The sequence below is a fragment of the Pseudomonas sp. FW305-3-2-15-C-LB1 genome (assembly GCF_058787615.1).
The window spans coordinates 518,491-576,161 of sequence record NZ_JBYSZX010000003.1 but is presented as its reverse complement, the minus strand read 5'-3'; the positions used below and the strand labels follow the sequence as shown (position 1 = coordinate 576,161).

47 protein-coding genes and 2 tRNA genes (1 of these 49 running past the window's edge) are annotated in these 57,671 nt (G+C 61.0%); 18 read left to right on the top strand and 31 right to left on the bottom strand.

What is annotated here, in order from left to right; all coding sequences use genetic code 11:
* Positions 1-143 precede the first annotated feature (143 nt).
* Together AC3WP7_RS09345 and AC3WP7_RS09340 are read right to left on the bottom strand one after the other, a co-directional pair.
* Complete coding sequence (locus tag AC3WP7_RS09345) at positions 144-443, bottom strand: PsiF family protein (RefSeq protein ID WP_017849707.1); 300 nt, start codon at positions 441-443, stop codon at positions 144-146.
* 71 nt (positions 444-514) lie between these two features.
* Complete coding sequence (locus AC3WP7_RS09340; protein WP_092246685.1) at positions 515-1,303, bottom strand: AraC family transcriptional regulator; 789 nt, start codon at positions 1,301-1,303, stop codon at positions 515-517.
* 97 nt (positions 1,304-1,400) lie between these two features.
* Between AC3WP7_RS09340 and AC3WP7_RS09335 the strand changes: the two genes are divergently transcribed.
* Positions 1,401-2,270 carry a DMT family transporter gene (locus AC3WP7_RS09335; protein WP_071491640.1) on the top strand — a complete coding sequence of 290 codons (870 nt, stop codon included), beginning with the start codon at positions 1,401-1,403 and terminating at the stop codon, positions 2,268-2,270.
* Here AC3WP7_RS09335 and AC3WP7_RS09330 read toward each other — a convergent pair.
* Positions 2,267-3,157 carry an esterase/lipase family protein gene (locus AC3WP7_RS09330; RefSeq protein WP_071491641.1) on the bottom strand — a complete coding sequence of 297 codons (891 nt, stop codon included), beginning with the start codon at positions 3,155-3,157 and terminating at the stop codon, positions 2,267-2,269. The genes AC3WP7_RS09335 and AC3WP7_RS09330 overlap by 4 nt on opposite strands.
* Before the next feature lie 171 nt (positions 3,158-3,328).
* Here AC3WP7_RS09330 and AC3WP7_RS09325 point away from each other — a divergent pair, with 171 nt between their 5' ends.
* Positions 3,329-3,859: a ferritin-like domain-containing protein gene (locus tag AC3WP7_RS09325; protein ID WP_028615542.1), complete on the top strand. Its 531-nt coding sequence runs from the start codon at positions 3,329-3,331 to the stop codon at positions 3,857-3,859.
* Positions 3,860-3,977: 118 nt separating this feature from the next.
* Here AC3WP7_RS09325 and AC3WP7_RS09320 read toward each other — a convergent pair whose 3' ends face one another.
* Entirely contained in the window at positions 3,978-6,047 is a 2,070-nt protein-coding gene (locus tag AC3WP7_RS09320) for an AsmA family protein (RefSeq protein ID WP_092246649.1), read from the bottom strand.
* A 359-nt stretch (positions 6,048-6,406) separates the two neighbouring features.
* On the opposite strand from AC3WP7_RS09320, the gene AC3WP7_RS09315 reads away from it, so the two are divergent.
* Both AC3WP7_RS09315 and AC3WP7_RS09310 read left to right on the top strand, forming a co-directional pair.
* Positions 6,407-6,859: a hypothetical protein gene (locus AC3WP7_RS09315; RefSeq protein WP_071491643.1), complete on the top strand. Its 453-nt coding sequence runs from the start codon at positions 6,407-6,409 to the stop codon at positions 6,857-6,859.
* A 151-nt stretch (positions 6,860-7,010) separates the two neighbouring features.
* Entirely contained in the window at positions 7,011-7,643 is a 633-nt protein-coding gene (locus AC3WP7_RS09310) for a TetR family transcriptional regulator (protein WP_058423535.1), read from the top strand.
* 5 nt (positions 7,644-7,648) lie between these two features.
* Here AC3WP7_RS09310 and AC3WP7_RS09305 read toward each other — a convergent pair whose 3' ends face one another.
* A complete protein-coding gene (locus AC3WP7_RS09305) occupies positions 7,649-8,146 on the bottom strand; it encodes a C40 family peptidase (protein ID WP_093513430.1) in 498 nt (165 codons plus the stop codon).
* Positions 8,147-8,421: 275 nt separating this feature from the next.
* Here AC3WP7_RS09305 and ureE point away from each other — a divergent pair, with 275 nt between their 5' ends.
* The 5 genes from ureE to AC3WP7_RS09280 all read left to right on the top strand — a co-directional run bounded on the left by ureE (position 8,422) and on the right by AC3WP7_RS09280 (position 12,081).
* A complete protein-coding gene (gene ureE, locus AC3WP7_RS09300) occupies positions 8,422-8,922 on the top strand; it encodes an urease accessory protein UreE (protein WP_016976942.1) in 501 nt (166 codons plus the stop codon).
* Entirely contained in the window at positions 8,919-9,593 is a 675-nt protein-coding gene (locus AC3WP7_RS09295) for an urease accessory protein UreF (RefSeq protein WP_102591546.1), read from the top strand. Before ureE ends, AC3WP7_RS09295 begins: the two co-directional genes overlap by 4 nt.
* Before the next feature lie 12 nt (positions 9,594-9,605).
* Entirely contained in the window at positions 9,606-10,220 is a 615-nt protein-coding gene (ureG, locus tag AC3WP7_RS09290; RefSeq protein ID WP_071491647.1) for an urease accessory protein UreG, read from the top strand.
* Positions 10,221-10,242: 22 nt separating this feature from the next.
* Positions 10,243-10,815, top strand: coding sequence for a HupE/UreJ family protein (locus AC3WP7_RS09285; RefSeq protein ID WP_071491648.1), 573 nt, complete (start codon positions 10,243-10,245; stop codon positions 10,813-10,815).
* A 147-nt stretch (positions 10,816-10,962) separates the two neighbouring features.
* The gene (locus AC3WP7_RS09280; protein WP_093121270.1) at positions 10,963-12,081 is read left to right on the top strand and encodes an AGE family epimerase/isomerase; all 1,119 of its coding nucleotides are present in this window, start codon (positions 10,963-10,965) and stop codon (positions 12,079-12,081) included.
* Here the strand turns inward: AC3WP7_RS09280 and AC3WP7_RS09275 are convergent.
* The 9 genes from AC3WP7_RS09275 to amaB form a co-directional block, all read right to left on the bottom strand.
* The gene (locus AC3WP7_RS09275) at positions 12,053-12,958 is read right to left on the bottom strand and encodes a cation diffusion facilitator family transporter (protein ID WP_071491650.1); all 906 of its coding nucleotides are present in this window, start codon (positions 12,956-12,958) and stop codon (positions 12,053-12,055) included. The genes AC3WP7_RS09280 and AC3WP7_RS09275 overlap by 29 nt on opposite strands.
* A gap of 212 nt (positions 12,959-13,170) precedes the next feature.
* Entirely contained in the window at positions 13,171-13,935 is a 765-nt protein-coding gene (locus AC3WP7_RS09270; RefSeq protein ID WP_058423435.1) for an SDR family oxidoreductase, read from the bottom strand.
* Between the two features lie 802 nt (positions 13,936-14,737).
* A complete protein-coding gene (locus AC3WP7_RS09265; protein WP_071491651.1) occupies positions 14,738-15,454 on the bottom strand; it encodes an ABC transporter ATP-binding protein in 717 nt (238 codons plus the stop codon).
* Positions 15,451-16,326, bottom strand: a complete 876-nt coding sequence (locus AC3WP7_RS09260; RefSeq protein ID WP_071491652.1) for an ABC transporter ATP-binding protein — start codon at positions 16,324-16,326, stop codon at positions 15,451-15,453. The genes AC3WP7_RS09265 and AC3WP7_RS09260 overlap by 4 nt, the downstream gene beginning before the upstream one ends.
* Complete coding sequence (gene livM / locus AC3WP7_RS09255) at positions 16,323-17,600, bottom strand: high-affinity branched-chain amino acid ABC transporter permease LivM (RefSeq protein ID WP_093121271.1); 1,278 nt, start codon at positions 17,598-17,600, stop codon at positions 16,323-16,325. The genes AC3WP7_RS09260 and livM overlap by 4 nt, the downstream gene beginning before the upstream one ends.
* Positions 17,601-17,602: 2 nt before the next feature.
* Positions 17,603-18,517 carry an ABC transporter permease subunit gene (locus tag AC3WP7_RS09250; protein WP_058423439.1) on the bottom strand — a complete coding sequence of 305 codons (915 nt, stop codon included), beginning with the start codon at positions 18,515-18,517 and terminating at the stop codon, positions 17,603-17,605.
* Positions 18,518-18,656: 139 nt separating this feature from the next.
* Positions 18,657-19,793, bottom strand: coding sequence for a branched-chain amino acid ABC transporter substrate-binding protein (locus AC3WP7_RS09245; protein WP_102591545.1), 1,137 nt, complete (start codon positions 19,791-19,793; stop codon positions 18,657-18,659).
* A 374-nt stretch (positions 19,794-20,167) separates the two neighbouring features.
* Positions 20,168-21,451 (bottom strand): L-pipecolate oxidase, encoded by a 1,284-nt coding sequence (gene amaA, locus AC3WP7_RS09240; protein WP_092246640.1) that lies wholly within the window; start codon positions 21,449-21,451, stop codon positions 20,168-20,170.
* 95 nt (positions 21,452-21,546) lie between these two features.
* On the bottom strand, positions 21,547-23,037 hold the full coding sequence (amaB, locus tag AC3WP7_RS09235; protein ID WP_058423442.1) for an L-piperidine-6-carboxylate dehydrogenase: 1,491 nt from the start codon (positions 23,035-23,037) through the stop codon (positions 21,547-21,549).
* Between the two features lie 153 nt (positions 23,038-23,190).
* Between amaB and AC3WP7_RS09230 the strand changes: the two genes are divergently transcribed.
* The 3 genes from AC3WP7_RS09230 to nadE all read left to right on the top strand — a co-directional run bounded on the left by AC3WP7_RS09230 (position 23,191) and on the right by nadE (position 26,348).
* Entirely contained in the window at positions 23,191-24,081 is an 891-nt protein-coding gene (locus tag AC3WP7_RS09230; RefSeq protein ID WP_071491656.1) for a LysR family transcriptional regulator, read from the top strand.
* A gap of 221 nt (positions 24,082-24,302) precedes the next feature.
* Positions 24,303-25,517 (top strand): nicotinate phosphoribosyltransferase, encoded by a 1,215-nt coding sequence (pncB, locus tag AC3WP7_RS09225; RefSeq protein ID WP_065900159.1) that lies wholly within the window; start codon positions 24,303-24,305, stop codon positions 25,515-25,517.
* A gap of 3 nt (positions 25,518-25,520) precedes the next feature.
* Positions 25,521-26,348, top strand: a complete 828-nt coding sequence (nadE, locus tag AC3WP7_RS09220; RefSeq protein ID WP_071491657.1) for an NAD(+) synthase — start codon at positions 25,521-25,523, stop codon at positions 26,346-26,348.
* A gap of 99 nt (positions 26,349-26,447) precedes the next feature.
* On the opposite strand, the gene azu is transcribed toward nadE, so the two are convergent.
* Positions 26,448-26,894, bottom strand: a complete 447-nt coding sequence (azu, locus tag AC3WP7_RS09215) for an azurin (RefSeq protein WP_010213586.1) — start codon at positions 26,892-26,894, stop codon at positions 26,448-26,450.
* Between the two features lie 332 nt (positions 26,895-27,226).
* Between azu and AC3WP7_RS09210 the strand changes: the two genes are divergently transcribed.
* Positions 27,227-27,409, top strand: a complete 183-nt coding sequence (locus AC3WP7_RS09210; RefSeq protein WP_034105670.1) for a hypothetical protein — start codon at positions 27,227-27,229, stop codon at positions 27,407-27,409.
* A gap of 46 nt (positions 27,410-27,455) precedes the next feature.
* Here the strand turns inward: AC3WP7_RS09210 and AC3WP7_RS09205 are convergent, their stop codons facing one another.
* From AC3WP7_RS09205 to AC3WP7_RS09180, 6 genes are all read right to left on the bottom strand, one after another.
* Entirely contained in the window at positions 27,456-28,346 is an 891-nt protein-coding gene (locus tag AC3WP7_RS09205; RefSeq protein ID WP_092246636.1) for a transglutaminase family protein, read from the bottom strand.
* On the bottom strand, positions 28,346-30,832 hold the full coding sequence (locus tag AC3WP7_RS09200; protein WP_093513435.1) for a circularly permuted type 2 ATP-grasp protein: 2,487 nt from the start codon (positions 30,830-30,832) through the stop codon (positions 28,346-28,348). Before AC3WP7_RS09200 ends, AC3WP7_RS09205 begins: the two co-directional genes overlap by 1 nt.
* A gap of 96 nt (positions 30,833-30,928) precedes the next feature.
* A complete protein-coding gene (locus tag AC3WP7_RS09195) occupies positions 30,929-34,219 on the bottom strand; it encodes a transglutaminase family protein (protein WP_102591544.1) in 3,291 nt (1,096 codons plus the stop codon).
* Between the two features lie 187 nt (positions 34,220-34,406).
* Positions 34,407-34,856 carry a hypothetical protein gene (locus tag AC3WP7_RS09190; RefSeq protein ID WP_071491663.1) on the bottom strand — a complete coding sequence of 150 codons (450 nt, stop codon included), beginning with the start codon at positions 34,854-34,856 and terminating at the stop codon, positions 34,407-34,409.
* The gene (gene ssp4, locus AC3WP7_RS09185) at positions 34,853-35,773 is read right to left on the bottom strand and encodes an Ssp4 family T6SS effector (RefSeq protein ID WP_071491664.1); all 921 of its coding nucleotides are present in this window, start codon (positions 35,771-35,773) and stop codon (positions 34,853-34,855) included. Before ssp4 ends, AC3WP7_RS09190 begins: the two co-directional genes overlap by 4 nt.
* A 204-nt stretch (positions 35,774-35,977) precedes the next feature.
* Positions 35,978-38,281 carry a YgiQ family radical SAM protein gene (locus AC3WP7_RS09180; protein ID WP_071491665.1) on the bottom strand — a complete coding sequence of 768 codons (2,304 nt, stop codon included), beginning with the start codon at positions 38,279-38,281 and terminating at the stop codon, positions 35,978-35,980.
* Positions 38,282-38,499: 218 nt separating this feature from the next.
* Here AC3WP7_RS09180 and AC3WP7_RS09175 point away from each other — a divergent pair, with 218 nt between their 5' ends.
* Positions 38,500-42,456 carry a dermonecrotic toxin domain-containing protein gene (locus tag AC3WP7_RS09175; protein WP_102591572.1) on the top strand — a complete coding sequence of 1,319 codons (3,957 nt, stop codon included), beginning with the start codon at positions 38,500-38,502 and terminating at the stop codon, positions 42,454-42,456.
* 6 nt (positions 42,457-42,462) lie between these two features.
* Here AC3WP7_RS09175 and dnaB read toward each other — a convergent pair whose 3' ends face one another.
* From dnaB to rnr, 7 genes are all read right to left on the bottom strand, one after another.
* On the bottom strand, positions 42,463-43,860 hold the full coding sequence (gene dnaB / locus AC3WP7_RS09170) for a replicative DNA helicase (protein WP_071491667.1): 1,398 nt from the start codon (positions 43,858-43,860) through the stop codon (positions 42,463-42,465).
* A gap of 110 nt (positions 43,861-43,970) precedes the next feature.
* The gene (rplI, locus tag AC3WP7_RS09165) at positions 43,971-44,417 is read right to left on the bottom strand and encodes a 50S ribosomal protein L9 (protein ID WP_003171376.1); all 447 of its coding nucleotides are present in this window, start codon (positions 44,415-44,417) and stop codon (positions 43,971-43,973) included.
* Between the two features lie 18 nt (positions 44,418-44,435).
* The gene (locus AC3WP7_RS09160; RefSeq protein ID WP_102591543.1) at positions 44,436-45,329 is read right to left on the bottom strand and encodes a YybS family protein; all 894 of its coding nucleotides are present in this window, start codon (positions 45,327-45,329) and stop codon (positions 44,436-44,438) included.
* 36 nt (positions 45,330-45,365) lie between these two features.
* Positions 45,366-45,596, bottom strand: coding sequence for a 30S ribosomal protein S18 (gene rpsR, locus AC3WP7_RS09155; RefSeq protein WP_002551829.1), 231 nt, complete (start codon positions 45,594-45,596; stop codon positions 45,366-45,368).
* Between the two features lie 28 nt (positions 45,597-45,624).
* Positions 45,625-46,047, bottom strand: coding sequence for a 30S ribosomal protein S6 (gene rpsF, locus AC3WP7_RS09150; RefSeq protein WP_003236224.1), 423 nt, complete (start codon positions 46,045-46,047; stop codon positions 45,625-45,627).
* A 290-nt stretch (positions 46,048-46,337) separates the two neighbouring features.
* The gene (gene rlmB, locus AC3WP7_RS09145) at positions 46,338-47,099 is read right to left on the bottom strand and encodes a 23S rRNA (guanosine(2251)-2'-O)-methyltransferase RlmB (protein ID WP_102591542.1); all 762 of its coding nucleotides are present in this window, start codon (positions 47,097-47,099) and stop codon (positions 46,338-46,340) included.
* Positions 47,096-49,723 (bottom strand): ribonuclease R, encoded by a 2,628-nt coding sequence (gene rnr / locus AC3WP7_RS09140; RefSeq protein ID WP_071491670.1) that lies wholly within the window; start codon positions 49,721-49,723, stop codon positions 47,096-47,098. Before rnr ends, rlmB begins: the two co-directional genes overlap by 4 nt.
* A 225-nt stretch (positions 49,724-49,948) precedes the next feature.
* Between rnr and AC3WP7_RS09135 the strand changes: the two genes are divergently transcribed.
* The 4 genes from AC3WP7_RS09135 (at position 49,949) to AC3WP7_RS09120 (ending at position 53,004) form a co-directional block, all read left to right on the top strand.
* Positions 49,949-50,035: transfer RNA gene (locus AC3WP7_RS09135), tRNA-Leu, on the top strand.
* Positions 50,036-50,187: 152 nt separating this feature from the next.
* Positions 50,188-50,274, top strand: a tRNA-Leu gene (locus AC3WP7_RS09130).
* 145 nt (positions 50,275-50,419) lie between these two features.
* A complete protein-coding gene (locus tag AC3WP7_RS09125; RefSeq protein WP_071491673.1) occupies positions 50,420-51,445 on the top strand; it encodes an extracellular solute-binding protein in 1,026 nt (341 codons plus the stop codon).
* On the top strand, positions 51,445-53,004 hold the full coding sequence (locus AC3WP7_RS09120; RefSeq protein WP_102591541.1) for an ABC transporter permease: 1,560 nt from the start codon (positions 51,445-51,447) through the stop codon (positions 53,002-53,004). The genes AC3WP7_RS09125 and AC3WP7_RS09120 overlap by 1 nt, the downstream gene beginning before the upstream one ends.
* Before the next feature lie 108 nt (positions 53,005-53,112).
* Here AC3WP7_RS09120 and AC3WP7_RS09115 read toward each other — a convergent pair whose 3' ends face one another.
* From AC3WP7_RS09115 to AC3WP7_RS09105, 3 genes are all read right to left on the bottom strand, one after another.
* Positions 53,113-55,047, bottom strand: a complete 1,935-nt coding sequence (locus tag AC3WP7_RS09115; protein ID WP_071491675.1) for a methyl-accepting chemotaxis protein — start codon at positions 55,045-55,047, stop codon at positions 53,113-53,115.
* A 139-nt stretch (positions 55,048-55,186) separates the two neighbouring features.
* Positions 55,187-56,476, bottom strand: coding sequence for an adenylosuccinate synthase (locus AC3WP7_RS09110; protein WP_071491676.1), 1,290 nt, complete (start codon positions 56,474-56,476; stop codon positions 55,187-55,189).
* 54 nt (positions 56,477-56,530) lie between these two features.
* Positions 56,531-57,671 carry the 3' portion of an ATP phosphoribosyltransferase regulatory subunit gene (locus AC3WP7_RS09105; protein ID WP_016972601.1) on the bottom strand. 47 nt of this gene lie beyond the right edge of the window, so only the last 1,141 of its 1,188 coding nucleotides appear in the window; its start codon lies beyond the right edge, outside the window; its stop codon occupies positions 56,531-56,533.

The following is a 57,671-nucleotide window of genomic DNA, read 5'->3' as shown; positions in this document are numbered from 1 at the left end:
TGGGTCGGTTGTGAATGCGATCAAGTGTGGGAGCCGGGCTTGCCCGCGATGGCCTCGCCGCGGTGTAGCAGACAGAGCAAGGCGCCTGTATCGCGGGCAAGCCCGGCTCCCACCGTTGATCTGCGGCGTTCGCGAAAGAGCGATCAGCCTTTGAGACAGGTGCTCATAAAGGTTTTACGCGCATCGCCGGTCAGCGCCTTGGTTTTCGCCGACGCATTGCAATCCTTCATCTTCTGCTGCTGCGGTGTCAGGGTCTTGGCATCATTGGCCGCCGGAGCGGACAGGCAGGTCTTCATGAACGCCTTGCGCTCGTCGCCCTTGAGCGTCTTGGTGGTGGCTTCGGCGTTGCAGGTGGTCATTTTGTTTTGCTGGGCGGTGGCGGCAAAGCCTTGGGAACACAACAGCAAGCCCATCATCAACAGCGGAATACGCAGCATCTTCATGGAGTTTTCTCCCTGTTACCGCGCCGACGGGCACGGCCTACCGAGCAGTGTAGTCAAAGCCTGTTACATCTTCACCGACTACGAATATGGGCACGCCGGTACTGCTCGGGGGTACATCCCGCCTGGCGCTGGAACATGGCGATAAACGCCGAGGCGGTGCTGTAGCCCAGGTCAAACGCCACATGTTGCACGCTGCGCTCGCTGTCGAGGGCCTCGATGGCGGCCAGGTAACGCAGGCGCTGGCGCCATTCGCCGAAGCTCATGCCCAGCTCCCGTATGAACTGACGTGCCAGGGTGCGCTCGCTCACGTGCACCTGTTCGGCCCAGTGCGCCAGCGGCCGGTTGTCGCCGGGATCGGCCTGCATGCCTTCCAGTACGCCGAGCAGCCCTGGGTGACGGGCGTAGGGCAGGAAGCACTCGTGGATCGGCGCCTGCTTGAGTTGGTCCACCAGCACCTGGGCCAGGCGGACGTCGGACTCGGTCTGCGGCATGTTCACATCGCGCTGGGCGAAGTCACTGAGAATGGCCTTGAGGATATCGCTGATGGCCAGGGTGCACGGCTGCCGGGGCAATTGCTCGCAGAGTTCCGGGGCCAGCCCCACCGAGTGGTAGACGATTGCCTCGGCGTTATAGGAACTGTGCTCGGTATGCGGCGGCACCCACACGGCGTACTGCGGCGGTGACATGAAGCGGCTGCCGGCCACTTCCATGCGCATCACGCCACTGGCGGAGTAATCCAGCGAACCCCAGAAATGCTGGTGCGGCGTGCACTCGGTGTCGGGGGCGAAATCCGAGTAGCGGAAATACACCGGGCTCGGCAGTTGTGGGAAATCCTGGAGGCGTACGTTGTGCTTGGCCATGTTGTCTGGATACAACGGTGGGTTGTCTGGATCGCAGTATAGGCTTCGATCCAGACAATGGATAATCCTGCCTCATCTATACACCGGGCTCCTTTCGATGCAATACGCTTATCCCTTGCTGGCCATTTTTATCTGGGCCGGCAACACCGTCGTCAACAAACTGGCCGTGGGTTCGATCTTCCCGGCGGAGATTGGCTTCTATCGCTGGCTGCTGGCGGCACTGCTGTTTACGCCATTCATGCTCAAGCCGGTGATTGCCCACTGGGCGCAGATCCGCCCGAACCTGGGCAAAGTGTTCATCCTTGGTGTGCTGGGCATGGCGGTGTACCAGAGCCTGGCCTACTACGCCGCGTCGCTCACCACGGCGACCAACATGGGCATCATCCTCTCCCTGATGCCGTTGATGGCGCTGGCGGCGGCGATCATCAGCCTCGGCCAACGCCTGACCTACGGTGCGCTGACCGGTGCGGTGCTGTCATTCGCCGGCGTGGTCGTGGTGGTGTCCGCCGGCAGCCTCGGCGCACTGCTGCAACATGGGGTCAACCTGGGTGACGGCATGATGCTGGTCGCCACCCTGGCCTATGCGGTCTACAGCACCCTGCTGAAAAAATGGCAACTGCGCCTGCCCCCGCTGGTGCTGCTGTATCTGCAGGTGCTGGTGGCGGTGGTGGTGCTGTTTCCGCTGTTCCTGTTCTCGGCCAAGGCCGGCCTGGGCTGGGCCAACATTCCGCTGGTGTTGTATGCATGCCTGTTGGCTTCGATGCTGGCACCGCTGGCGTGGATGCACTCGGTGAAGACCCTGGGCCCGAGCCGCACCACGTTGTTTTTCAACCTGCTGCCGTTGATCACCGCGCTGATCGCCGCCGTGGTGTTGAAAGAAGAACTGGCGCCGTACCACCTGGTGGGCGGCCTGCTGACCTTGGGCGGGGTGATCTTGTCGGAGCGCTGGACCACGCCGGTGCGCTAGACACCGGCCGCCTTCAAGCGCCGTGCATGCTCGACAAACAGCCGGATCGGCTCGGCGCCCTTGCCCACCAGGCCCAGGGACTGGTTGACGATATCGAAGTGATCCAGTGCGTAGTCATCGCCGATCACCAACCCCAAGTGAGAGCTGTAGCGGCCGACCATGCCGTCGCACTGCCCCTTTTCCCGCACGAAGCTGCGGGCGAACAAACGGCAACTGCGGTTCGTGCCGTCGAACAGGTTGCGACCACGGTCGGTGATGCCCGGCTGCAAGGTGCCGGACCACGAGTAATAGCGCACGCCGTTGACCTCTTCAGCACCCTGCCCGCCCCAGGTCTGCGGCAACCCCTGCGGGTATTGCTGGTTGAACAACGCCACGCCGGCACTGGTCAGGGAGTGATGGGACGCCTGCAGGTCCGCTTTGAAGCGTGGCCCGCGATAGCCGGTTTCCAGCACGCCCATCACCCAGGCGGCCAGGTGAAACAACGCGCTCATGATTCGGCCCTTCACGCCGTCAGCGGGGTAATGCAGGTGGATATGGTCCGCCAGCTCCGAGCCATGATTGGGGCCTGCCACGGAGGTCACCGAGGCGACCCACTCAGGGCGCTTGGCCGCCGCATACCGCGCAGTGAGCGAGCCCTGGCTGTGGCCGATCAAGTTGACCTTGTCGGCACCGGTTTCACGGCGAATGCGTTCGATCTGCAGCAACAGTTGCTCGCCACGCACCTCGCTGGAATCCAGCGGCGCCACCTGCACGGGAAACACCTGCGCCCCGCCCGCCCGCAATGCCGGGACGATGCCGTACCAGTACGGGAACCAGCCCAGGCGCACGAAACCGAGCATGCCGGGTACCAACACCAGGGGGTAACGCGTGGCCAACGACTGCGGCATGAACCGGGCATCCTTTCAATCCTATCCATCCAGCCTAGCCCAACCTCAAGTCGGGCTTGTGACGTTGCCGGTAAATCCAATAAAACTTTTTGCTCCTCCCAGGACTCACAACTTGGAGCGATCACGCCGGCAGAGCGTGGCGCAAAACCGGATTAGCCCCAGGAGATAGAGATGACCGAAGCAAACTTGACTGACGTTGCGACCCTGCGCAGCCGCGCCCGCCAGAACGTCGAAAACGGTGCCGTGACCGAGGGCTATGACGCCGACCGCGAAGAAATCATCCGCCTGCTCAACGCGTCGCTGGCCACCGAGCTGGTCTGCGTGTTGCGCTACAAGCGTCATTACTTCATGGCCAGCGGCATCAAGGCCGCCGTCGCTGCACAAGAGTTCCTCGAACACGCCACCCAGGAAGCCGAACACGCCGACAAACTCGCCGAACGCATCGTGCAGTTGGGCGGCGAGCCGGAGTTCAACCCGGACCTGCTGTCGAAGAACTCCCATGCGCAATATGTAGCGGGCAATAACCTCAAGGAAATGGTCTACGAAGACCTGGTCGCCGAACGGATTGCCGTGGACAGCTACCGCGAAATCATCCAGTACATCGGTGATAAGGACCCAACCACCCGCCGCCTGTTCGAAGAGATCCTCGCGCAGGAAGAAGAGCATGCCGACGACATGGCGGATATTCTCGAAAGCCTGTAACCCAGCAGAACGCAATACCCATGTGGGAGGGGGCTTGCCCCCGATAGCGGTGGATCAGTCAATTGAGATATCGACTGATATGCCGCCATCGGGGGCAAGCCCCCTCCCACATTTGCAGTTAGCCTTTCACGGTTTTTGGCGCCTTGCCTTCTTTCATCTGTTGCAGCAGCGGCGCGCACTCGTTCGGTTCCCCGCCACTGGGGGCAACCAGCGCCAGCAACCCGGCAGCCGGTCCGGCGATGACCCCAAGCGCCACCATGCCTGCGCCACGCAGTGCCAACGGAATCGCCTTCACACCCGCATTCGGCTTGATGAACGGCCCGTTCACATACAGCGGTGAACGCAGGGAGAACAGGCGGAAGCCTTTCGATTCCGGCGTAATGGTGAGATCCAATTGCTCCGTGGCCATGTTCGCCGTGCCATCGATGTAGACGATAGCGTTCTCGGTATCGAACACGAACAGACGTGTAGTCGCCAGGCCGGTCTTGATGCCGAAGTCCGCCGCGGCGCAGTTGATCTTCACTTCTTTATCGCCGAACAGGCGGCCGACCACGTAGTTACCCACGTTGAGCCCGGCGATTTCCATCAGGCCACGGCTGATCGCGCCGTCGTTGATGAGCATCTTCAGGTCACCGTTGGAGGTGCCCAGCAGTGCCGCCACCGAGTTGCCGCGCCCGGAAATATCGGCATCGCCATTGAGTTCACCGAAGCTGGTCTTCATCGGTTCGAAGGTCGGGAACAGTTGTTTGAGCTTGAAGTTGCGCGCAGTGAGTTTGGCGCGACCCTCCATCGGCGTGGTGCGGCCATTCAGGCGAATCTGCGCATCCAGCTTGCCGCCGGCCACGCCAAAACGCAGGGGTTCCAGGCTCAGTTCGCCATCAGTGAGTACCAGGTGGGTATAGAGGTCGGTGAACGGCAGATCGGCACTGTGCACGATGCGTTTGCCGGTGAATTCCACATCGGCATCCATCACGCGCCAGCGCTCGGTGCGGAATTCTTCCACCGGCAACACTTTGGTCGCCGGTTGCTTGCTGTCGCCACCACGGGCTTTTTGCTTGGCGTTGGAGTCGGCGCCGATCAGGGGCGCAAGGTCGGTCATCAGCAGTTGGTTGGACACCAGCGTGCCACTGAGCTTGGGCCGTGGCTGGCTGGCGATGTAGGCGAGGCTGCCGTGGATGTCGCTGTTGCCAATCTTGCCGTTGAAGTTTTCATAGCTGAACGAGGCACCGGTGGGCTCGTGCAGCTTGGCGATCAGGTGGCCATCGGTGGAATAGGCCGGTGAATCCGGCAGGGTCACGCCGGTCAGCGGATACAGGTTGCCCAGGCTGGAACCGGCGAGTTTCAGGCGCAGGTCGAGGGCGCCCAGATTCAGTGGGTCGGTAAGGGTGCCGGCCAGGGCGATGCTGGTGTCGGCAATCTTGACCTGGGCTTGCAGAGGGAACGGCTTGGCCGCGTCCTGCAAGGCCAGCAGGCCGCCGATCTTGCCGCTGCCGTCGAGTTTCTGGCCGTGGTACTGGCCTTTGACCTTGAGGCCGAACGCGTAATCCTGTGGCGCGGAGCCTTTTTCCAGTGCCTTCCTGGCATCGGCGTCGCCGACGATTTCACCGAAGGGAATGGGCTTGCCCAACGGATCGATGATCACATCCAGTTGAGTCTTGAGGGTCTGGTCGTCAAGGGTCACGTGGCCTTTGTCGAAGCCGATGGCGCCGATATCCACCACCCAGTTGGAGGGCTCGGCGTTGGGGTCCTTGGGGTCGAACTTGAAGGTCCAGTTGGCGCGACCGTCGGCCAGGCGCTGCAATTGCGCGCTGGGCTCAGTGAGGTCGATGCGCGGGATCACTACACGCTGCACCAGCAACGCCAGGGGCGAAATGCGCAGTTCCACCTTCTTGAGGGTGACCATCTGCGGGTTTTTCGACCAGTCGGGGTTGCCCAGGGTCAGGTCTTCGGCAATCACATGGGGCCACGGCACCCAGGCGCGCCAGCCGCCTTCATCGGGTTCGCGCGCCCACACCACCGCCAGGTTGCCATTGATAGCAAACGGTCGATGCAATTCTTCGGAGACCTTGGCATTGAGGGGGGGCTTGATGCGGTTCCAATCAAAGAACACCAGGACCAATACCACTATGGCGATTAACAGAACGAAGCTGGCGCAGCTCCAAGCGGCGATTTTACGCGTGCGCGTCATTGCACAGGACTCCTGAATACGACTGGCCGGATGACAGCCTTTAAGGACAGCTTATAGGACTACGACTGGCAAACCGCAGCGGGGTTTAACCCAATCGCCGATTTGCCAGGAAAAAGCTCATTTCCTGACCGACTCGACAGATTCCACCTGCGCCACCGCACCATTGTTACCCATGCGCGTGTCGAAAATACCCACACCGGTGCAAAACCGCGTGCTTGAGAGGCCCGTCCTAGAGCCTCTGACCAGAACAATCAATTCTGTTGATTATTACCATTGTGTTTATGAACTTTTATATCGACTTATCGAGAGTAGCATTAGCCCTGTACCCACTTTATCGCCCTCCCAAGGAGCAACCCATCATGAAACGCCAAGTACTCGCTACCGTCCTGTTATCCATCCTGGCTTCCAGTGCCTTTGCCCTGCCAGCCGCCGAACAGGCCACCCCACAAGTCAAAGCCGACGCCGCTCATTTCAGCCAGACCGTCGCTCGCAGCGGTTCGCAAGAAGAAGAGAACCGTGACTACGCCAAAGGCGCCGTTGCTGAGAATGGCTCTGAACAAGCCAACAAACGCGCCTACACCGAAGGCCTGACCGAAAACGGTCGCAACCGCCTGGAACAGAAAGGTCTGGTTGAAGGTGGCGCCGATCGCCTGCTGGAACGCAATGCTGTTGCCGAAGGTGGCCGTGATCGCCTTGAACAGAAAGGCCTGGTTGAAGGTGGTGCTGAACAAGCCAATGAACGTGCCTACACCCAGGGTATTGCCGAAGGCGGTGCTGACCGTCTGCAAGAACTGCATCAAGCACAGAGCTAACCCCGTGGTGGCCGAAAAAAAAGCCCGATCTGTCGATCGGGCTTTTGCTTTCCTGTAGATCGCGTCACGCCCTTCCCCTGCCAAGTTCGACGCCAACAGAACTGTTTTGCTAGAGTGCGTCGCTGTACTTGCCGACAAAGCCCGCTCGCCAATGCTGCCCCGCGCCGAACAGAAGCAACAGACACGCCTCGCCCTGATGGACGCAGCCCGCCATCTGATGGAGTGTGGCCGTGGGTTTGGCAGCCTGAGCCTGCGCGAAGTGGCGAAGACGGCCGGCATCGTGCCCACCGGTTTCTACCGCCATTTTGCCGATATGGACCAGCTTGGGCTCGTCCTGGTCAGCGAAGTGGGCCAGACCTTCCGCGCCACGATCCGCCTGGTGCGCCACAACGAGTTCGTGATGGGCGGCATTATCGATGCCTCCGTGCGGATCTTTCTGGATGTGGTCTCGGCCAACCGTTCGCAATTCCTGTTCCTGGCCCGTGAACAATACGGTGGCTGCCTGGCGGTGCGTCAAGCGATCGGCGCCTTGCGCGAAGACATCACCCGCGACCTGGCAGCCGACCTGACGCTGATGCCCAAGCTGCAGCATCTGGATGCCGAAGGTTTGCACGTGATGGCCGACCTGATCGTTAAAAGTGTATTCGCTACCCTGCCCGATATCATCGACCCGCCGGCCCAGGCCCTGCCTGACCACCTCACGCCCCAGGCAAAAATCACCCAGCAATTGCGCTTTATCTTTATCGGTTTGAAACACTGGCAAGGCCTGGGCAGCACCGAGTAACGCCATCATCCCGCTGAGTGGAAGCGCTTGGCCGTGGTGTAGTTCCTGTTCCAGTAGTTGTTGCTCAACGAATCGATGCGGATGCTCTTGCCGGTACGCGGCGAATGAATAAATTTGCCCTCGCCGATATACAGGCCCACATGGCTGACCTGGCCGCGCCCGTTGCCCTTGAAAAACACCGCATCCCCGGGCTTGAGCGCATTGCGCTTGATGGTCGGGGCCGTGGAGCGGTGCATCGCGACCGTCGTACGGGGTAGCTGGATATTGGCTTGGGTCTTGAACAGATAGACCAGGAAACTGCTGCAATCGAAGCCCTGGTCCGCCGAGGTGCCGCCCCATTTGTACGGCGTGCCCAGCAGTTCGTGGGCGCGGTCGATCACGTCATCGATGGATGCTTCTTTCAGTGAAGTGGAGAAAGAGGCATGAGGCTGCAGATTGGCAGAGGCCGAAGACAGGATGAAAGTCAGGCTGACTATAAACAGGTAACAAAGTGATTTGAACATGATGAACGTCGCAGTGGATTAAACACGGCGCACAGACTAAAGATCTCGCAGGTAACCTGATGAACGCCAATTCCTTTGACCATGTAGGGAAAATCTGAAAACGCCCATCACAGTGCAACAGGCAACACTTCGCACCATTTTGGCGCAATCCAGCCGAGTCTTTTCGCCCTATTTAGTGGCGCCACCCACACACCTACAGGCATTTCCTACACCCCAGTGAGGTTGGCAAGCCCCTTGCTCTAGCTGTTGCATCGCTCATAGCTGGAAGCTTCCTGATGCTGGTGATCCACCGCCGAATCGCCCCCCAAGCCCTCTGGGCCGCCGAGTTGCTGCTGAACTTCGAAGCTCGCAGCAAAAGCCGCCTGCGCTGTTTCAGTGCCGACGGTGAAGACGTAGGCCTTTTTCTGGAGCGCGGCCAGCCTCCGTTGCACGATGGCGAATTCCTGCAGGCTGAAGACGGACGCGTCGTACGCGTGTGCGCGCGGCCTGAACAACTCTTACACGTGACCTGCAGCAGTGCATTCGAACTGACCCGTGCGGCCTATCACCTGGGCAATCGCCACGTCGCGTTACAAGTAGGTGACGGCTGGTTGCGCCTGCTCGACGACTACGTGCTCAAGGCCATGCTCGAACAGTTGGGTGCGCAAACGCAAACCATCGAAGCGCCGTTTCAACCGGAGCATGGTGCCTATGGCGGCGGCCATCATCATTCGCGCCATGGCGATGAAGACTTCAATTACCCGCCCAAGCTGCATCAGTTCGGCGTGCGTCTATGAACCCAGCCTGGGCGCTGCTGCGTCTGGCCAGTCCGCAATTGCCGATTGGCGGATACAGCTATTCACAAGGCCTGGAAATGGCCGTCGAGAACGGTCGCGTCAACGATGCGGCCAGTGCACGCCGCTGGATCAGCGACCAGTTGCTGCTCAACCTCGCGCGTTTCGAGGCGCCGTTGCTGCTCGCCCATTGCCAGGCCGCCCAGGCGGCGGATTGGTCGCGCCTGGCACAGTTGTGTGAGGAACACCGCGCCAGCCGTGAGACACGCGAGCTGTATCAGGAAAGCCGGCAGATGGGCTACTCCCTGCAACAACTGCTCAATGGCCTGCCCGAGTTGGACGACGCGGCCCGCACCTTTCTTCAACAGTGCACCGAACCTCACCTCGCCCTGGGCTGGGCCCTGGCCGCCCGCGCCTGGCACATCACCCCCGCCGATGCCCTCGCCGCATGGCTGTGGAGCTGGCTGGAAAACCAATTGGCGGTGCTGATGAAAACCCTGCCGCTGGGCCAGCAAGCCGCCCAACGCCTGACCAGCGAACTGCTGCCGCTGTTGCAACAAGCCCAGCAGGACGCCAGCCACATCGACCCTGATCATCTCGGCAGCGCCGCGTTTGGCCTGTCCCTGGCGTGCATGGCCCACGAGCGCCAATACAGCCGCCTGTTCCGTTCCTAGGAGACAACACACATGAACGCACAACCTCTACGCGTCGGCATCGGCGGCCCGGTGGGCTCCGGCAAGACCGCCCTGACCCTGGCCCTGTGCCTGGCGCTGCGCGATCGCTACAACCTGGCGGTGGTCACCAACGACATCTACACCCGCGAAGACGCCGACTTCCTGGTGCGCAACCAGGCCCTGGCGCCGGAACGCATCATCGGCGTGGAAACCGGCGGCTGCCCGCATACGGCGATCCGCGAAGACGCCTCGATCAACCTGGAGGCCGTGGACCAGCTCAATCGCCGCTTCCCCGGCCTGGACCTGATCCTGGTGGAATCCGGCGGCGACAACCTGTCGGCTACGTTCAGCCCGGAACTGTCGGACCTGACCATCTACGTGATCGACGTGTCCGCCGGCGACAAGCTGCCACGCAAGGGTGGGCCGGGCATCTGCAAGTCCGACCTGCTGGTGATCAACAAGATCGACCTGGCCCCGCTGGTCGGTGCCTCGCTGGAGCTGATGAACAGCGACACCACCCGCATGCGCAACGGTAAACCCTTTGTGTTCAGCAACCAGAAAACCGGCGTCGGCCTGGATGACATCGTCGCCTTCATCGAACGCCAAGGCCTGCTGACCGCCGCCTGATCAACCCATAAGGAACCTGTCCATGAACCTCAAGAAACTGCTGACCGCCGCCGCCCTGCTGCTGGCCCCTGCCCTGGCCTTCGCCCACCCGGGCCACGGCGACAACGGCCTGGTGGCCGGCATCAGCCATCCCCTGAGCGGAATCGATCACTTATTGGCCATGGTCGCCGTCGGCTTGTGGGCCGCCCAACAAAAAGGCGCCGCGCGCTGGGCACTGCCGTGCACTTTCGTGGGCACCATGCTGATTGGCGGCGTGCTGGGTTTTGAAGGCCTGGAGTTGCCGGCGCTGGAAAGCGGGATTGCCGCGTCGGTGCTGGCCCTGGGTCTGGCGGTCGCGCTGGCGGTGCGTCCGCCGCTGTTCGTGGCGGTCGGGGCGACAGCCTTGTTCGCGCTGTTCCATGGCGTGGCCCATGGCTTGGAGCTGCCGGACATGTCCAGCCCCTGGGCGTATGCGGCTGGTTTTGTCGGTGCAACGGCGGTGCTGCATGCTGCCGGTTACGCTGTGGTGCGCTTGCTGCCGGCTGCGGCGGCGCCGCTGGTACGGGTTGCCGGGGCGGCTTCGGCGGCGACCGGGGTCTGGTTGTTGGCAGGCTGATTTGCGGCGTATTTGACGGCCTCATCGGGGGCAAGCCCCCTCCCACCTTTGGGGAGGGGGCCTGCCCCGATAGCGCTAGACCAGACACCACGGAACCCAAGCCTGCTACCATGCGCGCCTACACCCCTGCCGTGACGACGCCAGCCAATGCCCAGCGCTTCCCAACCCTCCTTGAACACCGTGCTCACGCACTTCCACAGCCTGATCGTGCCGCTCTGGCAAGGCCCGGGCTGGAATGCCGAACTGGCATTGCCGTATGAGGCACTGGACGCCGACCACCGGCCATTACCCCCGCAACGCTACCGCGCCATGGCCTGCGCCCGGCAGTTGTACCTGTTCGCCAGCCTGATCGGCGAGCCCGGCGCGGCCTTTGCCGAAGAACGTGCGGCGGCGTTGTTCCGCTCGCTGCAACGGCACTTCCACGACGCCGAACACGGCGGCTGGTTCTACAGCATCGACCCCGCCGGCCGACCGCTGGACAAGCGCAAAGATCTGTACACCCACGCCTTCATCATCTTCGCCTGCGCCCATTACTGGGCCAAGGTGCGCGAGCCGCTGGTGGAATCGGTGCTCAATGCCGCCCTGGCCGTGGCCGCCGAACGGTTTTCCACAGGCGACGGCCTGTACGAAGCGGTGCTGGAGCGCAATTGGGCGTCCCTCAAGTCCGGCCCCCTGCAAAACCCGTTGATGCACCTCGCCGAAGGCTTCCTCGCCACGCTGGCCGTGCGCGAAGATGCCATCACCCAAGACGCGCTGCTGGACCTGGCCAACGCCCTGCAGCAACGCTTCATCGACCGCCACCACGGCGTGATGATGGAAAAACCGCTGGGTGCTGTGGATAACTGGTTTGAGCCGGGGCACCAGTTCGAATGGTTTTTCTTGCTGGAGTCGTCTGAGTTACTGCGCGGTACGCCGTTGCACGCCTCCCTGACACGGGCGTTTGCCTACGCCGAAGAAAAGGGTGTGGATAACGCGAGCGGCGCCGTCAGCGGCATGTTGGCGTTGGATGGCACGGTGCGCGACGGCACCCAACGCATCTGGGCCCAGGCCGAGTACCTGCGGGCACTGACCTTGCGACCGGACAGCGAAGCGCGGTTGCAGCGCCAGTTGCTGGCGCTGCAACAACACTTCCTGCATGCAAAAGGCTGGCATGAATGCCTGGATGCCCAGGGCGCGGTGAGCCGACGGGATATGCCGTCGACCACGCCGTACCACCTGGCGACCTGTTACCAGGGCCTTATGCAATCCACTTGCGATCTCCGGTAAAGCTGATCGTCAGCCAGCGCGCCGCATCCGGCGTGCCAAGCCCTGTGGATATCTCTTCGCGCAGCCCGTCCAGGGTCGCGACGTTATCCACCGGGTAATCCGCCGGCAACACCACATGAATCTCTATAAACCGTGCGCGCCCATGCTTTTGCACGTAGGACACGTAGTCATCGAAACCATGTTTGGCCCGGGCCGCGTCCATGACCTCGCGCACCTTGTCGTCCAGGTGGTCCGGCGCAATCCCCAGCACCTCGCGCAGAGCCGGGCGCAAAATCTTGAATGCCGGCGCCAGCATGCTCAGGGCCAGCAGGATCAGGATCAACGGGTCGACATACACCGCCCACTCGCCATAGCCCTGGGACTTGAGCAACAGGGCCGCCAGAAAGCTGATCAGCAGGCCCACCGAGAGCATCGCGTCCACCAGCCAACTGATGTTGTCGAACTGGATCAGCGATGATTTCAGCGTTCGATTGCGGTAGCGCACGTAGAAAAAATAGGCGAACTCGACGACGGTAAACACCGCCGCATAGATGATCACCAGCCCCAGCTCGATCTCACGCCCGCCATTGATAATGCCGAACACACCGTTGAGGAACGCGTAGATGGCGATCAGCAACAGGAAGCTGCCTTCGATCAGCAGCACCATGGGCTCCAGGTGCCAGTAGCCGAACTGGAAACGCTCGTTGCTTTTCTTGGCGATCAGCTTGGCCGTGATCAGCATCAACACCTTGATGGCGGTGGCGATCAGCGAGAAAAAGCCGTCGAACAGAATGGACTGGGCGCCGGATACCACACCCGTGACAATCCCGGCGATCGCTACGGCGAACATCAGGATGGTCGATTGTTTGAGCAGTGCCTGCTCACCTCGGTTACTCACATTTCCTCCCGTCAAAACCTTGAATCCGCAGAGTGCGGAGGGGTTTTCAGGAGGTGAGTGTACCTTATGGCCTGTTTTGGCCGATCTGACGCCATCGGGGGCAAGTCGAATCGTCGCACCGCCCCTCCCACACTTGACCGAGTTTCAGCATGTGAATGCGGTCGAAGGTGGGAGGGGGCTTGCCCCCGATGGCAGCGACTCGTTTTTAAGCCTTACTTGGCCCCACGCTCAATCGCAAACCCCGCCCAGGTCTGGCTCACCGGCATCAGCTCCAGGCGGTTGATGTTCACATGCGCCGGTGTGTTCATCACCCAGAAAATCGTGTCAGCAATGTCCTGCGGCTGGATCGGCTCGGCGCCCGCGTAGGTCGCGTCATACCGCGCCTGGTCGCCGCCAAAGCGCACCAGCGAGAACTCGCTCTCGCACAAGCCCGGCTCGATGTTGGTCACGCGCACGCCGGTACCTTGCAGGTCGCAACGCAGGTTCAGCGAGAACTGCTTCACGAACGCCTTGGAGCCGCCGTACACATGGCTGCCCGGGTACGGGTAGCTGCCGGCGATGGAGCCGAGGTTGATGATGCCCGCACCACGGCCATGGGCGATCAGGCGCGGCAGCAGCAGGCTGGTGGTGGTGAGCAGGCCCTTGATGTTGGTGTCGACCATGGTTTCCCAATCGTCGAGATTGCACTTGGGCGCTGGGTCGGTGCCCACGGCCAGGCCAGCGTTGTTGATCAGCCCGCGCAGCGTGGCAAACGACGGCGGCAGGTTGGCGATGGCGTCTTCCATGCCCTTGCGGTCACGCACGTCCACGACCAGGCCATGCACTTCGGTCTGCTTGGAAAGCTCTTCGACCAACGCATTCAGGCGGTCGGCGCGACGGCCGGTGAGCACCAGTTTCCAGCCGGCTTCGGCAAAACGACGAGCACAGGCTTCGCCGAAACCTGAGGTTGCGCCAGTAATAAACAGCGTGTCGGACATGGTGTTCTCCTTGCGGGCATCGGGAAAAAAACAGCCAGCAGAATGCCCGTACGCCGCGATGGCGGCAACTACTGGGCACACAAGTTGACACATGCCTGATCACTTTTTAACCACTGAACGCAAAGCCTTACAGGCCGTGGCTTACAGCCATATGCGCGCAGGTTATCCACAACTGCGCCCACAGTCTTTGGGGGCAAGTGCAAAATGCCTCAGGCCTCTATACACAAGGGTTCCAGGCGCTTTTAGAAAGTTTTTTGCTTGACCTTGGCCGGTGCGTATGTAGGCCCTTTCACGAACGGCAAACCAGAACGATGGCTCCAGGCCAGTCATTCCGGCCTCTGCGGCGGTCTTTCCAGAGTTTAGTCACAGACTTATCCACAGGCTGCCGGGACATATTCCAGTTATATACCTGTGTCTTTAAACAGGTTGACAACGGGCTCGGGCGGCCCTCAAAAACCCGCTGATCAAAAAACAATCACCGCGCTACAGGCCGCGTGTTTGTTGGCTTTCAGCCAGCTACTCCCACGTTACCCACAGCCGGTTCCACAGCGAATGGGGACAAGTCAAAACTGTGACAAAACAGGGATTTGCGGCGGCTATATGTCGCGCTTTGGAGGGGGGCTGGATTTGTTTTCCACAATTTGGTGGCAACCCTCTTCACACCACAAAAAAACATGTGGATCTGCTTAATGTGGGAGGGGGCTTGCCCCCGATGGCGGTATGTCAGTCGACAGATGTACTGCTGATCCACCGCTATCGGGGGCAAGCCCCCTCCCACAGGGGGACCGCGTCGTTATTTAGATCAGTGACCGCCGAGGTAGGCGTTGCGCACTTCCTCGTTCACCAGCAATTCCTTGCCAGTGCCGGTCAGGCGGATCTCGCCATTGACCATCACATACGCCCTGTCCGACAAGCGCAGTGCATGGTTGGCGTTCTGCTCCACCAGGAAGATGGTCATCCCGGTGGCCGCCAGCTCGCGCAGGGTCGAGAAGATCTGCTTCACCACGATCGGCGCCAGGCCCAGGCTCGGCTCGTCCAGCAGCAACAACTTCGGACGGCTCATCAGTGCCCGGGCAATGGCGAGCATCTGCTGCTCGCCACCGGACATGGTCATGGCACGCTGGGTACGCCGTTCCTTGAGCCGTGGGAACAGCTCGAACATGCGCTGCATGTCATCAAAGGCATACTTGTCGCCAATCGGGATGGTGCCCATCAGCAGGTTTTCCTCGACGGTCATGTCGGGGAACACCCGCCGCCCTTCCGGCGACTGCGCAATGCCGTTGGAGGCGATGTAGTGGGACGACTTGTGGGTAATGTCGACGCCGTTGTAGAGGATCTGTCCCGACTCGGCCCGTGGCTGGCCGAAGATCGACATCAGCAGCGTGGACTTGCCCGCGCCGTTGGAGCCGATCAGGCTGACGGTTTCGCCTTCGTTGATGTGCAGCGAGACTTTCTTCAGGGCCTGGATCGGGCCGTAATACACGTCCAGGTCCTTCATTTCGAGGATAGGTGCACTCATACCAGCTCCTCTTCGTCAGCGCCCAGGTAGGCGGCAATCACTTTCGGGTCGTTGCGGATCGCGTCCGGCCCGCCCTCGGCGATCACGTTGCCGTGGTCCAGCACCACGATGTGGTCGGAAATACTCATCACCATGCCCATGTCGTGTTCGATCAGCACCACCGTGAGGTCGTGTTCGTCGCGCAACAGGCGAATCATCGCGCTGAGGGCTTCGGTTTCCTGGGGGTTGAGGCCCGCAGCGGGTTCGTCCAGGCAGATGATCTGCGGCCGGGTGCACATGGCGCGGGCGATTTCCAGGCGGCGCTGCTGGCCGTAGGAGAGTTCACCGGCCAGGCGGTTGGCGCAGTCCACCAGGTCCACCACTTCCAGCCAGTAGAAGGCGTGGTCGAGGGCGTCGCTTTCAGCCTTGCGGTAGCCCTTGGTGTTGAGGATACCTGCCAGCATATTGCGGTTGACCCACATGTGCTGGGCCACCAGCAGGTTTTCCAGTACCGACATTTCCTTGAACAGGCGGATGTTCTGGAACGTCCGCGCCAGACCCGCACGGTTCACCAGATGCGTTCCGCCGAACATCTTGTAGTACAGGCGACTGAGGAAGCTTTTCGGTGACACGAAGTCGGTCGGCTGGAACCGTTCGCCGAGCAACTGGATCACATTGGTCTGCTTGCCACGTATGTTCAGTTCGATCTTGCCGCCGCTGGCCTTGTAGAAACCGGTGAGGCAGTTGAACACCGTGGTCTTGCCTGCGCCGTTGGGCCCGATCAGGGCGAAGATCGAATTGCGTTCGACCTTGAGGCTCACATCGCTCAAGGCCTTGATGCCACCGAAGTGCATCATCAAATGCTCCACGCAGAGCACGACTTCCTTGCTCATGGCGCTACCCCCTTGCGTGGTGTCACACCGGTACGGCTGATGCGGATCAGGCCTCGCGGTCGCCAGATCATCATCACCACCATCAACACGCCAAACAGCAGCACGCGGTATTCGGAGAAGCTGCGCAGCAACTCAGGTGCAACGGTCAATACAAAGGCCGCGATCACCACGCCCACCGTCGACCCCATGCCTCCCAACACCACGATGGCCAGGATCAGCGCCGACTCGAAGAAGGTGAACGACGACGGGTTGACGAAGCCTTGGTAGCTGGCAAAGAACACCCCGGCCAAACCGGCCGTCGATGCACCGATAGTGAACGCCGAGAGCTTGACCAGCACATGGTTCAGGCCCATGGAACGGCAGGCGATTTCATCTTCGCGCAGGGCTTCCCAGGCGCGGCCGACCGGCATGCGGGTCAGGCGGTGCTTGATGTACAGCACGGCCAGCACCACCAGGAACAGCACGATGTAGATGAACAGGAATTTGATGTTGGGGTTGTAGTCGATGCCGAAGAACTCATGGAAGGGAACCCCGCCATCCTTCGCGCGCTTGCCGAACTCGAGGCCGAGGAAGGTCGGCGAAGGCACCGGCATGCCATTCGGGCCGCCGGTAAACGACAGCCAGTTATTGAGCACCAACCGGATGATTTCACCGAAGCCCAGGGTCACGATGGCCAAATAGTCACCGTGCATTCGCAACACCGGGAACCCGAGTATGCACCCCGCCAGCGCCGCGGCGATGGCCGCCAGTGGCAGCACGGTCCAGAAGCCCAGGCCGAGGTATTGATAACCCAATGCCAGGCCATAGGCGCCGATGGCGTAGAACGCCACGTAACCCAGGTCGAGCAGGCCGGCCAGGCCCACCACGATATTGAGGCCGAGGCCCAGCAACACGTAGATCAGCCCGAGGATCACCACGGTCAACAGGTACTTGTTGGCGAAGATCGGGAACACGATGGCGATCACGATCAGCGCCGGGATGATCCAGCGCAGCCGCGATTTGTAGTCCGGTGGCAGCACGTGCACCCCGGAACCACTGCTCTCGAAGCCCTGCAGGATCTTCAGGCCCTTGGGGGTTTGCAGGAACAGGCTCATGGCAAAGCGGCCGACCATCACGATGGCCACCAGCAGGCCCACGCGGGCCGGTTCCAGGTTGAAGCTGTAGCCGTCGAGTACCACGCCGACGATCGGACCGAACACGATCAGCGAAATCAGCCCGGCAAGGATCGTATCGACCACACTTTTCTTGATATCGATTGATTTGGCAGCAGACATGTTTACACCTTCGCCACGAGTGGGCGACCAAGCAGGCCCTGGGGACGGAAAATCAGAATCACCACCAGCAGGGAGAAACTGAACACGTCTTTGTAGTCAGAGTTGATCAACCCCGAGAACAGCGACTCGGAGATACCGAGGATGATCCCGCCCAGCATCGCCCCAGGCAGGGAGCCGATGCCGCCGAGTACCGCCGCGGTGAACGCCTTGATGCCGATGATGAAGCCGGCATAGAAGTCGAAGGTGCCGTAGTTGAGGGTGATGAGCACGCCGGCCAATGCCGCCATGGCGGCGCCGATGACGAACACGTAGGAGATCACCCGGTCGGTGTTGATGCCGAGGATCGACGCCATCTTGCGGTCTTGCTGGGTGGCGCGGCACATGCGGCCGAGCTTGGTGTACTTGATCACGTAGGTGAGCAACGCCATGCCGGCGAACGCCGCCACGAGGATGAAGACCTTGGTGTAGGTGAGCTGGACGAACCCTGTGCCGAAATCGACGCGCCAGGCGCCTGCCAGCAGGGTGGGAATGCCTTGTTGCTTGGCGCCCTGAGCGATCTGCGCATAGTTCTGCAGGATCAGGGAGATGCCGATGGCGCTGATCAGCGGTGCCAGTCGGGTGGAGTTGCGCAGCGGTTTGTAGGCGACACGCTCGATGACCCAACCGTACACGCCAGTGACGACCACGGTGAAGATCAAGGTGCCGAGAATGAGCAGCGGGAAGGATTCGATGCCGAAGTAAGCCAGCAGTGCCAGACTGATCGCCGCGAGGTAAGCGGAAATCATATAAACCTCGCCGTGGGCGAAGTTGATCATGCCAATGATGCCATAGACCATTGTGTAGCCGATGGCGATCAGGCCATAGACCGACCCGAGGGTCAGGCCGTTGACCAGTTGCTGCAGGAAAATACCATCCATAACGCAATCTCACGCGGTGAGCACCTGCACACCGGGAGGTGCGCGGCGCTTCTGGAGGAAAAGACAGATATTGATAACAACACGATCTCCTGTGGGAGGGGGCAAGCCCCCTCCCACATTGGAGCTGTGGTGTTCTGGATTACTTCTGTTTTTCCAGCTGGTGGTATTTGCCGTCTTTATCCCACTGGTAAACCACGTAGTCGGAGACTTTCAGGTCGCCCTTGGAGTCCCAGGCTTTTTCGCCCATGACGGTTTTCACCGGGTGAGCCTTGAGCCACTTGGCGGCGTCTTCGCCCTTGTTGGACTTGGCGCCGTTGAAGCCGGCGGCCAGGGCCTGGACCGACGCATAGGCGTACAGGGTGTAGCCTTCGGGCTCGGTGCCGTTTTTGCGGAACTCTTCCACTACGGCCTTGCTGTCCGGCAGCAGGCGCGGGTCGGCGCCGAAGGTCATGTACACGCCGTCGACATATTGCTTACCGCCCGCGGTAGCAACCAGTTCGTCGGTGACCACGCCGTCATCGGACATGAACTTCACGTCTTTCAGACCCGCTTCACGGATCTGGCGAACCAGTGGACCGGCTTCCGGGTGCAGGCCGCCGAAGTACACGACGTCGGCACCGGTGGAGCGGATCTTGGTGACCAGGGCGCTGAAGTCTTTCTCGCCACGGGTCAGGCCTTCTTCCAGCACCGGCTTGACGCCGCGCTTGGTCAACTGGGCAGCGGTGGCGTCGGCCAGGCCTTTGCCGTAGGTGTCCTTGTCGTTGATGACCGCGACCTTCTTGCCCTTGAGCACATCGACGATGTAGTCGCCGGCCACGATGCCTTGCTGGTCGTCACGCCCGCACATACGGAACATGGCGCCCAGGCCGCGTTCAGTCACCTGTGGGTTGGTGGAGCCAGGGGTGATTGCGATGATGCCCGCTTCGTCGTACACCTCGGACGCCGGGATGGTGTTGGAGGAACAGAAGTGGCCGACCACGCCGATCACCTTGTCCTGGTCCGCCAGGCGGTTGGCCACGGCCACGGCTTGCTTGGGTTCGCAAGCGTCGTCGCCAGCCACCAGCACGATTTTCTCGCCGTTGATGCCACCGGCCTTGTTGATCACATCGGCTGCCGCCTGGGCACCCTTCATGTACTGCTCACCAAAAGCCGCGTTGGCACCCGTCATCGGGCCCGCCACGCCAATCTTCACATCAGCTTGAACAAACGTAGAAACACCCAGCGCCGCTGCAACGGCGAGGGCCAGAAAACCTTTCTTGTAAAACGTCTGGGACATGAGTGGTGCTCCGATATTTTTGATTTTTGGCACGACAACTTGCGTTCAAACTTTTCACTGAAAGCCCAGAGCAAAGCGCGTGCCATTAGGTTTTTATTCTTCAAAAAGACACGGTGTCATTGTTATTGCAGGCGTTTCGGCTCCGTTCGCCAGGACGTGCAACCCTCTAGCGCCCAGAGGTGCAACCGATGGACCGAAAAAGTACAACCTCGACGGGTCGCACCTGCAACCAGAGCTATAAACGACAGTTCCTACAGCTGTAACAACCTGCGTAACGGAACTGCACATTTACAGTGCGTGATTGCTACGACTTGCACCAATACAGATTAGTAGCCTGCTAAGAAAATGCAGGCTTTTGAGCGGTATTTCGCTGATCAGATCACGATCCTGAGGCATTGGCCGGCGTGATACAGCGAAAATCCTGCTTCATACAGACAGCTACGCAGCCCTACCCCGGACAGCGGTTGCATGGGCGCGAAGGGAATTGGTAAAGCCTGGGGATTCTGGTGACACAAGTAGTCGGCAAACGCCTTGCCGACCACGCTGCCGGTGGTCACGCCACGACCGTTATAGCCCGTTACGGCCACAAGGCCCGGAGCGGGCTCGAACAGACGCATCAAGTGGTCCGGGGTGAAGGCGATGCAGCCGGTCCAGGTGTACTCCCACTGCACCGATTTGAGGTACGGGAAGTAATGCTGCTGCACCCGATCAGCCCACGCCTTGAGGAACCAGGTAGGTTTCTGGTTGCCGTTGCCCAGGCTGCCGAGTAGCAAGCGACCGTCAGCGTCGCGGCGGATGCTGCTCAGCACCTGGCGCGTATCCCAGGAGCCTTGGCCGCCGGGCAAAATCTGTTGGGCGGCTTCGTCTGTCAGCGGGGCTGATGCGACCTGGTAGTAGTAACCGGGGAAAAAGTTGCGCCGCAGCTCGGTCCATTCGCCTTCTGTGTAGGCGTTGGAGGCGATGACCACCTGTGCAGCCTGCACTGAGCCCTGGGCGGTCTGCACCGACCAGTGCGCACCTTGGCGCTCAAGTTGAGTAACCGGTGAATGATCGAACAACTGCCCGCCCAGCCCGACGGCAGCATTGGCAAGGCCGCTGGTGTAAGCCATCGGGTTCAGGGTGCCGGCACGCCGGTCCAGCAAGGCGGCGGCAATCTTTTTGGTACCGGTAGCCTGCTCGCAGGCCTGGCCGGTGAGCAGTTCCACTGGTGCGCCACGACGCTTCCATTGTTCTTCACGACTGCGCAGGTCCGCCTCGCCACGGGCGTTGTGCGCCATGTGCAAGGTGCCTTCACGGCGCAATTGGCAATCGATGTTGTATTTGTCTATCAGGCTGAACACCAGCGAGGGTGCCGCGCCCAGCATGCGGTTGAGCTGGCTGCCCACCGCCTCGCCGAAACCGGCTTCGATCTCGTCCGGCGGGATCCACAACCCGGCGTTGACCAGCCCCACGTTGCGCCCCGAACCGCCATGGCCAGTGCGATGCGCCTCCAGCACGGCCACGCTTTTACCCTGTTCCAGCAAATGAATGGCCGCCGACAGACCGGTAATACCGGCGCCGATCACGCACACATCCACCTTGACCTCGCCGTTGAGCCCAGCGCGATCCGGCCGGCTGGGGGTGAGGTGTTCCCACAAACATGTTTCGCGTAATGGCATTGCCAGACTCCGTGATGAAACCTAACAAACAGCTCGGTCAATGTAGGAGTGGGCTTGCCCCCTCCCACATGTTGATCCCATTCCGGCCAGCAGGGTCAGTCAAACGTGATGCCCTGTGCCAGCGGCAACTCCAGCGAGTAGTTCACGGTATTGGTCTGGCGACGCATGTACCCGCGCCACGCGTCCGACCCGGATTCGCGCCCGCCGCCGGTCTCTTTCTCGCCACCGAACGCGCCGCCGATTTCCGCGCCGCTCGGGCCGATGTTGACGTTGGCGATGCCGCAGTCGCTGCCCACCGCCGACATGAACTGCTCGGCTTCACGCACGTCAGTGGTGAAGATGCACGACGACAAGCCTTGCGGCACGGCATTGTTCAGGCGCAGGGCCTCAGCGAAGTCGGTGTAGCCGACCACGTAGAGGATCGGCGCGAAGGTCTCGGTGCACACCACATCGCTTTGCTCGGGCATTTCCACAATCGCCGGAGACACGTAGTAGGCATTCGGGAACTTGTCTTCCAACTGGCGCTTGCCGCCAAACACCTTGCCGCCTTCGCTCAGGGCCTGCTCCAGCGCGTCCTGCATAGCGTCGAAGCCGTGCTTGTCGATCAGCGGGCCGATCAGGTTGCCTTCCAGCGGGTGGCCGATGCGCACCTTGGAATAAGCCGCCTTGAGGCGAGTGACGATTTCTTCCTTGACCGATTCATGGGCGATCAGGCGGCGCAGTGTGGTGCAACGCTGACCGGCGGTACCAACGGCGCTGAACAGGATGGCGCGCACGGCCATGTCCAGGTCGGCGCTCGGGCCGAGGATCATCGCGTTGTTGCCGCCAAGTTCCAGGATGCTGCGGGCGAAGCGCGCGGCGACTTTCGGTGCCACTTCGCGGCCCATGCGCGTGCTGCCGGTGGCGCTGATCAGGGCGACACGCGGGTCGTCCACCAGCGCAGCACCGGCGTCACGGCCACCGATGATTACTTGGCTCAGGTACTGCGGGGCACCATCGAATTTTTTCAGCACGCGCTCGAACAGTGCCTGGCAGGCCAGGGCGGTGAGCGGGGTCTTTTCCGAGGGTTTCCAGATCACCGCGTTGCCGCACACCAGCGCCAGGGCGGTGTTCCACGCCCACACCGCCACCGGGAAGTTGAAGGCACTGATCACGCCGACCACACCCAGCGGGTGCCAGGTTTCACGCATGTGGTGGCCCGGACGCTCGGAGGCGATGGTCAAGCCGTACAACTGGCGCGACAGGCCGACGGCGAAGTCGCAAATGTCGATCATTTCCTGCACTTCGCCCAGGCCTTCCTGGGTGATCTTGCCGGCTTCCCAGGATACCAGCTCGCCCAGGTCGGCCTTGTATTCGCGCAATACATCGCCAAATTGGCGCACCAGTTCGCCACGGCGCGGCGCCGGTACTTTGCGCCAGGCCTCGAATGCATGCTCGGCACGACTGACCTGCTGCTCCACCTCGGCGGCGCCCTCCCAGTGCACACTGCCGATACGGCTGCCATCGATCGGCGAATGCACAGGTTGTTTACCCGACTGGTACAACGCCGGGTTTACCCCGAGACGATCAAGCAATGCGGCAACCATGGGTCACTCCTTCAATTTCAAACAGAAAATTCGCACCGTCACACACACGGCGATCCAGGCCTTATTTGTAGCTGGCCCAAGACTTGCCAACAAACGACGATTAGGCGAGATATCATTCCGTTTATTCATGCAAAGAATAAAAAGAGGCGTGCCGTGCTGAATAAAAGACATTTGCCCTCGATCACTGCCCTGCAGTGCTTCGAAGCCGCCACCCGCCACCTGAGCTTTACCCGCGCCGCCGAGGAGCTGAACCTCACCCAGAGCGCCGTGAGCAAACAAGTGGCGCAGTTGGAAGAACTGTTGCAACACCTGCTGTTTCGCCGGGTGCGCCGCCGTTTGCAGATGACTCCGGCAGGCGACCTGTACCTGGTGGAAGTGCGCAAGATCCTCACCCAGGTGGAGATGTCCACCCACTACCTGCGCTCCTACGGCGGCGAGACCGAAGTATTGCGCGTGTCCACGCCCTACACCTTCGGCGCGCGCTGGCTGGTGCCGCGCCTCAAGGGTTGGCGCCTGCGTCACCCGCAGATCCACCTGGACCTGTGCAACGAGCAGGAGCCGGACGAACTGCTGCAAGGCAAGGCCGACATGGCCTTCTACTTCGGCCAGGGCTCACGCCCCGGTACCGAGAGCCTGAAATTGTTCAGCGAAGAGCTGGTACCGGTGTGTGCGCCGGAAAGCCTGCCGGCGCAGCCTTTGAGCGACCCCACGCAACTGAGCGGCCTGGTCCTGCTGCAAAACGCCTCGCGGCCCCAGGGCTGGCATGACTGGTTCGCCAGCCAGGGTTACCAGACCGAACACAGCTACCATGGGCCGCGCTTTGACACCTTCTATATGTGCATCCGGGCGGCGCAGGTGGGCTGCGGCGTGGCCTTGCTGCCGCGCTTCCTGGTGGAAGAGGAACTGGCCGACGGCAAGCTGGTGATCCCCTGGCAGCATGCGATGCCGAGCCAGGACGCGTATTACCTGGCCTACCCGGAGCATTCAGCAGAGGTGCCCAAGGTGCGTGATTTTGTGAAGTGGATGATGGAGCAGGTCATTTAGTGCCTGGAATACCGCCATCGAGGGCAAGTCGAATCGTCGCGCCGCCCCTCCCACATCTGAAACGCATTCCAAGTGTGGGAGGGGGCTTGCCCCCGATGAGGCCAGTGGTCCCACTGAAAAAAACACTGGCAAAACCCCACAGGTCTATGCGCCACTAGCCCCCTTCCTTAATTGTGCGTAAAGGTCGGCGCCCATCGCCGTCCCGTCTGGAGATTCCCGTTATGAGCGAGAGTGTGTTTGCCGATCGCATCGTGCAGAACTTGCTCGACACCGACTTCTACAAGCTGACCATGATGCAGGCGGTGCTGCACAACTACCCCAACGTGGAAGTTGAATGGGAGTTCCGTTGCCGTAACAGCGAAGACCTGCGCCCGTACCTGGCCGAGATCCGCTACCAGATCGAACGTCTTGCCGAGCTGAGCCTGAGCCCCGACCAACTGGGTTTCCTGGAGCGCATCAGCTTCATGAAGCCGGATTTTTTGCGCTTTCTCGGGCTGTTCCGCTTCAACCTGCGCTACGTGCAGACCGGCATCGAGAACGGTGAGCTGTTCATCCGCCTGCGCGGGCCGTGGCTGCATGTGATTCTGTTTGAAGTGCCGATGCTGGCTATCGTCAGCGAAGTGCGTAACCGCTACCGCTACCAGACGGTGATCCTAGAACAGGCCCGCGAGCAGTTGTACCGCAAGTTCGACTGGCTGACCGCCAACGCCAGCAGCGACGAGCTGTCCGAGCTGCAAGTGGCCGACTTCGGCACGCGCCGGCGCTTCTCGTACCGGGTGCAGGAAGAAGTGGTCAGTGTGCTCAAGCATGACTTCCCCGGGCGCTTTGTCGGCACCAGCAACGTGCACCTGGCCCGCGAATTCGATATGAAGCCGCTAGGCACCATGGCCCACGAATGGATCATGGCCCACCAGCAACTCGGCCCACGCCTGATCGACAGCCAGATCGCCGCGCTGGACTGCTGGGTCCGCGAATACCGTGGCCTGCTGGGCATCGCCCTGACCGACTGCATCACCACCGACGCGTTCCTCGGCGACTTCGACTTGTACTTCGCCAAGCTGTTCGACGGCCTGCGCCACGACTCCGGCGACCCGGTGCAGTGGGCGGAAAAAGCCATCGCCCACTACCACAAGCTCGGCATCGAGCCGATGAGCAAGACCCTGGTGTTCTCCGACAGCCTGTCTCTGCCCAAGGCCTTGGAAATATTCCGCGCACTGCGTGGTCGGATCAATGTGAGCTTTGGCATCGGCACCAACCTGACCTGTGACATTCCAGGTGTCGAGCCGATGAGCATCGTGCTTAAAATGACCGCCTGCAATGGCCAGCCCGTCGCGAAGATCTCCGATGAAGCGGGCAAGACCCACTGCACCGACCCGAATTTCGTCGCCTATTTGCGTCACGTTTTCAAAGTACCTGCCCTATCCAGCAAGGAGTGAATCATGCAAGCCGTACAGCGTGAGATTGCGCAGCAGCTCAAGGTCCAAGCGCCGTTCAACGACCAGGCCGCACTTGAAGCCGAGGTTGCCCGTCGCGTGGGGTTTATCCAGGATTGCCTGCGCAATGCCGGGCTCAAGGCGCTGGTGCTGGGCATCAGCGGTGGTGTCGACTCCCTGACCGCCGGCCTGTTGGCCCAACGCGCGGTGAAAGAGCTGCGTGAAAATACCGGTGATGAGGCCTACCGCTTTATCGCGGTGCGCCTGCCCTACGAAACCCAGTTCGATGAAATCGACGCCACGGCCTCGGTGGACTTTATCGAGCCGGACGAGCGCCATACTGTGAACATCGGCCCGGCGGTCAAAGCCCTGGCCAATGAAGTGGCGGCGTTCGAAGGCAAGGCGGCGGTGTCCCGCGATTTCGTGCTGGGCAACACCAAGGCGCGCATGCGCATGGTGGCGCAGTACACCATCGCGGGCGCGACCGGTGGCCTGGTGATCGGCACCGACCATGCGGCGGAAGCGGTGATGGGCTTTTTCACCAAGTTCGGTGATGGGGCCTGCGATTTGGCACCGTTGAGCGGGCTGGTGAAGAACCAGGTGCGTGCGATTGCGCGGTACTTCGGGGCGCCGGAGTCGTTGGTGGAAAAAGTACCGACTGCGGACCTGGAAGACCTGTCGCCGGGCAAGCCGGACGAAGCGTCACATGGCGTGACCTACGCGGAGATCGATGCTTTCCTGCACGGCGAGCCGGTGCGTGAGGAAGCGTTCAGGATTATCTGCGAAACGTATCGCAAGACCGAGCACAAGCGGGTCATGCCATTCGCGCCGTGAGGTAGGACGCCATCGGGGGCAAGCCCCCTCCTACACTTTGATTTGTGAACACATCCAAATGTGGGAGGGGGCTTGCCCCCGATGAACGGTGATGCGGTGTTACTTGACGGTCACAGTGCCTTTCATCATCGAGATGTGGCCTGGGAACGAGCAGAAGAACGCGTAGTCAGTCCCGGCGGCCAGCTTCGACACATCGAAGGTCACCGAGTCTTTCTCGCCGGCACCGATGATCTTGGTGTGGGCGATGATGCGGTCATCACCTGGTTTCAGGTAGTCCTTGTCGATACCGGCGGCCATGCCGTCAGTGGCAACCGGCTGCATGTTGGCGGCGCTGGTCAGCACCCAGTTATGGCCCATGACGTTTTTCGGCAGGTTGCCCGAATGAGTCAGCTCGACGGTGAATGTCTTGCAGCTCTTGTCGATTTCGATGGCTTTGGTGTTAAAGGACATTTGGTCGGTGGAGTCGACAGTGACCTTGCACTCTGCAGCAAGCAACTGGCCACTTGCCAGAGTCAGCAGGGAAACAGCAACGAGTTTGGCAAACATGTGAATCTCCAAGGCAGGGTTTAAAAAACGCGTAATGCGACAAGGGTGCCTGAAGCAGGCAGAAATTCTTATGACCTGAATCAACAGATTGTATACAACTTTAGGCTATCAGACTTATCGACACAATCAACCAGCCAAAGTGCCGCACGCTGATTATGATCGGCCCATCACCCACTGGAGTCCGAGCCATGCACCTCAATCAACTGTTCAACGGCCTGCTGGCCGCCTACGCCTGCGGTAAGTGAAGGCCAAGCGCACCTTGAAGCTGCTACCATGTCGTCCCAAGGCAGCTGCGCGCCGCCACCCTCACCTTCGACCTTAGAGGATCGCCCATGGCCAAACCTAATTACTCCTTCGCCAAACGTCAGAGAGACTTGGCCAAGGAACAGAAGAAAGAGGAAAAACTGCAACGCAAGAAAGCCGCTGCAGACGAAGAAGCTGGCGCACTGAACCCGGACGCTGATGCTGAAGTAACGAGCGACGAGACCGAAACACCAAAAGATCCGGCTGAATAATTTCCTTTGTGCTGAGCCGGCTGCTCCGGCTCGGCACAATCAACCATCATTCCAGCGGCATCACCGTCACCCGCACCTCCGGGTCATGGCTCCCTCCCCCCAGAATCACCCCCCGCAACGGCGACACATCGGAAAAGTCCCGGCCCCAGGCCAGGGTGATGTGCTCCAGTGCCGGCTGCACATTGTTCGTCGGATCAAAGTCCACCCAGCCTGAAACCGGGCAATACACCGAGACCCACGCATGGGACGCATCGGCGCCGATCAGCCGTGGCTGGCCGGGCGGTGGCTGGGTGAGCAGATAGCCACTGATGTAACGCGCCGCCAGGCCTCGGGAGCGCAGGCAGGCGAGCATCAGGTGGGCGAAGTCCTGGCACACGCCGCGACGGCGCTCCAGCACTTCCACCAGCGGCGTGGCCACCTGGGTGGCTTCGGCATCGAAGGTGAATTCGCTGAAGATCTTCTCCATCAATGCCCGCACGCCCAGCAGCAACGGCTTGCCAGGCGGGAAACAGCTTTCGGAGAACTCGACGAAGGTTTTCTTCAAGTGCACGTAGGGCGATTCGAAACGATAGCGGCAGGCTTCGATCAGCTCGCCGGACATCGGCTGGCTGCTGTAGGTCAGGCGGTCGCGGGTCTGGTCCCAGGCCGGCGATTGCTGGAAATCCAGCACCGGCCGCGCCAGCACTTCCACGGTCAGCCCGGCATTCACCAGCAGTTCGTCATGGGGCCGCTCGAACGCCAGGCGGGTGATAGGGTTGCCGAACACGTCCAGCTCATCGCGGCGCGACGACGGCTGCGGGCTGATATCCAGTTGCTGCGAGCTGCAACGCTGCCAGGCGCACGGCCGTGGCCACAGGTGCGCCAGCTGCTGGGCCAGGGACACCGGGCTGTCGTAGTGGTAATGGGTATCGTGGAAAATCTGGTAGCGCGCACTCATCACACCGACACCGTTTGCTGGCTGACATCATCCACATGGGCAAAATGGCGCAAGGCCAGGCGATCCGACACTTGCCCGCTCTCATCGGCCACTGCTTGCAGCAGGTCGGCCAGGCCGTCCAGTGCGGCACGCACGCTGGACTCGCCGAACAATGGGTTCTCCAGGCAGCCCAGGTCGAAGCGCGCCAGGCGCTCCACCAACGGGCCGAGGCCGGTTTCACGCGGCACGCCAAAGTCGTCGTTGAGACGGCGCAGGGTGCGGCTCACCAGTTTGAGCTGGAACAGCACCGCATGGGGGTTCTGTTCATCCAGCAGCAACAGATCGAGCACCGGGATCAACTGCGGCACCGCCAGGTAGCGCGAGCGATAGGTGATGCTGCTGTTGCCCAACTCCAACAACCACTCCAAGCCAGCCTGGTCAAACACCGCCACACCGCGCAGGAATGCCGCCAGGCTGCTGCTCAGGAATTGCAGGCGCTCGATGCGCCGGCCCATCATCAAAAAGCGCCAGCCTTCGTCGCGGGTCATGTCGTCCAGGGCGAACCCGGACAGCGCCGCCAGGGACATCACCAGGCGGTTGAGAAAGTCCAGCAATTCGCCAAAATCCGGGGTCTCGCTTTCCAGCTCCAGGGCTTCGCGTTGCAGCTCCACCAGGGCCTGCCAGTTCTCCCGGGACAGCTTGCCGCGCACCTGGGACGCCGCCCATTGCAAGCGTTGCAGGTTGGCGCGCAGGCTCGATGGCCAGTCATCGCCCAAGAGTGCGGCCTGCAAGCGCTCCGGTAACTCGCCCTCTTCCGGCAACAGGCGCAGGTTTTCGCCCAGCTCGACGGCGGCCTGCAAGGCCAGTGGATCGTCGCCGTCCACATAACGCGCCAGCACGATGCGCAGCCAACGCGCACTGTCGTCACAGCGTTCGCAGTAACGGCCGAACCAGAACAGGTTTTCCACTACGCGGGACGGCAGATAAGGGTCGCGTCGTACCAGATCATGGGCGCCGATTGCGCGTTGTGCGCGCCAATGTTCACCACCGGATGCGCGTTCACCGAGCACCCAGGTGTCCTTGCTGGCGCCGCCGCGTTGCATCGATACCACTTCGGCATCGGCTTCAGCGGCGACCCGTGTCAGGCCGCCGGGCAACACGCGATAACCGTCATCGCTGGCCACGGCGTACACGCGCATGCCGATGGCGCGGTGTTGCAAATGATCATCCTCGGTGTGCCACACCGGCGCCTGGGACAGCTGCGCCAACTCCTGGGCGACGTACGCGTAGGGCCGCGCGCGCATGCGCTCGGCCAGGGCTTGGCGCTGTTCTTCATTCAGGTCACGGCCAAATACCGGGGTGAAACTCTGCGACGGAAACGCAGGCTTGATCAGCAGCTCCGGCAGTTTTTCCAGGGCCTCGGCCAGTACCGGCGCTTCACCGCACCACCAGGTGGCGATGGACGGCAGGATCAGTTCTTCGCCAAACAGGAATTCGTTGATTTTCGGCAGGAAACCCAGCAAACCGGGGGACTCCAGCACACCGCTGCCCAAGGCATTGGCCACCAGCACGTTGCCTTGGCGCACCGCATCAAGCAGGCCGGGTACCCCGAGGGCGGAGTCGGTGCGCAGTTCCAGCGGGTCGCAGAAGTCATCATCCAGGCGACGCATGATTGCGTGCACCCGGCGCAGGCCGCTGAGGGTTTTCAGGAACACCGTGCTGTCACGCACGGTGAGGTCGCCGCCTTCCACCAGCGGGTAGCCGAGCTGGCGGGCGAGGTAGAGGTGCTCGAAGTAGCTTTCGTTGAACCGGCCAGGGGTGAGCAGCACGATCAACGGCGGCTGGTCATCGCCGGGCGCCTGGCGGGCCAGGGTTTCCTGCAAGGTGCGGAAGAAACCGGTGAGGTGCTGCACCTGCAAGTCGCGGTAAAGATCCGGAAAGGCGCGGGACACGATAGTGCGGTTTTCCAATGCATAACCGGCGCCCGACGGCGCCTGGGTACGGTCGGCGGTGACCCACCAGCGGCCATCCGGCGTGCGCGCAAGGTCCACGGCGTACAGGTGCAAAAAGGCACCGTCCGGCGGTTGGATACCCTGGCACGGCCACAGGAAGTTGTTATGCCCGAACACCAGCTCGGCCGGCAGCAAGCCTTCCTTGATCAGGCGTTGCGGGCCATACAGGTCGGCAAGCACGGCATTGAGCAGGCGTGCACGCTGGGCGATACCGGCGCACAGGTGCTGCCATTCATCGGCGGCCAGCACATGGGGCAGCAGGTCCAATTCCCAGGGGCGGTCGGCGCCCTTGGGGTCGGCGTAGACATTGTAGGTCACGCCGTTTTCCTGGATCTGCCGGGTCAGCAGCGCCTGGCGCTGGGCCAATTGTGCAGGCGTGCTGCGTTGCAGGTGGTCGAGCAGGCGCTGCCAATGGGCACGCACTGCGCCACTGTCGTCCAGCAGTTCGTGATAAGTGCCCGCGGTCAGCGGGTAACGGTCGAGCAAGTCGGACATGGAACGCTCGGCAGGGACAAGGGGGCTCAGATTAACTCAAATTCACTGCAATCCACTGTGGGAGGGGGCTTGCCCTCTCCCACACTTAAACAGTGTTCAGTCATTTTTATTGGGGAAACGCCGCATATCCAGGGTCATCGGTAATTCATCGTTGATGGTTACCGTCGGTACGGGGAGCTTGCCGGGGCTATGCCCAAGCCGGAAAAACCGCGCCATCCGCCGGCTCTCCGCCTCATTGGCATTTACCGGCAAGCTGTCGTAATTGCGTCCACCCGGATGGGCGACGTGGTACTGGCAGCCGCCCAACGAGCGCTGCATCCAGGTATCCAGCAGATCGAACACCAAGGGCGCATGCACCGGGATGGTCGGTTGCAGGCAGTTGGCCGGTTGCCAGGCGCGATAACGCACGCCGGCGACAAACTCACCGACGCGCCCGGTGGCCTGCAGCGGCACCGGGATGCCGTTGCAGGTCAGCAGGTAGCGTTGCGGTGGCAGCCCGGTCAACTTGACTTGCAGGCGCTCCAGCGACGAATCCACATAGCGCACCGTACCGCCCACCGCGCCCTCCTCGCCCAGTACATGCCAGGGCTCCAGGGCCTGGCGCAGTTCCAGTTCGATACCGCTGACGGCGTAGTCGCCCACCTTGGGGAAACGGAACTCCAGGTGCGCGGCAAACCACTCGGCGCGCAGCGGGTAGCCGGCGGCGTTGAGCTCGACGATCACATCGGCAAAATCCTGCTCGATGAAGTGCGGCAACAGGAAGCGGTCGTGCAACTCGGTGCCCCATCGCGCCAGCTTCGACGGTGCATAGGGCTCGCGCCAGAAGCGCGCGACCAAGGCACGCAGCAGCAGTTGTTGGGTCAGGCTCATGCGTGCATGGGGCGGCATCTCGAATGCACGCAGTTCCAGCAGGCCCAGGCGGCCGGTAGCGCCATCCGGTGAGTAGAGTTTGTCGATGCAGAATTCGGCGCGGTGAGTGTTGCCGGTCACGTCGATCAGCAGGTTGCGCAGCAGGCGGTCGACCAGCCAGGGCGGGCATTCTTCGCCGGGAGCAGGCATTTGCGCGAAGGCGATTTCCAGCTCATACAGCGCATCGTTGCGCGCCTCGTCCACCCGGGGCGCCTGGGAGGTCGGGCCGATGAACAGGCCGGAAAACAGGTAGGACAACGAAGGATGGTTGTGCCAGTAGCTGATCAAGCTGCGCAGCAGATCGGGGCGACGCAGGAACGGCGAATCCTTGGGCGTGGCGCCACCGAGCACGAAATGGTTACCGCCACCGGTGCCGGTATGGCGCCCGTCGATCATGAATTTCTCGGTGGTCAGGCGGGTTTGCCGCGCCTCTTCGTAGAGGAACTCGGTGCGCTCCACCAACTCGTCCCAGGAGGCGGACGGCTGCACGTTGACCTCGATCACACCCGGGTCCGGCGTGACGCGAAAGTTGCTCAGGCGCGAATCGGCCGGTGGCTCGTAGCCTTCGAGCAAGACCGGGCAGTGCAGTTCTTCAGCGGTGGCTTCGATGGCCGCCACCAGTTCCAGATAGTCCTCGACGCGCTCCAGCGGCGGCATGAACAGATAGAGCCGCCCTTCCCGCGCTTCGGCGCACAGTGCGGTGCGGGTCAGCCAGTCGGCGGACTCGTCCACCTTGGGTACACGTTCATCACTCGGCGCAGGTTCGCCATGGCTTTGCAGTTGGGCGGTGGACGGCAGCTCGGGCTGATCCTGGTTAGGGTCCGTCGGGTGCACAAACGGATACTCCGCCGCCGTCACCCACGGCTGCGAAGCCAACGGCAGGCGATAGCCCAGGGGAGAATCTCCCGGCACCAAACAGCAGTGGTTATCGCGCAGGTACCAGCGCCCACTCTGCCAACGATCATTGGCAGGCGTACGCGCCAGCGGCAGTACTTGCCCGATGATTTTATCCAGGCCCTGGGCGAACACCTTGCGCAGGCGTTCGCGCTCCAGTTCATCGCCCAGGCGCGGGTCCTGGGCGGTGACGTTCTGCGGCAGCGCGCCTTCGCGCCACAGGTAATAGAAATTGTCTTCATAGGCCGGGAACACAAAGCGTGCCGGCAGCTTAAGGCGTTCGGCGACGCTGGCCAGGAAACGCCCGGCCATCACGCCGTCCGCAGCGTAATCCTCTTGCTCATCGGCGATCAACGCGCTGTTGTGCCAGATCGGCACGCCGTCACGGCGCCAGTAGCAGTTGAGCGACCAGCGCGGCAGTTGCTCGCCGGGGTACCACTTGCCCTGGCCGAAGTGCACCAGCCCTTTGGGCGCGTAGTGCTTGCGCATGCGCTGGAACAGCTCGGCGGACAGGCGGCGTTTATCCGGGCCGAGGGCGGCGGTGTTCCATTCGGCGCCGTCGGGATCGTCGATGGAGACAAAGGTCGGCTCGCCGCCCATGGTCAGGCGGACATCGTCCTTGAGCAGGTCGCCATCGATCTGCCGTCCCAATGCCTGGATCGCCAGCCACTGTTCCTCGGTGTAGGGCTTGGTGACCCGTGGGGCCTCCCAAATCCTCTCTACAGACATTTCGTGGGTGAATTCACACTCGCAGGGTTCCACCAGCCCACTGATCGGCGCGGCAGACGAGGGATCGGGACTACAGGCCAACGGGATATGCCCTTCACCGGCGAACAGCCCGGAGGTGGCGTCCAGGCCGATCCAACCGGCACCGGGCAAATACACTTCGCACCACGCGTGCAGGTCGGTGAAGTCCACTTCGGTGCCGGACGGGCCGTCGAGGGCTTTGACGTCGGCGGTCAACTGGATCAGATAGCCAGACACAAACCGCGCCGCCAAGCCCAGGTTGCGCAGCAATTGCACCAGCAGCCAGGCCGAATCACGGCAGGAGCCGGAGGCGTTTTCCAGGGTGAATTCCGGCGTCTGCACGCCCGGTTCCATGCGGATCAGGTAGCCGATGTCGGCCGCCAGGCGCTGGTTGAGGCCCACCAGGAAATCCACGGCCGGCAACGGCGTACGGTCGATGCCCGCAAGGTACGCGGCGAACTTCGGCGTCAGCGGCAGGGTTTCCAGGTACGGCGCCAGCTCGCGTTGTTCATCGGCGGCATAGCTGAAGGGGATTTTTTCGGCGTAGGGTTCAAGGAAAAAGTCGAACGGGTTGAACACCGCCATCTCGGCAACCAGATCGACCTCGATGCGCAGCTCATCGGTCTTTTCCGGGAACACCAACCGCGCCAGGTAATTGCCCTGGGGGTCTTGCTGCCAATTGATGAAATGCTGCTCGGGCAGCACTTTCAGCGCGTAGGACAGAATCCGCGTGCGGCTATGGGCGGCCGGACGCAACCGTACAATCTGCGGGCCGAGTTCGACAGCACGGTCGTAGCGGTAATGCGTAACGTGGTGCAACGCGACATGAATCGACACGGCGGCCTCCTGCGAGCCAGGGCATGGACACAAAGCGCGCAAGACTTATGCCAGAGCGGCGGTCATTGCGCTTTATCGTGGGACCCAGTGCAGTACAGCACCAAAACGGCGCCAACGGCGATGCTCTGGTGCAAGTGACGCACATATTTGTGGCGCGGGTGTGAAGGTGGGTGGGGAATCTACCCAATCAGCCGGTTTTGCGCTTGGCGATCACGGCTTGGCGCAGGTGGCGTATTTCAAGCAGCTTCTGGCGCATCTCTCGTTGAACCTTGCTGTTAAGTGTCAATAATCCGAGCAATGGGAATAACAGCGCCAACCCATAAAGAATTTTGTGAGGCTGGAATTGAATCATCGGAACTACAAACAGCAGACAGGCGACGTAGATGCCGACCATCACCCACACCCAGGAGGGGCGGCCCCGCAAAATCATAAAGTTGCTATGGACCGTCAACAGAATGAGCAGCGCCCCGGCAGACATGATCTTGAGCCCCACTTGAGCAATGGGCGCATCACGAAAATAGGTGATGAACGCCAGCGCCACAGCCAACGCCAAAGAAAAACACGCAGCAAATACGCCGCCCATAAACGTCAGAAAATATTGCCTGAAAAAGTCGCGTAGCGTCATTAACTCGTTCATTCGTTTATTTCCTCGTACAACCCAATCGCGATGGTATTGACGTTTCCGGAGTACGCACTCCCGCCAAATCCTACGGTTGCGCCGAGGACGTCTTTGATCTGGGTCGTGGTGCTGTGCTTGAGCTGCGTAGGGGTGAAACGCTTGGTGAGTTCGCCCGACGCCTGCCGCAATTTGAGCATCTTGGCGGTCAAGCTGGGATGGTTGATGCTCAGCAGCTCTTTCGTCAGCTTGGCTCTTTCCTGGCGATTCAAACCGCGAAGCACATCACGCAGGCTCTTGCCCGTCGATGCTTTGGCAGCCCTGACCAGCTTGACCGTCGTCAGGGCCGAACCGCCTACGCCAGCCAGTGAAACGGCGTCCAGCACAACGGATGCATTCTGGTACCAGCCCTCACTGTCGAGCCAATCGTTTACCTCCGGTTTGGCGACCTCAAGCGCTGTTCGAGCAATGCCGTTAAAGCACTGAAGCGTACTCGCGCCGGCGGCCGCATACCCCACTACAACGATGACGGAACTGGCGCCAGCGCTGAAAGGCACCAGAATGGTTCCACTGGCGATCGCAGCCCAACTGATGACCGCCCCCAAGCAGGAGATTCCGGTATTCACGGCTTCGCCAATCAGTCGCGACTCTCGAGGATTGCTCACGACATGTTGAGCAAACTGTGTTGGCGCAATGTACTTCTGCGCTTCACGCAAAATGATGCGCTTGGGCTTGATGCTGCAGATGGGCTTGAATTCGCGAAGGGTAATGACGTTGAAGTCGGCGTCGATGTATACGACACCTGCGCCAACGATACCTGGATCGGCGTCGATGGCCGCAAACAGGCGCGGAAGGTTGATCTGGCTTTCGATGCGCTGGCGCGCCATGAACTGCGAGCGGTTGGAGTCCATGCCGATGGAGGCCAGGGGGTTAGCCATAAGTGTTCTTCCTTGAGAATGATGGTGACCAGGCGGGCCCCATCGCGGGCAAGCCCACTCCCACATTTGGAATGCATTCTCCTGTGGGAGCCGGGCTTGCCCGCGATGGCTTTCTAATGGGCGCCACCTTAGCAAACAGGTTACCCAACAGCTAGAAAGCAAAACGCCAGCACGAGGCTGGCGTCTGGCATGTTCAGGCTGCGATCAACGCGGCACGACCGGCTTGCGCGCAGGCTTGCCGCCCTTGCCCTTGGCCGCATCGGCACGCTCCTTGGCGGCCTGCTTGTTGCGCGCCTGGGCCGCGGCCTTGGCTTGTTCACGCTTGTCCCACGGGTTGCTGCCGTCACTGCCGCGCGGCGGCAGGCCGGTGTGCTGGGTGAGGATCCTGGTGGTGGTTTCCTTGGCGACCTTGTGGCTGCCGGCCGGCGTCGAGTTCTTGCGACGGGCGCTCTGGTAGCTGTCGGTGCTCGGCTGGTGCAACGGGATCAGTTGGTCCTTGCCCGGCCCGATCAGGTCGGCGCGGCCCATGCGGGTCAGTGCCTCACGCAGCATCGGCCAGCCTTTCGGGTCGTGATAGCGCAGGAACGCCTTGTGCAGGCGACGCTGCTCTTCGCTCTTGACGATGGTTACCGCGTCGCTCTTGTAGGTGACCTTGCGCAGCGGGTTCTTGCCCGAGTGATACATGGCCGTGGCGGTGGCCATCGGCGACGGGTAGAACGCCTGTACCTGGTCGGCGCGGAAGCCGTTGCCCTTGAGCCACAAGGCCAGGTTCATCATGTCTTCATCGGTGGTACCCGGGTGGGCGGCGATGAAGTACGGAATCAGGTACTGCTCCTTGCCCGCTTCCTTGGTGTACTTCTCGAACATGCGCTTGAACTTGTCATAGCTGCCAATGCCCGGCTTCATCATCTGGTTGAGCGGACCTTCCTCGGTGTGTTCCGGGGCGATCTTGAGGTAGCCGCCGACGTGGTGGGTGACCAGCTCTTTCACGTATTCCGGCGACTCGACGGCCAGGTCATAACGCAGGCCGGAGGCGATCAGGATCTTCTTCACACCCGGCAACGCACGGGCGCTGCGGTACAGCTGGATCAACGACGAGTGGTCAGTGTTCAGGTTCGGGCAGATACCGGGGAACACGCACGACGGCTTGCGGCACGCGGATTCGATTTCCGGGCTCTTGCAGGCGATGCGGTACATGTTCGCGGTCGGACCGCCGAGGTCGGAGATCACGCCGGTAAAGCCGGGGACCTTGTCGCGGATCTCTTCGATCTCGCGAATGATCGACTCTTCGGAACGGTTCTGGATGATGCGGCCTTCGTGCTCGGTGATGGAGCAGAAAGTGCAGCCGCCGAAGCAGCCACGCATGATGTTCACCGAGAAGCGGATCATGTCGTAGGCCGGGATTTTTTCCTTGCCGTACGCGGGGTGCGGGACGCGGGCGTACGGCATGCCGAACACGTAGTCCATTTCTTCGGTGGTCATCGGAATGGGTGGCGGGTTGAACCACACGTCCACTTCGCCGTGCTTCTGCACCAGGGCGCGGGCGTTGCCTGGGTTGGTTTCCAGGTGCAGCACGCGGTTGGCGTGGGCGTAGAGCACCGCATCGCCACGGACTTTCTCCACCGATGGCAGGCGGATCACGGTCTTGTCGCGGGTCATCTTCGGGCTGGCCAGGATCTGCACGACCTTGGCTTCTTCCGGATCATCCTGCGGCCCTTTTTCCTGCTCGATGGCGCAGGCCTGGGTGTCCTGGGTGTTGACGTACGGGTTGATGATCTTGTCGATCTTGCCCGGACGGTCGATACGCGTGGAGTCCACTTCATACCAGCCGGCCGGCGTGTCGCGACGGATGAACGCGGTACCGCGCACATCGGTGATGTCTTCGATCTTGTGGCCCCACGACAGGCGCTGGGCGACTTCGACGATGGCGCGCTCGGCGTTGCCGTACAGCAGGATATCGGCAGTGGCGTCGATCAGGATCGAATTGCGCACCCGGTCCTGCCAGTAGTCGTAGTGGGCGATGCGACGCAGGGAGGCTTCGATGCCGCCGAGTACGATCGGCACGTTCTTGTAGGCTTCCTTGCACCGCTGGCTGTACACCAGGCTGGCGCGATCCGGGCGTTTGCCGGCCATGCCGCCTGGGGTGTAGGCGTCGTCGGAGCGGATTTTCTTGTCGGCGGTGTAGCGGTTGATCATGGAGTCCATGTTGCCGGCCGCGACGCCGAAGAACAGGTTCGGCTCGCCGAGCTTCATGAAGTCGTCTTTGGACTGCCAGTTCGGCTGGGCAATGATCCCGACGCGGAAGCCCTGGGACTCCAGCAGCCGGCCGATGATCGCCATGCCGAACGACGGATGGTCAACGTAGGCATCACCGGTGACGATGATGATGTCGCAGGAATCCCAGCCAAGCTGATCCATCTCCTCCCTGCTCATCGGCAGGAATGGCGCTGGACCGAAACATTCGGCCCAGTACTTGGGATAGTCAAATAACGGCTTGGCTGTTTGCATGACGGTGACCGGTGTTGAGATGGAAAATCGCGGGCGCGGAATATAGCACAAATTTTGACCAATTCCGACGGTAATGGTCGGCTTTTACCCTGGCATCACTTTTCCCCGGTACTCATAGCCGGATTTGCAGGGGGCAAGGGCCTAATCCGCTAGCCCCATCCCCGGAAACACCCTGGATAGGCTGTCAGGATTCAACTAGCCTTTTCATGGAAACCCAGATGAGCAGTAATCCCGCGCCTCCACTAGTAACACCCGACGCCCACGCCGCCTTCATCCAGACCCAACTCCCCACTTGGCTCACCGACTCCCCCGCAGACACCCGCGCAGCCCTGCGCGCCAACCTGCTCAAGAGCAATCAATCCAGGCACAAGATCCAAGAACTCCTCAGGCAACTGCAAAGCCCCGAGGCGTTCGCTTTTCCGCTGTTTGAGCAGGCGCTGCGCCGCGAATACCTGACGCTGCTGAATGCGAAGACTTCGGTCCTGGTGCGCGAATGGAAAAACCATCACCTGTTCGGGCTGCTACGCACCCACGCACGCACCACTGAACAATCCCTTTTGGAGGCGGCCCTGCAGAACTTCGAGGCTTCGGAAGCAGAGGACGGCGGCATGGAGACCGGGACCGAGCTTTTCAACATCACCCAGGACTCACGATTTCCTTCGTTGATTTCCGCGACGCTCTTCGCCGGTTTTTGCCGCAAACTGGACCTGGGCGGGCAATACCTCAAGCATATTCGCACGGTCATCAGCACCAATCTGTCGGTACGCCGGTTCTTTCGCGAGCACGAACAGCAGCGTTTCAACGTTGCCTTGCACCTGGCCTACCTCAAGAAGAAGATGCCGAAAACCCTTTACGAAGAATTGGTCGAGCTCTCCGAGCGCGGACACCACGTGTCCTTCGACTGCTTTCACCTGACGCTTGGTGGAGTGGTGTTGCCTGACGTCCTGGTCATCGTTGACGTCCGGGCAGAAACCGGACCGCTTCTCTACACACCTGAAGACCCGATCGAGGCACTTCGCCAGCACCCCTCGATGGACGACCTGGAAACTCAACTCGTTAAACGCCTGATGCGACCGGACTACCTGGCCTTCTTCAAGCGGCTGGCCCCAGTGCATCAGCGAGAATCGCTGCTGCATGTAAAGCCCATGTGGATTGATTGGCTGCCCATCGGCTCACCCGGGAAAATCAAGCCAGCGCAGCTGGACAAACCGCTGACCCTGACCAAAATCACCGGCAATCTGTTCCACGCCATCATCCTGCGACGGTTTTCCCAGATAGAAAGCGACGCTTGCGAAGTCGCGGTCCCGACGGCACAGGTTGATGCCATCAGCCGACAAAAACGCCTGCAGTTCTATGCCGACCTGGGTAAATCCCTGCTGTTCTTTGCCGCATCCTTCGTGCCAATCGTCGGGGAGGTTCTGCTGGTCGTTACCGCCGCCCAATTGATCGGCACGGTCTATAACGGCTTTGCCGCCTGGAGCCGGGGCGATAGCCAACAGGCGCTCGACGACCTGCTGGACGTGGTGGATAGCGTTGCCATGGCCGTAGCGACCGCCGGCGTGATCAAGGCAGGACGCTTTACGGCGGGCCTCGTGAAAGTTCAGGTACGCAATCAGGGCTGGCGCCTCTGGCACTCTGACTTGGAACCCTACCAACACCCCGCGACATTGCCTGAACACGTGGTTGCCGATAAACAAGGTATCTATCAATACCAACAGCAGTCGTATCTAAAACTGGATGATCACCCCCATGCCATTCAGCGCTCACCCGATGGCACACGATGGGAGTTGTCACACCCCAGCGATCCGCACGCTTATTCACCTCCCCTGTTGAACAACGAAGCCGGCGGCTGGCGCCATGTGCACGAAACGCCAGAGGATTGGGACACGCTCAAACTGATCAAGCGCCTGGGCCCAGATGCGGCCAACATAACCCAACCGTCCGTAGAGCCCATCCTGCTGATCAGCGGGCTGGACAGCACCACATTGCGCCAAGCCCATCAAGAGATGGTGCGCCCTGCGCCCTTGCTGTGCGATACGGTTACACACTTCAACCTGGACCAGGAAATCAATGATTTCAACCTGAGCCGTGCCGAGGGCACCTCCGTGACGGCTCACTCGCCGCTGATTCAAGCCCACCTGCTCACCTCGCTGCCCGAATGGCCCGCCACTTACGGGCTGAAGGTGGTCGACCAGCAGCAACAGACCGTGATGCAGTTCGGTCAGGGCAACGTCGAAATCAAGGTCAGCGAAGACCGTTTCAGAAAGGGCGAGTTATTGCATGCCATAGAGGCGCAAATGCCTCAGACCGCGTTCAATAATCTGCTGCCCTCCTCGCCTATCGACTACTTCAGTAAAACCGAAAACCTTGCCCTGAGATTGAGCAAGCAGGCCGCACAGAAAAAACAATGGCTGTTTTCTCAACTCAACGCGGCCAATGAAGCCGCGGTCACACCCACCGAAAAAAGTCTGCGCACACTGATGCCGCAACTGTCCAAACGACATCTTGAAGAGATAGAGCGCACACTCCCAGCAAGCAAACGCCAACGCTTGCAAGCGGGAGACAGCCTGGACCCCGTATCGCTCGAAGAAGCAGACCACTACACAAAGATGGCAAAGGTCGCCCAGCTGCAAGAGAGCATTTTCCTCAATACCTTGCGCAACCGGGAAAGCGTGCAATTGATGCTTTACACACTGGAGCAGATACCCGGTTGGCCTGGGTCGCGCCGGATTGATGTGTATGACGACAGTACCGAGGGGCCGCTTCTGGGGAGTATCGGTAACGCGGATGCCCCTTCGAGCCATACGCTGATCCGCAAAGGCGAGCTATACGCGCTTCACGCCTCACCAGATACCCTCCCCCCCCCACTGACCGATCTGCCTCACGCAATCGAGCAAACACTTTCCCCCTTGGAGCACCGTGCACTGCTGCGCCAATCGGGTGCGGATTCGTTTGAGCAGGCCCTGCACAAATCCGGCAAGTCACTGATGGCCAGCAGCCTTCCGCGTCTGCGCGGCAAGCCCCTTACCCTCGAAACCCGGCCCTCGGCAGGGTTGCCACTCGACCCCTTGTTCGCCGAACCAACCCCTCCGGCCGGACTGACAAGGCTGGCTGACCAGACCTTTCAAGCGCCGCCACTGCCTGACGGAAGTTTTCGCTATTACGTCCAGGACGAGCAGAACTACTACCAGATCAAAAAAGACCCGCAGGGATGGCGACTGGTCGATGCGCGTAGCCGTTTCCGGGCCTATTCGCCCTATCTGCGCAAAAACGCCAACGGGGGTTGGGAAATCGACCCCGCCAAAGGTGGGTTACCGGGCGGAGGGGGCTCGCCTGCGCCATCACTCGAAAGCGTCGACTCCATTGACGGGTATGGGTCGGCACACTCGTCCAATTCTTACGGATCAGCCGAGGAAGGCACTGTAGACGCGCTCTACACTCCTCAGGAATTGGCCTACATGCGCACCGAGCGCAGCTACCAGCACAGCCAGAACTATCGGCGTATTTATGACCGCGCCAACTGTGGCCGCTACCCACTGCGCGATGAAAATGGTCAGCCCATGCTGATCCGACTCATGCAAGCCCAAGGGAAGTCGTTAACGTCCGGCACGGTATTCAGCAAAGACCAGCTGCTGCCCTACATCCGCTGGGAAGGTTATGAAAACGTCGCGCGCCTGTATGAAGACAAGCTTGAGGTTTTACCCTTCACCGCCGCTCATCAAAAATTCCCCCAGGAGGCCGCAATGATCGGCGAAGCCACGGTCATCACGCGGCGCCCGCTGAGCAAGGGCGAAGCGCTGGGCGTGTATGGAGGGGACATCCTGCCGTTTTTCGTGGCGAAGGCGCGCCGAGATCCTTATCTGATGGCCGTCAAGGATGTGAGGCCTGTGTCGCCACACGCGCTCAACACTCAGCCGGTACTGTCCGGCGACAACGCGTTGTCGAGGATCAATACCATTTTTGAATATGAGGCCGATGTTCCGGTGCGACAGGCCGCCTCGGGCTACAACGTTGAGGCGGCAAAATTCAGGGTCCAGGCCCAGGTCGGCAACCGACAGGATCAAATGATACTCACCGGATTATTTGCCAGCGAATCTATTCCCGCCGGCACTGAGTTGCGCTGGAACTACCAATACGACGAAGCCACCATCCGTGCGCTGTTTGCCCGGCCGTAAGGCGCGTTATTCGTCGTCGTCGAAGTTATAACTGCCCGGCGCGAGGTTCTCGAAGCGTGTGTACTTACCGATGAACGCCAGGCGGATAAAGCCGATCGGGCCGTTCCGCTGCTTGCCGATGATGATCTCGGCAATGCCCTTGTGCTCGGTCTCGGGGTGGTACACCTCGTCGCGGTACACGAACATGATTACGTCGGCGTCCTGCTCGATCGCGCCGGATTCGCGCAAGTCGGAGTTCACCGGGCGCTTGTTGGGGCGTTGTTCCAGGGAACGGTTGAGCTGGGACAGCGCCACCACCGGGCAGTTGAATTCCTTGGCCAGGGCCTTGAGGGACCGGGAGATTTCGGAAATCTCGTTGGTCCGGCTGTCGCCGCTGGAACCGGGGATCTGCATCAACTGCAGGTAGTCGATCATGATCAAGGCGATATCGCCGTGCTCGCGCGCCAGGCGACGGGTACGCGCACGCATTTCCGAGGGGCTGATACCGGCGGTGTCATCGATGAACAGCTTGCGGTCGTTAAGCAGGTTGACCGCCGAGGTCAGGCGCGGCCAATCGTCGTCTTCCAGTTGGCCGGAACGCACCTTGGTCTGGTCGATACGCCCGAGCGACGAGAGCATCCGCATGATCAGCGATTCGCCTGGCATCTCCAGTGAATACACCAGCACGGTCTTGTCGCTGCGCAACACCGCGTTTTCCACCAGGTTCATCGCGAAGGTGGTCTTACCCATGGAAGGACGGCCGGCGACGATGATCAAGTCGGAGGGTTGCAGGCCGCTGGTTTTCTCGTCGAGGTCGGTGTAGCCGGTGGAAATACCGGTGATGGCCGCGTCGGTGTTGAACAGGGTGTCGATGCGGTCGATGGCCTTGGTCAACAGTTCGTTGACGCCCACCGGGCCGCCGGTTTTCGGGCGGGCCTCGGCGATCTGGAAGATCTGGCGCTCGGCTTCGTCGAGGATCTCTTCGGCGGTGCGCCCTTCGGGGTTGAAGGCGCTGTCGGCGATCTCGGTGCTGATGCCGATCAGTTGGCGCAACGTGGCGCGCTGGCGAACGATCTGGGCATAGGCCTTGATGTTGGCGACGGACGGCGTGTTTTTCGCCAGTTCGCCCAGGTAGCCCAGGCCGCCGACCTGGGAGGTCTGGCCTTCCTTGTCCAGTTGTTCGGCCAGGGTCACCACGTCGATCGGCGAGTTCTGGTCGGCCAGCTTGGCGATGGCGCGGAAGATCAGGCGGTGGTCATGGCGATAGAAATCACCGTCCGAGACTTGATCCAGCACGCGCTCCCAGGCGTTGTTGTCCAGCATCAAACCACCGAGCACAGCCTGTTCGGCCTCGATGGAATGCGGCGGCACCTTCAGGGCAGCGGTTTGCAGATCGTATTGCTCAGGAGCTGAAATATCGTTCATGGCCACTTGGAATTTGGGGTGTGTAGAAAAACAAAAGGCACGACCTGTAAACAGGATCGTGCCCGATGTTAACCGCCTGGCACGCGAGGTGCCAGCCAGTTAGGTGCGGCTTAAGCTGCTACCACGACAACGCGTACGGTGGCTTCAACTTCGGCGTGCAGGTGCACGGCTACGTCGAATTCGCCTACGTTGCGGATGGTGCCGTTCGGCAGACGAACTTCGCTCTTCTGCACTTCAACGCCGGAGGCGGTCAGTGCATCAGCGATGTCGTGGGTGCCGATCGAACCGAACAGCTTGCCTTCGTCACCGGCGGTGGCAGTGATAGTCACTTCCAGCTCAGCCAGTTGGGCAGCGCGAGTTTCGGCCGAAGCTTTTTTGTCTGCTGCGGCTTTTTCCAGCTCGGCACGACGCTCTTCAAACGCAGCCAGGTTGGCAGCGGTTGCAGCGGTGGCTTTGCCGTATGGCAGCAGGTAGTTACGACCGTAGCCGGCCTTAACGTTCACTTTGTCGCCCAGGTTGCCCAGGTTGGCGACTTTTTCCAGAAGGATCAGTTGCATGTGAAAATCCTCTAACTTTTAACCTTCACCGTTCGCGTTATCGGCGTCTTTCGGCGCCAGACGACCGCGAAAATCAATCAGGCCGTCGACAATGGCCAGAACCACGAGTAACGGATAGATCAGCTGCATGAACAGCACCATTGTTACGTACATCCCCACCAGCCAGAACTTGGCCATGCGCTTCTGCGCGACCAGCCCGTGAGTCAGGGCCAGTCCGGCGAACACCAGCGGTACGCTGCAAAACAGCACCAGCAAAGTGGCTTGTGAACCGAAGTACGGTCCGACCACCATGAGTGCCAGCAGCAACATCGCCGGGCCCACGGGGATTCTGATACTGCGAAATTCGCGACCAAAACCACCCGGGTTGTACAACAACGCCTGCCAATATCGCCCAAGCATCAGGCTCAGCACGCTGACAATCTGCATCATTACCGCCATCAGGCCGATCAGGGCCGGTGCAATCAGTGTCGCAAGACGCGCTCGCTCATCTACCGAAAGCTGCTGGTAGAGTTCCCCGAGGGCCATCGGCAGGACCTTGACGATCTCTTGCGACAGCACCTCGATCTGCGGGCGGAAAGCCGCGTCGATCAACACCGAAAACACCAACCCCACTGCCACGCTGACCAGCAGCGTGCGGGCCCAGGACTCACTTGCGCGCAAAACCAGCGCAAGGCTCGACGATCCCAGCAGTACCAGAAGTACCTTGGGTTCGCCCAGTTGCAGCCACCAGATCAAGGCAGCCAGCACTCCCAGGGCCAGGACGCCAAGGGCATCCTGCAAACCGCGCCGCAGCAGCACAAGGCAACCTGCGGCAGCACCCAACCAATACAACAACGGCAATGCTGCACATCCAGCCACTACGAGAGTGGCCTGCACGCGACCGCGCATGATGAACTCAGCTAAGGCGCGCATGCATTCAATCCCTTACTACTTGTCGACTGCCCGGTCTCAGCGGCCGTGGCTGTCGGTGTAGGCCAGCAGGGCCAGGAAGCGGGCGCGCTTGATAGCGGTGGCCAGCTGACGCTGATAACGTGCTTTGGTACCGGTGATACGGCTTGGAACGATTTTGCCGGTCTCGGATACGTAGGCTTTCAGAGTGTTGAGATCTTTGTAATCGATCTCTTTCACGTCTTCAGCGGTGAAGCGGCAGAATTTACGACGACGGAAGAAACGTGCCATTTGATAGGCTCCTTAAAAGGTCCGTGGATTACTCGTCAGCGTTATCGCTGTTGTCGCTGTCATCACTATCAGCGCTATCAGCGCCTTCGTGCTCAGGACGGTCGCGACGCTCACGGCGCTCACTGCGGTTTTCTTCAGCCTTGAGCATCTCGGATTGGCCGGTAACGGCTTCTTCGCGACGGATGACCAGGTTACGGATCACAGCATCGTTGTAGCGGAAGTTGTCTTCCAGCTCGGCCAGGGCCTTGCCAGTGCACTCAACGTTCAGCATCACGTAGTGAGCCTTGTGAACATTGTTGATTGCGTAGGCCAGTTGACGACGGCCCCAATCTTCCAGACGGTGGATTTTGCCGCCGTCTTCTTCGATCAGCTTGGTGTAACGCTCAACCATGCCGCCGACTTGCTCGCTTTGATCCGGGTGGACCAAAAAGATGATTTCGTAATGACGCATGAATGCTCCTTACGGGTTGTAGCCTGCCGCTCAAAAACGGTCAGACAAGGAGTGAATGACACTTATGGATCTTGCCGCAGGGAGGCACCTCGGTGCCCGCCAGGAAGGCAAGGGGCGCAATTGTAGAGAAGGGGGAGGATGCGTGCAAGGTGATTGGTGATTATTTGAACAATCTTCCAGACACCCCAAAAACACTGTGGGAGGGGGCTTGCCCCCGATTACGGAGGATCAGCCACATCATCTGCAACCGACACACCACTATCGGGAGTAAGCCCCCTCCCACATTTTGATCACTTCTTCGTTTTGGCCTTGGCCTTTGCGCCACGCTGGCGCTGGGCTTCGAACAGGCAGACGCCGGTGGCGACCGACACGTTGAGGCTGCTGACACTACCGGCCATCGGCAGGTGCACCAGGTAATCACAATGCTCGCGGGTCAGGCGGCGCATACCTCTGCCTTCGGCGCCCATGATCAGGATGGTCGGGCCGGTGAGGTCCTGGTCATAAATGCTGACCTCGGCCTCTCCCGCCGTACCCACCACCCACAGGCCGCGCTGCTGGAGCTTCTCCAGGGTGCGCGCCAGGTTGGTCACGGCCACCAGCGGAATCACTTCGGCTGCGCCACACGCGACTTTACGCACCACCGGCGTCAGCGTCGCCGATTTGTCTTTAGGCACGATTACCGCCAGCGCACCGGCAGCGTCCGCCGAGCGCAGGCAGGCGCCGAGGTTGTGCGGGTCGGTCACGCCGTCCAGTACCAGCAGCAACGGCGCACCTTCGGTGCGATCGAGCAGCTCGTCGAGCATCGCCTCGCCCCAGACCTGGCTCGGGCTGACATCCGCCACCACGCCCTGGTGAACACCCTCTACCCATACGTCCATTTCACGACGCTCGGCCTGGCCGATGGCAACCTTGTTTTGCGTGGCCAATTCAACCAGCGCTTGTACGCGCGGCTCGCTGCGCCCTTCCGCCAGCCAGACTTGCTTGACGCGCTTGGGATGGTGACGCAGCAGTGCTTCTACGGCGTGGACGCCGTAGATTTTTTCCAGACTCATGACTTGGCCTTAGGTTTGCGCGACCCGCCGCTCTTCGCGGGAGCCGAACCCGCTTTTGGCGGGCCTTTACGGTGTTTACTGGGCTTGCTCGACGGCTTTTCCGCCCCGTGGGACTTTCCCCCAGACGCCGCTTTACCACCGCTTTTGGCTTCATTGAGCAACTGCTGCTTCAACTCACGGCTCTTGCGCAGTTCGGCGTTTTTCGCCGCTGCATCGCTTGGGCGGTAGGCTTCGGGGGCCTTTTCCTTGGTCGACGAACGACGACCGGCCTTGGCTGGCGCAGGCTCGACGGTCGCTGCTTTGGCAGGCGCGGCCTTGCCTTTGCTGGTCGGTTCGCTACCACGCTTTTTACGACTGCCCGGCGATTCGGCTGGCTTATCGGACATGCCGAAGTCGATCTTGCGCTCGTCGAGATCGACGCGCATGACCTGCACTTCAACGGTATCGCCAAGGCGGAAGCTGCGACCGGTGCGCTCGCCAGCCAGGCGGTGATGCACAGGGTCGAAGTGGTAGTAGTCGCCCGGCAAGGCGGTGACGTGCACCAGGCCTTCGACGTAGATATCGGTCAGTTCCACAAACAGACCGAAGCCGGTCACGGCGGTAATCACACCCGGGAACGATTCGCCTACGCGATCCTTCATGAACTCGCACTTGAGCCAGTTCACCACGTCGCGGGTGGCTTCGTCGGCGCGGCGTTCGCTCATGGAACACTGCTCGCCCAGCTGTTCCAGGGCCGCTTCGTCGTACGGATAGATCCGCGCCTTCGGAATGGTCATGGCACCGGCGCGCTTGACGTGCGGGGTGTTCATCTTGGAATGGATCACGCTGCGGATCGCACGGTGCGTGAGCAGGTCCGGGTAACGGCGGATCGGCGAAGTGAAGTGGGTGTACGCCTCGTAGTTCAGGCCGAAGTGGCCCTGGTTATCCGCGCTGTACACCGCCTGGCTCAGGGAGCGCAGCATGACGGTCTGGATCACGTGGTAATCCGGGCGGTCCTTGATGCTGGCCAGCAGAGCCTGGTAATCCTTCGGCGTCGGGCCGTCCTTGCCTTTGTGCAGGGACAGGCCGAGTTCGCCGAGGAACGCGCGCAGCTTTTCCAGACGCTCCGGCGGCGGGCCGTCGTGCACCCGGTACAACGCAGGGATCTCGTGCTTTTTCAGGAACTCAGCGGTGGCCACGTTGGCCGCCAGCATGCATTCCTCGATCAGCTTGTGCGCATCGTTACGGGTGGTCGGGGTGATCGCAGCGATCTTGCGCTCGGAACCGAAGACAATCCGGGTTTCCTGGGTTTCAAAATCGATCGCGCCTCGGGTGTGACGTGCGCCCAGCAACACCTTGTACAGCGCATAGAGCTGCTTGAGATGCGGCACGACATGGCCGTACTCACCGCGCAATGCTTTGGCTTCGCTGGTTTTCGGCTGTTCCAGGATGGTGCTGACCTTGTTGTAGGTCAGGCGCGCCTGGGAGTGGATCACCGCTTCATAGAACTGGTAATCGGTCATTTCGCCGGTTTTCGAGATAGTCATCTCGCACACCATGGCCAAACGGTCGACTTTCGGGTTCAGCGAGCACAGCCCGTTGGACAACTCTTCCGGCAGCATCGGAATCACGCGCTCGGGGAAGTACACCGAGTTGCCACGCACCTGGGCTTCGTTGTCCAGGGCCGAACCGATCTTCACGTAGCTGGAGACGTCGGCAATCGCCACATACAACTTCCAGCCGCCGGAGAACAGACGCAGCTTGCCCGGCTTGGCTTCGCAGTAGACCGCATCGTCGAAGTCGCGGGCGTCTTCACCGTCGATGGTGACGAACGGCAGATGGCGCAGATCGATGCGCTTCTCTTTGTCCTTCTCTTCGACTTCCGGCTTGAGCTTGCGCGCCTCCTTCACGACGGCTTCAGGCCAGACGTGAGGAATATCGTAGGTACGCAGCGCGACATCGATTTCCATGCCCGGCGCCATGTAGTTGCCGACCACTTCAATCACATCACCCTGCGGCTGGAAGCGAGGGGTCGGCCAGTGGGTGATCTTCACCTCGACAAACTGGCCAACCTTGGCATTCGCATTGCGGCCCGGGGTGATCAGCACTTCCTGCTGCACCTTGGGGTTATCGGGCACCACAAAACCAATGCCGCCTTCTTCGAAGTAGCGACCGACGATGGTCTCGTGACCACGGGACACCACTTCGACGATCACGCCTTCACGGCGACCGCGACGGTCCAGGCCGGAAACACGCGCCAGGGCACGGTCGCCATCGAACACCAGGCGCATTTGCGCCGGGCTCATGAACAGGTCATCGCTGCCGTCGTCCGGGATCAGGAAGCCGAAGCCATCACGATGGCCGGCGATGCGGCCGAGGATCAGGTCGAGCTTGTCCACTGGCGCGTAAGTGCCACGGCGGGTGTAGATCAATTGTGCGTCGCGCTCCATGGCGCGCAGGCGGCGGCGCAGGGCTTCGAGCTGGTCTTCGGTGGTCAGACCGAATTCTTCAACCAACTGCTCGCGGCTAGCAGGCGAGCCCCGATCGGCGAGGTGCGCCAGGATCAGTTCGCGGCTAGGAATAGGGTTTTCATATTTTTCCGCTTCACGAGCGGCCTCGGGATCGAGGGACTGCCAATCGGCCATTAGAGAGTTTTCACCTTGTCTATATGCGGGTTAGTTTGGCATACGCGTATTGAAACGGGAAATTTCAGACGTCAACAAGCCTTTTAAAGCCCTTTGCAGCCCGCAACAGGCACCTTGCACGACCACTGGCGAAATTTTCCAGGCTTTTTTCGTGGCGGGGGTTTACAGCTTAAAATCCCCTCCGTATAGTGCGCGCCATCGACGACGGCAACGTTGTTTGATAATGCCCAGGTGGTGAAATTGGTAGACACGCCAGCTTCAGGTGCTGGTGACCTTACGGTCGTGGAAGTTCGAGTCTTCTCCTGGGCACCAAATTCAGATCAAACCCGCGAAAGCGGGTTTTTTCGTTTCAAGGCTCTGATTTTTAACGGAAAACTTGATTTATTTTTTTGAATCAGGGGTTTACAGATCAAAAAGCCCTCCGTATAGTTCGCTCCATCAACAGCGCAGGCGTTGTTGATAATGCCCAGGTGGTGAAATTGGTAGACACGCCAGCTTCAGGTGCTGGTGATCGCAAGGTCGTGGAAGTTCGAGTCTTCTCCTGGGCACCAAATTCAGATCAAACCCGCGAAAGCGGGTTTTTTCGTTTCCGGGGTTTGAAAACTTCCCAGCCGATTTCCGCCTGCGTCCGCACCTGAGAAACTTTATCGTTTATCCTTGCAATGATTTGTTGCACACAAGCGAGGAAAACTTCGGATGACCATCCGCGATACCCGTCTCAAGACATCCCTTCTGCGTGGCCTGACCCTCACCCTGCTCGGCCTGACCTTGCTCTCGCCCACCGCCTATTCCGCCGACAAGGTCTCCCTGACCCTGTACAACGGCCAGCACAAAGAAGTCGGCGATGAACTCGCCAAGGCCTTCGAAGCCAAGACCGGCATCCACGTCAACGTGCGCAAAGGAAGCAGCAACCAGTTGGCCAGCCAAGTCGTCGAAGAAGGCGACCGCTCGCCCGCCGATGTGATCTACACCGAAGAATCGCCTCCGCTGAACAAACTCGGCGAGCAAGGCCTGCTGGCCAGGATCGACGCCAGCACCCTCGACGTATTGCCCAAGGATTATGTTGGCGCCAATGGCGACTGGATGGGCGTGACCGCGCGCACCCGCGTTGTGGCTTTCAACCCGAAGCTGATTGCTGAAAAAGACCTTCCCGAATCGGTACTCGACTTTGCCGGCCCCGAGTGGCAAGGCAAAGTCGGCTTCGTGCCAACCAGCGGCGCGTTCCAGGAACAAGCCGTGGCGATCATCAAGCTGCACGGTCGCGAAGCGGCTGAAGAATGGCTGACCGGCCTGCGCGCCTTCGGCAAGGTGTACAGCAACAACATGGTTGCGCTGAAAGCCGTCGAAAACGGCGAAGTGGCCACTGTTCTGGTGAACAACTACTACTGGTTCGCCCTGAAGAAAGAAAAGACCAATCTGGATTCCCAACTGCACTACTTCACCAATGGCGACGCCGGCGGCTTGATCACCGTGTCTTCCGCCGCCGCGCTGAAATCCAGCAAGCACCCCAAGGAAGCCCAGCAACTGTTGGCGTTCATGGCCAGTGAAGAAGGCCAGCGCGTGATCACCAACACCTCGGCCGAATACCCGCTGCGCAAGGGTATGGAATCCAATCGCGGCCTCAAGCCTTTCAGCGAACTGCAACCGCCGAAAGTCACCCCGGCCGACCTGGGCAACGCCGAAGAAGCCCTGGACCTGGAACGTGACGTTGGCTTGAACTGATGAACCCATCGCTACCCGCCCTGCGCACAGGGCTCAGCCCAAGGCGCAAACGTCCGTCGATCTGGCTGTTGCTGCCGGTGCTGTTTCTGGTTGGCTTGAGCCTGTTGCCGCTGGCGTACGTCGGCACCAAGGCCTGGCAAGCGGGCTGGGCGGAAGCGGTGCATCTGCTGTGGCGACCTTATGTGTTTGGGTTGCTGCGCAACACCCTGGCGCTGATGGTGGGCGTGACGGCGGGCTGCGCAGTGATCGGCCTGTCCCTCGCCTGGCTGCTGGAGCGCAGCAACCTGCCGGGGCGACGTATCTGGGGCGTGATCCTGTGCCTGCCGTTTGCGGTACCGGCGTTTGTCAGCAGCTTTACCTGGGTGTCGCTGAGCGCCAGTTTCGAAGGGCTCGGTGGCGCCATCCTGGTGATGAGCCTGTCCAAATATCCGCTGGTGTTCTTGCCGGTGGCGGCGACGCTGCGCAATCTTGATCCCGCACTGGAAGAGTCGGCCCGCACCCTGGGACTGAATCGCTGGAGCATCTTTTTTCGCGTCACCTTGCCGCTGCTGTGGCCCTCGCTGCTGGCGGGGGCATTGCTGATCGCGCTGCATATGCTGGTGGAGTTCGGTGCGCTGTCGATCATTGGGTTGCAGACCTTCACCACCGCGATCTACCAGCAGTTCGAGCTGGAATTCAGCAATGCGAATGCTGCGATGCTGTCCGCCGTGCTGCTGGTGATGTGCCTGACGCTGCTGCGGCTGGAGCTGCGCGTGCGTGGCAAGGGCCGGCACGTGCGCATTGGCCAGGGCGCAGCGCGACATGCGGAGCTGGTGCGATTGGGTAAGTGGGCGCCATTGGGCCAGGTGTATTGCCTGGCGTTGGCGATCATCGGTAGCGGCATTCCCCTGGGAATGCTCGGTTATTGGCTGGCGGCGGGTTCGTCGGCTGCATTTCCGCTGGCCGAGATCAGTGAGGCGTTGCTGTCCTCCCTGGCGCTGTCTCTCGGCGGCGCCGCGCTTTGCCTGGTACTGGCGGTGCCGGTGGGACTTCTGGTAGTGCGCTACAAAGGTCAGCTGGCGATCTGGGCCGAGCGCCTGCCCTACCTGCTGCACGCCTTGCCCGGCCTGGTGATCGCACTGAGCCTGGTGTATTTCGCCCTGCATTACGTGCCGGCGCTGTACCAGACCTCGGCACTGTTGCTGATTGCCTATGCGCTACTGTTTCTGCCACTGGCCCAGGCACCGATTCGCACGGCACTGAACAAGGCGGCGCCACAGCTTGAAGAAGCTGCACGCACGCTGGGCGCTTCGTCGTTCAGTGCATTTTGTCGGGTGACGCTGCCGATTATCTTCCCGGCCCTTGGCGCAGCATTTGCGCTGGTGTTCCTGGATGCGATGAAGGAATTGACGGCGACGCTGCTGCTCAGCCCGACCGGCTTGAATACTTTGGCGACGGCGGTGTGGGCGCACACTTCGAATGTGGAATTTGCGGCGGCGGCACCTTATGCGGCGTTGTTGATAGTGGTGTCGGGGTTGCCGGTTTATCTGCTCACGACGCGGATGTATCTGAGCCGTTGAGACCGCCATCGGGGGCAAGCCCCCTCCCACAGTTGACCGAGTTCCAGCTATGGAATGCTGACAAATGTGGGAGGGGGCTTGCCCCCGATGAGGCAGGTATAGGCAACACTACGCCCTGAACTGCCCCAGGCTCGCCTTCAACTGCGCCGCCAACCCATCCAGCACCTTGCCACTGGCGGTGGTCTCCACCACCGCCTGCGCGGCACGCTCGGCCTGGGCATGGATTACCTCCACCCGACCACGCACCGCATGGGCGCCCTGGGCCTGATGCTCGGCTGCACGTGTTGCCAAACCAATCGCGGCATGTACCTGCTCCACCGAGGCCTGCACCGTCTGCTGCAAACGCACGCTGTCACGCAGCACCAACAAGCCTTCGTTGGCCTGGCGCCCAGCCTTGCCGATGGTTTCCACCGCCTCCCGCGCGCCCTGCTGCAACGCCACGATATGCGCCTGGATATCGCCGGTGGAGCTTTGGGTCTTGCTCGCCAGTGCGCGCACCTCATCCGCCACCACCGCGAAGCCGCGCCCGGTTTCACCGGCACGTGCCGCCTCAATCGCCGCGTTGAGTGCCAGCAGGTTGGTTTGCTCGGCAATACCGTGAATCACGGTCAGCACCACCTCGATCTGCTCGCTTTGCTGGGCCAGGCGCTCGATAACCGTGGAACCTGCCTGCACCTGCCCCGCCAGTGCCTCGATCAAACTGCCGACTTCAGCCGAGGTGCGCGAGTTCTCGTCCGTGGCCTGACGAATATCCACCACCTGTTGCAACGCCGCCTGCATGGCGTGGCTTTCAGCCTGAGCTTCATCTGCCATCTGCGACAGCGCACGCAGACTTTCAGCCACTTCATCACGCTGCAAGCCCGCGGCCGCATCGGCACCGGCGTTGCGCAAGGTCATGGCGCCGATTTCCACACCCGTTCGCTGGGCTACATCCCCCGCCTCACGCACGATGGGCTGCAACTTATCCACAAAGCGATTGACCGCCGAGGCCATGTCGCCGATTTCGTCCTTGCTGCTGATTTGTACGCGCTTGGTGAGGTCGCCCTCGCCCGCCGCCAGATCATCCATGGCCGCGATCAACAGCTTCAAGCGGTTGACCACGCGACGACCCAGCACAACAGCGATCAACAGCAATACGCCAAGACCGACCAGCGCGAGCCCCATGCCAATGCGCCAGCGCAGGGTGCCGGCAGCGTCCTGGACGGCGCTGGTGGTGTTGGCCGTCATTTGGGTGGCTGTGGCTTGCGCAGATTGCAGACGGGCGCCCATGGCCGCAGCACTGTCGGCCGCTGCGCCCTTGAGGCTGTCGCCGACCAGTTGATCACCACTGGCGATCAGCGCCGCGAAACGCTTGTCGAGCGCTTGCAAGTCAGCTTCAACCGCAGCTGTCGAAACCCCCATGCGCACCTTGCCGATCTCTACACCATTCGGGCTGATGGACGCTTCCACGTAGAACACAGAAGGATCATCCTTGGCCGCATCCAGCACTTTATCCAGGGCACGATCACCCTTGCCCTTTTCCAACAACGCCTGGTTGATCGGGTTTTCACGGTTCAGGTAGCGAGTCAGGTGCTCACCTGCCGCGTCGTCATACACCACAAACAGCACGTTGGGATTGCGCTGGGCGCGTCGGGCGAACTCCGACAACGTCGGCACGTCACTGTCCCACATGGCGCGGGGCGCCACTGAGGCGAGCAGCTGTGCCATGTCATTGGCGGAGTCTTTCAGGTCTTTTTCCAGGGTTGCACGCAGTTGCTTCTGCTCTTCCTGCAGGCGAGCCGAGAGCCCAGCGGTCAGACGTTGGCGAGTGCTTGTCGACAAGCTATCGAGACTGGACGTGACTTCCTTGCCAGCCTGGGCCAATTCGCCGGACAGCTTCTGGCTGTCGACACCCAGGCGATTGCCCAGATCAGCCTCCAGTGCAGTGACCGTGCTTCGCGTCAGGGCGACCGCCACCAGTACTTGCACCAAAAGAGCGATACCTAGGGTAACGAACACCGGCCGCAACAGACGGCTTTGTAACAATGAGAGAACGGCAGACATCGGGAATCCCTCCATCACGGGTGCCATTAATTTGATAGCACCGCGAAAGAAAGAACCAAAGCAAGGGTCGTGCCGCTCGGGCGACAGAAACGACAAAGGGCTCCCGAAGGAACCCTTTGCTTTTTACATCAACAGCTTATTAAGCGAACGGATGACGCAGAACGATGGTTTCGTTGCGGTCCGGCCCCGTCGAAATAATGTCGATCGGCGCGCCAATCAGCGCTTCAACACGCTTGATGTACGCACGGGCATTCGCCGGCAGCTCTTCCAGGGTCTTGGCGCCCACGGTCGATTCGGTCCAGCCCGGCACTTCTTCGTACACAGGCTGCAGGCCTACGTAGCTGTCAGCGTCAGTCGGGGCGACATCTTTACCTTCCGCATCTTTATAACCAGTGCAGATATTGATGGTTTCCAGACCGTCGAGCACATCCAGCTTGGTCAGGCAGATGCCCGAAATGCTGTTCACGTCGATAGCGCGACGCAGGATAACGGCGTCAAACCAGCCGCAACGACGGGCACGGCCGGTGGTCGCACCAAACTCGTGACCTTGCTTGGCCAAGTGAGCGCCGACTTCGTCGAACAGCTCAGTCGGGAACGGACCCGAACCGACACGGGTAGTGTAGGCCTTGGTGATGCCCAGGATGTAGTCCAGGAACATCGGGCCCACGCCCGAACCGGTCGCCACGCCACCCGCGGTGGTGTTGGAGCTGGTCACGTACGGGTAAGTGCCGTGGTCGATGTCCAGCAGGGAGCCTTGGGCGCCTTCGAACATGATGTCCTTGCCGGCGCGACGCAGGTCGTGCAGCTCGGCGGTCACGTCCAGCATCAGCGGCTTGAGCAGCTCAGCGTATTCCTTGCACTCGGCCAGGGTCTTTTCGAACTCGATGGCCGGCTCTTTGTAGTAACCGACCAGCATGAAGTTGTGGTAATCCACCAGTTCACGCAGCTTGTCTTCGAAGCGTGGCATGTTGAGCAGGTCGCCCACACGCAGGCCACGACGTGCGACCTTGTCTTCGTAGGCCGGGCCGATGCCGCGACCGGTGGTGCCGATCTTCAGCTCGCCACGGGCTTTTTCACGGGCCTGGTCCAGCGCAACGTGGAAGGACAGGATCAGCGGGCAGGACGGGCTGATACGCAGGCGCTCGCGCACCGGTACGCCTTTTTCTTCCAGCTTGGTGATCTCACGCAGCAGGGCATCCGGTGCAACTACTACACCGTTGCCGATCAGGCACTGCACGCCTTCGCGCAATACGCCCGACGGGATCAGGTGCAAGACAGTTTTTTCGCCATCGATGACCAGGGTGTGGCCAGCGTTGTGGCCACCTTGGTAGCGCACTACGGCGGCAGCATGTTCGGTCAGCAGATCAACGATCTTGCCTTTGCCCTCATCACCCCATTGGGTGCCCAGGACTACGACATTCTTACCCATAACACTTGTCCTCATTCGCGCAAACTTGGTGCCGGCGATGGCCGGCAGGAAAACTCAAGAAGCCAGTGGCGATACTTGCCAAAGCCCGTTCTGCAGAATCAATTGCCGGTCGCAGTCCGCTTCACGGGCGGCGGCCAATGGCTGACCAGGCAAGGCCTGGACAACACGCTGACCCTCACTGCGCAACTGGCAAACCTGCTGCCAGAGTGCTGCGTCCGTACTGTCGGGCATCCAGATGCCACCAGACGGCAGCTCGACCTCAGCACGCCCCAGGGTCACCAGGGTTTTCAAATCGGTGGAAAAACCAGTGGCCGGACGCGCACGACCGAAGTCAGCGCCGATATCGTCATAACGACCGCCTTGGGCGATGGCCTGGCCAACGCCCGGTACAAATACGGCGAACACCACACCGGTGTGGTAGTGGTAACCGCGCAACTCACCCAGATCAAAGTACAGCGGCAGCTCCGGGAAACGCGCCGATAGCTGCTCGGCAATTGCCAGCACGTCATCCAGTGCCGCCAGTACCGGCGCCGGCGCATTGGCCAGGCGCTCACGGGCTGCCACCAGCACTTCACGGCCGCCACACAGGTTGACCAGTGCGCGCAGCATGTCGGCCAGATCGGCAGGCACGCCAGCGGTCAAGGCGATGACTTCATCGATAGCCTTGCGTTGCAGGGCATCGAACAGCTGTTGTTCAACTTCACCAGACAAACCGGCCGCACGGGCCAGGCCACGGTAGATACCTACGTGACCCAGGTCCATGTGGACATCCGGTACGTCGGCCAATTGCAGCATGGCCAGCATCAAGCTGATTACTTCAACGTCGCTGCTTGGGCTGGCATCGCCGTACAACTCGGCGCCCAACTGGATCGGGCTGCGGGACGACGACAACGCACGTGGCTGAGCATGCAGCACGCTACCGGCGTAACACAGGCGGCTCGGGCCTTCTCGGCGCAGGGTGTGCGCATCGATGCGCGCCACTTGCGGCGTGATATCGGCACGGAAGCCCATCTGACGGCCCGACTGCGGGTCGATGACCTTGAAGGTGCGCAGATCCAGGTCCTGGCCCGCGCCGGTCAGCAGGGATTCCAGGTACTCGATATGGGGGGTCACGACAAACTCGTAACCCCAGCTCTGGAACAGATCCAACACCTGGCGGCGCGCTACTTCAATGCGCGCAGCTTCTGGTGGCAGT

What these genes read in the sequence shown, in the direction of transcription:
- AC3WP7_RS09345 (WP_017849707.1), bottom strand. Translation starts at nt 443, where the DNA reads ATGAAGATGCTGCGTATTCCGCTGTTGATGATGGGCTTGCTGTTGTGT.
- AC3WP7_RS09340 (WP_092246685.1), bottom strand. Translation starts at nt 1,303, where the DNA reads ATGGCCAAGCACAACGTACGCCTCCAGGATTTCCCACAACTGCCGAGC.
- AC3WP7_RS09335 (WP_071491640.1), top strand. Translation starts at nt 1,401, where the DNA reads ATGCAATACGCTTATCCCTTGCTGGCCATTTTTATCTGGGCCGGCAAC.
- AC3WP7_RS09330 (WP_071491641.1), bottom strand. Translation starts at nt 3,157, where the DNA reads ATGCCGCAGTCGTTGGCCACGCGTTACCCCCTGGTGTTGGTACCCGGC.
- AC3WP7_RS09325 (WP_028615542.1), top strand. Translation starts at nt 3,329, where the DNA reads ATGACCGAAGCAAACTTGACTGACGTTGCGACCCTGCGCAGCCGCGCC.
- AC3WP7_RS09320 (WP_092246649.1), bottom strand. Translation starts at nt 6,047, where the DNA reads ATGACGCGCACGCGTAAAATCGCCGCTTGGAGCTGCGCCAGCTTCGTT.
- AC3WP7_RS09315 (WP_071491643.1), top strand. Translation starts at nt 6,407, where the DNA reads ATGAAACGCCAAGTACTCGCTACCGTCCTGTTATCCATCCTGGCTTCC.
- AC3WP7_RS09310 (WP_058423535.1), top strand. Translation starts at nt 7,011, where the DNA reads ATGCTGCCCCGCGCCGAACAGAAGCAACAGACACGCCTCGCCCTGATG.
- AC3WP7_RS09305 (WP_093513430.1), bottom strand. Translation starts at nt 8,146, where the DNA reads ATGTTCAAATCACTTTGTTACCTGTTTATAGTCAGCCTGACTTTCATC.
- ureE (WP_016976942.1), top strand. Translation starts at nt 8,422, where the DNA reads ATGCTGGTGATCCACCGCCGAATCGCCCCCCAAGCCCTCTGGGCCGCC.
- AC3WP7_RS09295 (WP_102591546.1), top strand. Translation starts at nt 8,919, where the DNA reads ATGAACCCAGCCTGGGCGCTGCTGCGTCTGGCCAGTCCGCAATTGCCG.
- ureG (WP_071491647.1), top strand. Translation starts at nt 9,606, where the DNA reads ATGAACGCACAACCTCTACGCGTCGGCATCGGCGGCCCGGTGGGCTCC.
- AC3WP7_RS09285 (WP_071491648.1), top strand. Translation starts at nt 10,243, where the DNA reads ATGAACCTCAAGAAACTGCTGACCGCCGCCGCCCTGCTGCTGGCCCCT.
- AC3WP7_RS09280 (WP_093121270.1), top strand. Translation starts at nt 10,963, where the DNA reads ATGCCCAGCGCTTCCCAACCCTCCTTGAACACCGTGCTCACGCACTTC.
- AC3WP7_RS09270 (WP_058423435.1), bottom strand. Translation starts at nt 13,935, where the DNA reads ATGTCCGACACGCTGTTTATTACTGGCGCAACCTCAGGTTTCGGCGAA.
- AC3WP7_RS09265 (WP_071491651.1), bottom strand. Translation starts at nt 15,454, where the DNA reads ATGAGTGCACCTATCCTCGAAATGAAGGACCTGGACGTGTATTACGGC.
- AC3WP7_RS09260 (WP_071491652.1), bottom strand. Translation starts at nt 16,326, where the DNA reads ATGAGCAAGGAAGTCGTGCTCTGCGTGGAGCATTTGATGATGCACTTC.
- livM (WP_093121271.1), bottom strand. Translation starts at nt 17,600, where the DNA reads ATGTCTGCTGCCAAATCAATCGATATCAAGAAAAGTGTGGTCGATACG.
- AC3WP7_RS09250 (WP_058423439.1), bottom strand. Translation starts at nt 18,517, where the DNA reads ATGGATGGTATTTTCCTGCAGCAACTGGTCAACGGCCTGACCCTCGGG.
- AC3WP7_RS09245 (WP_102591545.1), bottom strand. Translation starts at nt 19,793, where the DNA reads ATGTCCCAGACGTTTTACAAGAAAGGTTTTCTGGCCCTCGCCGTTGCA.
- amaA (WP_092246640.1), bottom strand. Translation starts at nt 21,451, where the DNA reads ATGCCATTACGCGAAACATGTTTGTGGGAACACCTCACCCCCAGCCGG.
- amaB (WP_058423442.1), bottom strand. Translation starts at nt 23,037, where the DNA reads ATGGTTGCCGCATTGCTTGATCGTCTCGGGGTAAACCCGGCGTTGTAC.
- pncB (WP_065900159.1), top strand. Translation starts at nt 24,303, where the DNA reads ATGAGCGAGAGTGTGTTTGCCGATCGCATCGTGCAGAACTTGCTCGAC.
- nadE (WP_071491657.1), top strand. Translation starts at nt 25,521, where the DNA reads ATGCAAGCCGTACAGCGTGAGATTGCGCAGCAGCTCAAGGTCCAAGCG.
- azu (WP_010213586.1), bottom strand. Translation starts at nt 26,894, where the DNA reads ATGTTTGCCAAACTCGTTGCTGTTTCCCTGCTGACTCTGGCAAGTGGC.
- AC3WP7_RS09210 (WP_034105670.1), top strand. Translation starts at nt 27,227, where the DNA reads ATGGCCAAACCTAATTACTCCTTCGCCAAACGTCAGAGAGACTTGGCC.
- AC3WP7_RS09205 (WP_092246636.1), bottom strand. Translation starts at nt 28,346, where the DNA reads ATGAGTGCGCGCTACCAGATTTTCCACGATACCCATTACCACTACGAC.
- AC3WP7_RS09200 (WP_093513435.1), bottom strand. Translation starts at nt 30,832, where the DNA reads ATGTCCGACTTGCTCGACCGTTACCCGCTGACCGCGGGCACTTATCAC.
- AC3WP7_RS09190 (WP_071491663.1), bottom strand. Translation starts at nt 34,856, where the DNA reads ATGAACGAGTTAATGACGCTACGCGACTTTTTCAGGCAATATTTTCTG.
- ssp4 (WP_071491664.1), bottom strand. Translation starts at nt 35,773, where the DNA reads ATGGCTAACCCCCTGGCCTCCATCGGCATGGACTCCAACCGCTCGCAG.
- AC3WP7_RS09180 (WP_071491665.1), bottom strand. Translation starts at nt 38,281, where the DNA reads ATGCAAACAGCCAAGCCGTTATTTGACTATCCCAAGTACTGGGCCGAA.
- AC3WP7_RS09175 (WP_102591572.1), top strand. Translation starts at nt 38,500, where the DNA reads ATGAGCAGTAATCCCGCGCCTCCACTAGTAACACCCGACGCCCACGCC.
- dnaB (WP_071491667.1), bottom strand. Translation starts at nt 43,860, where the DNA reads ATGAACGATATTTCAGCTCCTGAGCAATACGATCTGCAAACCGCTGCC.
- rplI (WP_003171376.1), bottom strand. Translation starts at nt 44,417, where the DNA reads ATGCAACTGATCCTTCTGGAAAAAGTCGCCAACCTGGGCAACCTGGGC.
- AC3WP7_RS09160 (WP_102591543.1), bottom strand. Translation starts at nt 45,329, where the DNA reads ATGCGCGCCTTAGCTGAGTTCATCATGCGCGGTCGCGTGCAGGCCACT.
- rpsR (WP_002551829.1), bottom strand. Translation starts at nt 45,596, where the DNA reads ATGGCACGTTTCTTCCGTCGTCGTAAATTCTGCCGCTTCACCGCTGAA.
- rpsF (WP_003236224.1), bottom strand. Translation starts at nt 46,047, where the DNA reads ATGCGTCATTACGAAATCATCTTTTTGGTCCACCCGGATCAAAGCGAG.
- rlmB (WP_102591542.1), bottom strand. Translation starts at nt 47,099, where the DNA reads ATGAGTCTGGAAAAAATCTACGGCGTCCACGCCGTAGAAGCACTGCTG.
- rnr (WP_071491670.1), bottom strand. Translation starts at nt 49,723, where the DNA reads ATGGCCGATTGGCAGTCCCTCGATCCCGAGGCCGCTCGTGAAGCGGAA.
- AC3WP7_RS09125 (WP_071491673.1), top strand. Translation starts at nt 50,420, where the DNA reads ATGACCATCCGCGATACCCGTCTCAAGACATCCCTTCTGCGTGGCCTG.
- AC3WP7_RS09120 (WP_102591541.1), top strand. Translation starts at nt 51,445, where the DNA reads ATGAACCCATCGCTACCCGCCCTGCGCACAGGGCTCAGCCCAAGGCGC.
- AC3WP7_RS09115 (WP_071491675.1), bottom strand. Translation starts at nt 55,047, where the DNA reads ATGTCTGCCGTTCTCTCATTGTTACAAAGCCGTCTGTTGCGGCCGGTG.
- AC3WP7_RS09110 (WP_071491676.1), bottom strand. Translation starts at nt 56,476, where the DNA reads ATGGGTAAGAATGTCGTAGTCCTGGGCACCCAATGGGGTGATGAGGGC.